The sequence below is a fragment of the Micromonospora sp. NPDC049101 genome (assembly GCF_040648675.1).
Classification (GTDB): Bacteria; Actinomycetota; Actinomycetes; order Mycobacteriales; family Micromonosporaceae; genus Micromonospora.
Genome location: NZ_JBEZED010000014.1, coordinates 1 through 56,736, shown reverse-complemented (window position 1 = coordinate 56,736; position 56,736 = coordinate 1). Strand labels below are relative to the sequence as shown.

Genomic DNA, 56,736 nt, shown 5'->3' with positions numbered 1-56,736 from the left:
GGTGGACTGGGCGTTCGGGCCGGTTGGTGTCGCCCGGCTGACCGCCGGCACGGTGCCGGACAACACCGCGTCGCACCGCGTGTTGGAGCGGGTCGGGTTCCGGCGCGAGGCCCTGCAGCGCGGGCGGCTGCCCGGCCTGGCCGGTGCCCGCCTGGACGACCTGACCTTCGCGCTGCTGTCGGCCGACCCGCGCTGACGGACCACGGAGTTGTGGCAGGCGTTGTCCTGCCACAACTCCCGGTCGACGTGGCTCGGTTAGCGGTCGGTGGCGAGGGAGATGATGCCGTAGTCGTACGCGTGGCGGCGGTAGACGACGCTCGGGCGGCCGGACTCCTTGTCCTGGAACAGGTAGAAGTCGTGGCCGACAAGTTCCATCTCGAACAGCGCGTCGTCGATCGTCATCGGCTCCGCCGGGTGCACCTTCTCCCGGGCGATGTGCCAGGGCTGGTCGTCGTGCTCCTCCTCGACCCGCTCCGCGACGGCGGTGCCGGCGCGGGCGCCGTCGAGCGGCGCGCTCAGCGGGGTGGCCACCAGGTCCGCGACGGGCAGATTCGCGGTGGCTTCGGCGACGGAGATCGGGGCGTGTCGACCCCGGTGTACGCGGCGGCGGTCGGCCGCGCGGCGCAGCCGGGTGTCGAGCTTCGCGATGGCCGCGTCGAGTGCGCTGTAGAAGTCGTTCGTGCAGGCCTCGGCCCGCATCACCGGGCCTCGGGAAACGCAGGTGATCTCCACCCGCTGGCAGTGTTCGGCCTGGCGCGGATTGCGCTCGTGAAACAGCTCGACATCGACGCGAATCAGTTTGTGGTCGTAGCGTTCGATCTTTGCGAGTTTCTCGGCTACGTGCACCCGGTAATGGTCCGGCACTTCGACGTTTCGGCCCTTGACCACGATGTCCACGTGACCTCCCTTGTTCGGACGGTCTTCGATCCGGTAACCCGGTCGCGCGCCGTGGGGGGACCCGCTGGCGTCGACCGGTTGGTACGGCTACGCCTCCTCTCACCGCCGAGGGCGTTGGAACGACCTCCTACCCCCGACAGCGAAACGCTAACTCCTGTTCGCCCGGCAGTCACCCCAAGTCGCCAAGACTCTCAGGATTTTTCGCAGCTCATACACCAATGGGTGAAACGGAAACACGGTCTGTTACAAGTGGTGTCTTTTTTGGGTCGCCGCGAGCACCGCGGCGACACTCGGCACCCATCCGGTCGCACTCAGCACCCGGGTCGCGGCGGCCAGGGTCACGCCGGTGGTGACGATGTCGTCCAGCAGCACCACGACCGGCGCCGGGTCGGCGGCACGACCCCAACCCACAGTGGTACGCGGCCGGAAAGCCGCCTCGGCCGCCGCCGCCCGGCCGGCGCTGTCCAGGGTGACCGAGTCGGGCCGGGGCAGGGCACGCAGCGGACGGTGCACCCGCGCCGCCCAGCCGCCCCGGTTGAGTCGGGCCGCGCAGTGTCGGGCCAGTCGGTCCAGGTGGTCCCCGTAGCGGGACCGGGCCGCCGCCGCCGTGTCCGGGACCGGCACCAGCGCCACGGGCCGCGCCGCACCGACCGCGGCGGCGACAACCTCGGCGAGCAGTGCGCCGAGCGGGCGGGCCAGGCCGTGCCGGCCGTGCTCCTTGTACGCCAGCAGAGCCTCGCGCAGCGGACCGGCGTACGGGCCGAGGGCGACGCAGGCCGGCAGGCCCGGCGGGGCGGGTGTCGGGCGGACCGACAGGGGGCGCAGTGCGCCCAGCGCCGCGACGCAGGCCGGGCAGACCCCGTGCCGCAGGCCGGGCCGGCGCTCCCGACAACCCGCGCAGGTGGCGGGCAACACCAGGTCGGCCAGGTCGGCCCAGAGCCCGGTCATCGCGTCAGTAGCCGGTCATCGCGTCAGTGCCCGGTCATCGCTTCAGTAGAGGAAGAACGGTGCCGACGGGTTGCTCGGGCGCACGCCGGTCGGGACCGGGGCGATGTCCCGCACGCTGTCCGGCTCGATCCGTTCGAAGGGGCTGCTGCGGTAGGCCACCCCGTTCGCCTCGTACATGTAGGCGCCACTGGGCACCCGGATGGTGCGGTTGGTCGGGTACGCCGTCAGGTGGGTGACCTTGGCACCGAGGTCGGTACGTAGCGGCGTCTCCAGGGCACCGTCGACGCTGATCTCGTAGATCGCCGGCTGACCGACGGACCCCGCCACCACCAGTTGGTCCTCGCTGCCCCAGTCGACAGCGGTGAGGGAGGTCAGCGAGGTGGCCAGCTGCCGGGGCGGGCCGACGGAGACGCCCCCGCCATCCGGGTTGACGGCGGCGACGTAGAGCCGGCCACCGGCGATCAGCGCGACCCGTTGGCCGTCCAGGGCGGCGGCCACCGCGGTGACGTCGGCGGGCAGGTTGAGCGGCACCTGATACATCCGCGCCGACTCGTCGAACCGGTAGAGCTGCCCGTCGGCGACGACCAGACCACGGCCGGGGCGCGCGTCGACGGCACGCAACCAGACCGGACGGCTCATCGAGGAGTATTCGGACGTGCTGCGGTTGATGGCGGAGATCGGCGCGGCGCTCGCGCCCACCGCGAGCCGGTGCCCACCCTCGCTGCTGCCCTTGACCACCATCGCGGCGAGGACCCGCTCCCCCTTGGCCACCGCCAGGTCGGCGGAGACGATGTTGCGGTTGGCCTCGGGTGCCAGCGGCACGGCGCCGCTGAGTTCGCTGCCGAAGTCGAGCGGATGGATGGCGCCCTCGTACAGGCCGAACCGCTGCGGGCTCTCGGCGTTCGGGTAGAGCTCGACGGAGTCCCGTCGCTCGCTCAGGTCCTGGACGGGTAGCGAGTTGTTGCGGATCCGCACCTCCAGCTGACCCGGCAGGTCCCCCAACGACCAGGCGATCTGCGTGATCAACTGGTCGATGCCGTTCTGGTCGTCGCCGGACATGTCCAGGTTGACCTCCCACCGGCCGTTGCCGCCGGTGGCGTTGTTGATCAGCTCGGTGCGGTCGGGCAGCCCGACGACACCCGGGCGCAGCCATTCGGAGGGGCCGCCGACCAGCCACTTGACCACCTCGTTGACCCGGCGCTCGTCCGGCACCGCGAGCGGCCGGTAGCGCTGGTCGGGCACGAGGCGGGTGCGGTCCGAACTCCAGAAGTAGATCGACTCGTCCTGGTAGTAGCGACGAAGGGCGACGTCGCTGAGCAGCAGCACGTTCGGCGGGTCGAGAACGTACAACCCGGCACGCTCGTCGTTGACGCCGCCGTTGAACGCCGCGCTGCGGAGACCGAACTCGTACTCCGTCTCGGTCGCCACCGGTGGTGCGAGGGTGCCGTTGGCCCGCAGCACACCGATCTGCTGCACGGTGATCTTCACGGTGGTGGTCGAGTCGCTGTTGAGGGTGTAGACCGCCTCGCGCAGCCGGACCACGTTCAACGCGACCTCGCTGCCCTTCTTGTCCTGGAGGCGGGACTTGTGCTCCGGGGCGATGTACGCCTTGACCCGCTCGTACGCCCGATCCGGCTCACCCGCGGCGGCGGACAGGAAGTTGCGGACGAACGCCTCGTTGACGCTGCCGCTGGCCGTTCGGGTCGGCGGCTCGTTGCCCGGACCGTTGACCATGCCGGCCTCGGTCGCGGCCCCGCCCTTGCCGTCCACCCGCACGTCGGAGGCCGCCGGAATGCCGCAGCCGGCGCCCAGCAGCACCACCACGCCGAACGCCACGACCAGAGCCGGTCGTCTCATGAGCGCACCTCCGCCCGCTGCCCGTCCCCGGTCGGCGCCGGGTCGATCGCCAACGCCCCACCGGTGCCGGGCCCGATGGCCAGCGGTCCACCGTCGCGGGGACCGCCGAACGGCAGCGCGGCATCGGCCGGCACCAGCCGCAGCGGCGAGGTGGTCAGCCGGTCACCGGCACGGGCCGGCAGCGTGAGCCGGAACTGCGCGCCCTGCCCGGGAGCACCCCACGCCTCCAGCCAGCCGCCGTGCAGCCGGGCGTCCTCCAGGCTGATCGACAGGCCCAGCCCGGTGCCCCCGGTCTGCCGAGCCCGGGACGGGTCTGCCCGCCAGAACCGGTTGAACACCAACTTCTCCTCGCCTGCCTTGAGCCCCACGCCACGGTCGCGGACGGTGATCGCCACGGCGGTGTCGTCCACCCCGAGGGTGATCAGCACCGGACGGGCCTCGCCGTGTTCGACGGCGTTGCCGACCAGGTTGCGCAACACCCGCTCGACCCGGCGCGGGTCGACCTCGGCGATCACCGGCGTGCCCGGCAGGTCGAGCTCGATCGGGACGCCCACCCGCTCGGCCAGGCCAGCCAGCCGGTCGACCACCCGGTGCACCACCGGCACCAGGTCGGTCGGCTCGGAGTCCAGCATGGCGAAGCCCGCGTCGAAGCGGCTGATCTCCAACAGGTCGGTGAGCAACTCCTCGAAGCGGTCCAACTCGGCCTGCAGCAGCTCGGCGCTGCGGGCCACCGCGGGGTCGAACTCGTCGCGCTCGGCGAAGATCAGGTCGGCGGCCATCCGTACCGTGGTCAGCGGGGTACGCAGCTCGTGCGAGACGTCGGAGGTGAACCGGCGCTGTAGTCGGGACATCTCCTCCAGACGCAGGATCTGCCGTTGCAGGTTGGTGGCCATCTGGTTGAAGGAGGCGGCGAGCAGAGCGAGGTCGTCCTCACCGTTGACCATCATCCGCTGGTCGAGCAGGCCGGCGGAGAGCCGCTGGGCGGTCCGTGCGGCGACCCGGACCGGGTTGACGACCAACCGGGTGACCAGCGCCGCGAGCAGCCCCAGCAGGATCACCAGGGCGACCCCGGTGGCCACGACTGTGGCCCGTGCGTCGGCGGCGGTGACGTCCTGCCGGCTCAACGGCACCAGATAGTAGAGCTCGATCTGGCCGAAGCGGGTGGGCACCGGTGAGCCGTACACCAGGTATTTGGTGGGCTCGCCGGTGAGCCGCCCGGTGCGGATCTGGCTGGCCACCTTGCCGTCGGCGATCGCGGCCCGCAGCTCCGGGCTGATCAGCGACTGGACGTTCGCCGATGGCGCGGTGCGGGTCTGGATGTCGTTGTGGTAGCCGTCGGCGGTGATCGCCACCACCACGCCGCTGGTCTGCTGAGGGTCACCGCCGGCCAGGTAGTTGACCGTGCCGTCGATGGTCTCCTGGAGCTGCGCCTCCTGCGGCTGACCGTAGAGGGAGACCTGCTTGGCCGCGTAGCTCGCACCGCTGGTCACCCGCTGCCGGACGTCGCTGCGGGCGTTGTCGAGCAGGATGGTGCTGATCTTGTCAGCGATCAGGAAAGCGAACCCGCCGACCAGCAGACTGGACGCGACGAGCGTGATGGTCACGACCCGGACCTGAAGTGAACGGCGCCAGGTCTGGTGCACCCGGGCCACCACCCGGGCGACCCGGCCACTCACCGCGCGCCAGAACTCCCCGCCGGCGCTGGGCCGGCGGGCAGCCGTGCTCTGGGGGTGCGGGGGCGGCGAGGTCGACACAGTGCGACCAGGCTATCCGGTCCCCGCCTTGTATCCCACGCCCCGCACGGTGAGGATGATTTCCGGTCGCTCCGGGTCCGGCTCGATCTTGGCGCGCAACCGCTGGACGTGCACGTTGACCAGGCGGGTGTCGGCCGCGTGCCGGTAGCCCCAGACCTGCTCCAGCAGCACCTCGCGGGTGAAGACCTGACGGGGCTTGCGGGCGAGCGCGACCAGCAGGTCGAACTCCAGCGGAGTCAGCTTCACCTCCTCGTCGTTGCGGCTCACGGTGTGCGCCGGCACGTCGATGGTGATCTGGTTGTCCGGTGGCCCGATGGTCAGCATCTCGGGAGCGACGTCCTCGCCTCGGCGCAGGCGGGCCCGCATCCGGGCGACCAGCTCCTTGGGCTTGAACGGCTTGACCACGTAGTCGTCGGCGCCGGACTCCAGGCCGAGCACGACGTCCACGGTGTCGCTCTTGGCGGTCAGCATGACTATCGGCACGCCGGACTCCGCCCGAATCGACCGGGCGACGTCGATACCGCTCATACCAGGCAGCATCAGGTCGAGCAGCACGATGTCGGGACGGCTGTCACGAAAGGCGGCCAACGCTCGCTCGCCGTCCGCCACGAACGAGGGCTGGAAGCCTTCGCTGCGCAGGACGATGCCGAGCATCTCGGCGAGCGCGGGGTCGTCGTCGACCACCAGTACGCGGGCTCTCATGGGATTAATATTGCATCCTCAGTCAGTTCGGTGGGACCGGCGTCCGCCGGTAACGCGTGTCGCCGCCGAAGAACCTGTCACCGCGACCCGCGGCGGCGGCGCCACGTGCTGCGGTGCCTGGTGCACGGATGACGTCCCGGGCCAGGCTGCCACCATGATCCCCCTTCGACGCCAGCCGGCGCCACCGCAGTCTGGGAACCAGGCCCAGGTCAGCCGAAGAGGGCGCGCCCCCAGTGGTCCCCGCCGTCGCGTACCCCGGGTGGGCAGGCGAACACCCCACTGGAGACGTGCCGCAGGTACTCGTTCATCACGTCGTGCCGCGCCAACTGGGTCTGGATCGGGACGAACTGGCGACGCGGGTCACGCTGGTAGGCGATGAAGAAGAGGCCCGCGTCGAGCCGGCCGAGGCCGTCCGAGCCGTCGACGAAGTTGTAGCCCCGGCGCAGCAACTGGGCGCCGCTGTTCCGGCTCGGGTGGGCCAGCGTCACGTGCGCGTGCTCGGCGATCACCGGCTTGCCGTCCGCGCCGCGCGCGGCGAAGTCCGGTTCGTCGAACTCGTCGGTCCGGCCGAGGGGGGCACCGCTGCCCTTGGTCCGGCCGACGATCTCCTCCTGCTCGGCCAGGGAGGTCCGGTCCCAGGTCTCCACCAGCATCCGGATCTTGCGGGTGACCAGGTACGAGCCCCCAGTCATCCAGTCCGGCCCGTCGCCCGGCTGCACCCACAGCTGGTCGCGCAGCAGCTCGGTGTCCTCGGCCTTGAGGTTGGCCGTACCGTCCTTGAACCCGAACAGGTTGCGTGCGGTGGCCTGGTCACGGGAGGTCGACGAGGTACGCCCGAAGCCGAGCTGCGACCAGCGGACGCTCACCACACCCATGCCGAGCCGGGCCAGGTTGCGGATCGCGTGCACCGCGACCTGCGGATCGTTGGCACACGCCTGCACGCAGAGGTCACCGCCGGAGAGCTGCGGCTGGAGGGCGTCGCCGGGGAACTTCGGCAGCTCGGCGAGGGCGGCGGGCCGCCGGTCGGCGATGCCGAAGCGGTCCCGGCCGTCGGCGTCGCGGAACAGCGTCGGCCCGAAGCCGATCGTCAGGGTGAGCTGCGACGGGGGCAGGCCGAGCGCCTCGCCGGTGTCGTCCGGTGGGGCCTCCGGCATCCCGCCCACCGCGCCGAGCACTCCGGCGTCCCGCCCGGCGGTCATCCGGGCGGCGGCGGCGGTCCACTCCTCGAGCAACTCGACGAGCCGGGCCCGATCCTTGGTGATCACGTCGAAGGCGACGAAATGCAGCCGGTCCTGCGCCGGGGTGACAATGCCGGCCTGGTGCTCGCCGTGGAACGGCACCGCCCCGGCCGGGTGGTCGCTCGCCCCGGCCGGGCCACGGGAGCCGTTGACCAACGCCGTCGCACCTGCCGACACCCCGGCGATCCCGGCCACGCCGGCGCCGGCGAGCGTGATCGCCCGCCGCCGGGTCAACCTGCTCCCGCTCATCCCACCAACTCTTTCTGCTACCTGGTCACTTGGCGACGGCCGCGGCGACCTTGCTGATCGGCTCGGCGAGCGCATTGATCCCGTCGGAGAGCTCCTTGAGCTCGTCCTTGCTCAGCGCGGTGTGCAGCTTCCACCCGTCGCCGTCGCGGTGCTTGCCGAGCAGCGTCTCGACGTTGGCGAACTCGGTGTCCAACTGCTTGACCAGCTCCGGGTTGCGCTGCTCCAGGGCCGGGCGCAGGGCGGACACGGCGGCCTTGGAACCTTCGAGGTTGGCGGCGAAGTCCCACAGGTCGGTGTGCGAGTAGCGGTCCTCCTCGCCAGTGATCTTGCCGCTGGCCACCTCGTCGAGCAGTTCCTTGGCACCGTTGGCGAGCTGGAGCGGGGAGAGCTTCTCGGCGTTGGCCTTGGTCACGATCTCCTTGACGTCGACAAGCAGGCGGTCGGCGATGGGGCCGTCCTTGCTGATGTCGCCGGACTGCCAGAGGTCCTTCTCGATCCGGTGGAAGCCGGTGAACTCCATCCCCTCCTCGATGACCTCCTCGCGGCCATCGATCTTGGGGTCGAGGTCGCCGAAGATCTCGGCCACCGGCTCGATCCGCTCCCAGTAGGTGCGGGCGACCGGGTAGAGCGTCTTGGACTTCGCCACGTCGCCGGCCTTGACCGCGGTCACGAACTCCTCGGTCTTGTCCAGCAGCGCCTCGGTCTGACTCTTGACGTAACGCTGGTAGTTCTCGGCCGCGCCGGCCAACGCGGCGTCGGCGGTGAGCGGCTGCGCCGAGCCGCTGACCTTGAGCGCACCCCGGATGCCCTTGCCGCTCATCCCGGGCTTGCAGGCCGTCTGGTACGTGCCGGCCGGCAACTCGACGTGCAGCTCACGGCTGAGGCCCGGGGCGATGTTCTCCACCTCGCCCAGCACCCGGTCGCCGTCGGCGTAGACGTAGAACTCGGTCACCTTCGCACCGGAGTTGGTGATCTTGAAGGTGGCGGTGCCGGCACCCAGGTCGGTGGTGCCGACCTCACAGGCGGTGTCCGTCGCCTTGACCGCGATCGGGCCGCCGGCCACGGCCGGGTCGTCCTTGTCGCCGCCGGAGCAGGCGGTCACCCCGGCCGTCGCCAGCACGCCGACGGCGGCCAGCGCGAAAAATCGGGTGGTACGCATCTGAGCTGTCTCTCCTCGTGGGGTCAGGCACGCTGCGGCGCGGTTGCCGCCTCGGCCTCGGCCTCGGTGCCGGTGTCGGCCCCGCGCTCGGTGACGGTGGTGGTCGGGGCAGGTGCCGGCTTGCGCCGGGCCGGCCGTAGGAAGAGCAGGAGGACCGGCACGGCGTACCCGATCCAGGCGATCGTCTCCAGCACGGTGGGTGCGGGCGTCACGTTGAACATGCCGGCGAGCAGGGCCGCGTACCAGGTGGTCGGGTCGAGCGTGCCGGTGATGTCGTAGGCCAGGTCGTTCAGGCCGGGCAGGACACCGGCCTCCTGGAAGTCGTGGACGCCGTACTTGAGGATGCCGGCGGCGACCAGGATCAGCAGCGCGCCGGTCCAGGTGAAGAACTTGCCGAGGTTGATCCGCAGGGCGCTGGCGTAGAGCAGCACGCCGAGCACCACGGCGGTGACGACGCCGCCGACCAACGCGAGCAGCGGACCACTGTCGCCGGCCGCGCCCTGGGCAGCCGAGTAGAAGATCAGCGCGGTTTCCAGGCCCTCCCGGACGACCGCGAGGAAGGCCATCCCGGCGACCGCGAACGAGCCGACGGCCAGCGCCTCGGTCAGCTTGCCGCGCAGCTCACCGGCGATGGTCCGGGCCGCCCGGCGCATCCAGAAGATCATCCAGGTGACGAAGACCACGGCGGCGACGGAGGTGATCGCCTCGAACAACTCCCGGTCCTCGGAGCGGGACAGCAGCGAGGTCGACGTGTACTCGATCAGCCAGCCGAAGAGCACCGAGAGCACCACGGCCAGGCCGACACCCGCCCAGACCTGGGGCAGCCGATCCCGGCGCTGCGACTTCACCAGGAAGGCGACCAGGATGCTGACCACCAGGGTGGCTTCCAGGCCTTCCCGCAGGCCGATCAGATAGGTGGCGAACATCCGGGCTCCGAGTTCATCAGGTACGCCTCAACCAACTTAGGGCAGGCATACCTTGCTCCCTGGCCAGGAGGCTCGTCAAGTCGTACACGACAAGCTCACTCGACCCCTGCGCCGCAGGCCCGGCCGGCCGGCAGCACCGACGCCACCCCTCGGGTGTGGAAGGATCCCCGCCGTGAGGGGATTCCTGCCGTGGCTGGCGGTGCTGGCCGTGGTTCTGCTGCTCAGCGCGCTGCGCATGCGGGCGCTGGCCGCCATCGTGTCGCTCGGCTGGCTGGCCTGGTGCGTCTGGACGTGGTTCCGCCCCACCCGCCGCGACCGACGGTCGGGCTGAGCCCGCCGAGCCGGGGCGCAGCCCGCCGAGCCGGGCGGAAACGACGAACCGGGCCGGCTGCGAACAGCCGACCCGGTCCGGTGCGGAGCGTCGATCAGTAGCGGTAGTGATCCGGCTTGAACGGGCCCTCGGTGGAGATGCCCAGGTACGCGGCCTGCTCCTTGGTCAGCGTGCTCAGCTTGGCGCCGAGCGCGCCCAGGTGCAGCCGGGCCACCTTCTCGTCCAGGTGCTTGGGCAGCACGTAGACGCCGATCGGGTATTCCTCGGTCTTGGTGAACAGCTCGATCTGGGCGATCGTCTGGTTGGCGAACGAGTTCGACATCACGAAGCTCGGGTGCCCGGTCGCGTTGCCCAGGTTGAGCAGGCGACCCTCGGACAGCACGATGATGGCGTGCCCGTCGGCGAAGCGCCACAGGTCGACCTGCGGCTTGATGTTGACCCGCTCGACGTCGGAACGCTTGGCCAGACCGGCCATGTCGATCTCGTTGTCGAAGTGGCCGATGTTGCCGACGATGGCCTGGTGCTTCATCCGGGCCATGTGCTCGTTCGTGATGACGTCGAAGCAGCCGGTGGCGGTGATGAAGATGTCCGCCTGCTCGACCACGTCGTCCAGGGTGGCGACCTGGTAGCCGTCCATCGCGGCCTGCAACGCGCAGATCGGGTCCACCTCGGTCACCACGACCCGGGCGCCCTGGCCGCGCAGCGACTCGGCGCAGCCCTTGCCCACGTCGCCGTAGCCCATCACGACGGCCATCTTGCCGCCGATCAGCACGTCGGTGGCCCGGTTGATGCCGTCGATGAGCGAGTGCCGGCAGCCGTACTTGTTGTCGAACTTGCTCTTGGTCACCGAGTCGTTGACGTTGATGGCCGGGAAGAGCAGGGTGCCCGCCCGGTGCATCTCGTAGAGGCGGTGCACGCCGGTGGTGGTCTCCTCGGTCACGCCCTTGATGCCGGCGGCGATCCGGGTCCAGCGCTGGCTGTCCTCGCCGAGCGAGCGGTGCAGCACCTCGAGGATGACCGCGTACTCCTCGGAGTCGGCGGACTCGACCGGCGGGACCGCACCGGCCTTCTCGAACTCGGCGCCCTTGTGCACGAGCAGGGTGGCGTCGCCACCGTCGTCGAGGATCATGTTCGGGCCCTGCCCGTCCGGCCAGGCGAGCACCTGCTCGGTGCACCACCAGTATTCCGGGAGGGTCTCGCCCTTCCACGCGTACACCGGGACGCCGGCCGGGGCCTCGGGGGTGCCGTTCGGGCCGACGACGATCGCCGCGGCGGCGTGGTCCTGGGTGGAGAAGATGTTGCAGGACGCCCAGCGCACCTGTGCGCCGAGGGCGACCAGCGTCTCGATCAGGACGGCGGTCTGAATGGTCATGTGCAGCGAGCCGGTGATCCGCGCGCCGGCCAGCGGCTGCGCCTCGGCGAACTCTCGGCGAATCGCCATCAGGCCGGGCATCTCGTGCTCGGCGAGCTGGATCTCCTTACGCCCGAACTCGGCGAGCGACAGATCCGCCACCTTGAAGTCGCCTTCGGCGAGGGTGCTCGGCCGGGCCTCGGACGGCGTGCCGCTGGGGGACGCCGGGAGGGTGCTGGTCATGAAAGCTCCTGTCGAACGATGTCTGCGCCGACCTTCCACCTTACGCGCGCCGTCGACCGCCATAGGGGGACGGTCCGCAGACAGCGCACGGGGCGGTCGGTGCTGAACGGACTTTCCCGCCCATGCCCCGCCCGCCCCGTGCATCCCCCCGGTTTGGTTCCCCGCACGTTCTCGGACCGTCGTCGCGATAACGCTGCGTACTCATAGAGTCACACTCGGACACCGTTCCGTCAAGCTATTCCGGGAAAAGTCGGACTTGTATCGTCCACGGTCCGTGCGGGATCACCGCAGTCCGGACGTCGCCACGTACGCCTCGCCGGCGCCACTGATCCGCAGCGGCTCACCGGCCGCCGTGCCGATCGCCGCCTCGCCGGACGCCAACGTCAACGCGCCGGCACCGTCGTCCACGGTGATCGACCCACCGGCACAGAGCACCACCCGAGGGCCGGGCAACGGCAGCGTGGCCGAGGGCACCGCCGCGCCGACCCGCACCCGGTGCAACGCGAAATCGTCCACCGGCACGGGCCACCAGTCCACACCCGGGCCGACCGGCCGCGCGGCCCGCACCGGATCGTGCAGCACCTCGAAGCGCAGCACCCGCATCAGCTCGTCGACGTCCACCCGCTTCGGGGTCAGCCCACCACGCAGCACGTTGTCGCTGGCCGCCATGATCTCCACACCACAGCCGCTCAGGTAGGCGTGCAGGTTGCCGGCGGGCATCCAGATCGCCTCCCCCGGCACCAGCCGCACGTGGTGCAGCAGCAACGCCACCAGCACGCCCGGGTCCGCCGGGTACGCCTTGGTCAGCCGGCGGGCCAACTCCGCGTCCGGACCGTCGGCGGACGCGGCCACCACCGAACCCAGCAACCCGTCGCGTTCCGAGACCGGCCAGTCGAGCAGCGTCCGCACCGCCGTCCGCAGCCCCACCGGCCCGGCGCGCAACGCGGCGACCACCGGCGCCAACTCCGGTACGCCGAACCCGGCGAGCGCCTCGGCCGACTCCGCCGGCTCCCGGAAACCGCACAGTGCCTCGAACGGGGTCAGCGCGACAAGCAACTCCGGCTTGTGGTGCGGGTCGGAGTAGTTGCGCCGCCCCTCGGGAAGCCCCGCCTCCGCCGCGTAGCCGGCCCGCGCCTGCTCGGCGTCGGGGTGTGCCTGCAGGCTCAACGGGGCGTCGGCGGCGAGCACCTTGAGCAGGAACGGCAGTCGGCTGCCGAACCGCTCCGACACCCGCTGGCCGAGCCACTGCCCCGGCTCGTCCCGCACCAGGTCGCAGAGGCTCACCCGCAGGCCGGCGCGGTCCACACTGGCCGGGGCACCCGGGTGGGCGCCCAACCACAGCTCCGCCTCCGGGCCGGCGCTGGGCACCACCCGGCCCTGAAGGAGGGCGATGGCCGAGCGGGAGCCCCAGGCGTAGTCGCGGATCGGTCCGTACAGTGGCTCCACCCGTCAGCCCCCGGGCCGCCCGGCCGCCTCGCCCGACGCGTCCTGCGGCACGGCGGTGTCGGCGGCCGCACCGGTGCCGGCCTCGGCCGCGGCGGCGCTGTAGACGTCCGGCTCCAGGTAGATCACCCGGGCGATCGGCACCGCGGCGCGGATCCGCGCCTCCACGGCGTTGATGCCGCGGGCCAGGTCGTGAGCGCTCTCGCACCGCGGAACGGCGATCTTCGCGGCCACCATCAGCTCTTCCGGCCCCAGGTAGAGCGTCTTCATGTGGATGATCCGCTCCACCTCGGGGCCATCGGTGACGGCTCGCTCGATGGCGGCCAGCTCGGACGCCTCGGCGCCCTCACCGAGCAGCAGGCTCTTCGTCTCGATGGCCAGCACCACGGCGATGACGACCAGCAGGATGCCGATCATCGCGGTGCCGGCGGCGTCCCACACACCGTTGCCGGTGATCAGCGTCATGCTGACGCCGAACAGGGCGAACACCAGACCGACGAGCGCGCCGAAGTCCTCCAGGAGCACGACCGGCAGCTCCGGCGCCTTGGCGCGGCGGATGAACCGCACCCAGGACTGGTTGCCCCGGATGTGGTTGGACTCCTTGATGGCGGTCCGAAAGGAGAACGACTCCATGATGATCGCCGACACCAGCACGACCACCGGCAGCCAGTGCCAGGACTCGATGGCGCCCCCGTCGTGCCACTTGTGGTACGCCTCGTACAGCGCGAACAGGCCACCGATGCTGAACAGCACGATGGACACGATGAACGCGTAGATGTAGCGCTCCCGGCCGTACCCGAACGGGTGTTCCGGGGTGGCCGCCCGCTTCGCCCGCTTGCCGCCGAGCAGCAGCAGGCCCTGGTTGCCGGAGTCGGCGACCGAGTGGACCGCCTCGGCCAGCATCGACGACGACCCGGAGAGCAGGAACGCGATGAACTTGGTGACGGCGATGCCGACGTTGGCCAGCAGGGCGGCGACAATCGCCTTCGTCCCACCGTTCGCGCTCATGCCACCGCTCCGCTTCGCTTCGCGCTGACCTGAGACAACCCGCTGCTGAGCCACCTGGTTCGCTCGCTGCGCTCGTTCACGCCACCGCTCCGCTTCGCGTCACGAAGCTGACCGGTCCGCGCATGCCGCGCCGCCCCCTACGGTCGTTCACTGGTTCGACAGCTCCTTCATCTCGGTGATGGCCGGAACGGCCATCGGGTCCAACCCATGGGCCAGGGCAAGGTAGATCGAGGCGAAATCCGGGACCGCGATCAGCGAGGCCAACCGCTCCAACGCGGAGCCACCCTCGGCGGTCACCACGTCGCACCGCACACCACGACGCTCGGCGAGGGTCTGCACCGCATCCGCGCGGCGCTCCTCGACGGCGAGCGGCTCGTCGGTGTCGTCCTCGGCGTTGAGCCCGCCGTCGCGCAGCAGCACCAGCCGCAGCCGGGTGCCCTCGCCGTCCTCCTCCGCCGGATCGGCGAAGATGTCCCGCTCGCCCTCGGCCAGGCCGCCGAAGACGCCGTCGAGCAGCCCGACCCGGCCCCGACCGGCCTCCCCGAGCGCACCGGTGACCACCGGGTAGCGGGCGTTGGCCGACAGGGTGTCACCGAACCGGCGGGCGGCCACGGTGGCCAGCGGGGACGAGCCCCAGACGATCGGGATCGAGCCGGCCAGGCCCAGGGCCAGTGACTTCGCCGGATTGACGAACGACTCCGCGGCGGAACGGCAGCGGTCCGCGTCCGCGTCGAGCCGGGCCGCGGTCTCCGCCAGGTCCGCCTCGTTGACCTTCACGAGCCCGAGGGAACGGGCCGCGAGCAGGACCGGCACGGTGAGCGCCCAGAGGCTGGCGCGGGCCGGGGCACGGCGGGGCACCGGGATGAACGGCGCCCGGGCCTGCTCGGCGATCGACTGCAACTGCGAGTCGGGGGCACCCACGGCGACCAGCCGGGCACCGCGCCGGTGCGCCGCCTCGGCGGCACCGAGCGCCTCCGGGCTACGACCGGACGCGCTCACCGCGATCACCACGTCCGCCGCGCCCACCCAACCGGGCACCCCGGCGCTGCGGTGCCCGATGATCGGGACCGGACAGCGCGGCCCGGCGACCGTGGCCAGTACATCCCCGGTACGCCCCGCGGTGCCGATGCCGGCGATCACGACGGCTCGGGGGCGTCCGTCGTCGGCGAGCACCGCCAGGTTCGCCTCGGCAGCCAGAGCCGCGCTCTCGCGAACCTGCGCACCGGCCGACGCCGTGTGCCGGAGCATGCCGCCCGGGTCGCGCTCGGCCAGCGCCTCCGGGTTGTCGAGCAGAGCCTCGTCGGCGTCGCGACGACCGCTGACCCCGGCCGTACCGTCGATCATGACGACTGCCCCGGGCCGCCGCGCGCCTCGTCCAGCAGCAGCACCGGCACGTCGTCGCGGACCTCGAAGATCCGGCCACACTCAGTGCAGGTAAGCGTCTGCGCCTCGGCGTCGTAGGTGAGCGGGGCGTGGTGCGTGTCCGGACAGGCGAGAATCTCGAGCAACTGCGGATCCAGGGCCATGGCACGGCTCCTTCCACGTGTGCGGCTTGACCGGCGGCGGTGCCGACCGGGTGTGCGGCTTGACCGGCGGCGGTGCCGACCGGCGCAGGCGATCTTATCGGCGAACGCGGCCGAGCACGTCGTCCCGGAGCGAGACCATCCGATCCTGGGTAGGCGCCTCGACGTTGAGCCGCAGCAGCGGCTCCGTGTTGGAGGCGCGCAGGTTGAACCAGGCGCCGTCGGGGAATCGCAGGGTGAGCCCGTCCATCTCGTCGGCCACCGCGTCGGGGTACGCGGCCCGCACCTCGGCCACCGCCGCCGCCTGGTCGGCGACCGTCGAGTTGATCTCGCCGGAGGCGATGTAGCGCTCGTACTCGCCGGCCAGCACGGACAGTGGCAGCGACTGCTCGCCCAGCGCCGCCAGGGTGTGCATCGCCGCGAGCATGCCGGTGTCGGCGAACCAGAAGTCCCGGAAGTAGTAGTGCGCGGAGTGCTCACCGCCGAAGACGGCGTTGGTCCGGGCCATCTCCGCCTTGATGAAGGAGTGCCCGACCCGGGCGACGACCGGCTTCCCACCGTGCTCACGGATGATCTCCGCGACCGCGCTGGAGGTGATCAGACCGTGGATCACTGTGGAACCGGGGTGCTTGGCCAGCTCCCGTGCGGCGACGAGGGCGGTGATCGCCGACGGCGAGACCGGCTCGCCACGCTCGTCCACCACGAAGCACCGGTCGGCATCGCCGTCGAAGGCCAACCCGATGTCGGCCCCGTGCTCCACCACCGCGCGCTGGAGGTCGACCAGGTTAGCCGGGTCCAGTGGGTTGGCCTCGTGATTGGGGAAGGTGCCGTCCAACTCGAAGTAGAGCGGCACGATCTCCAGCGGCAGCGGCGACAGGGCGGCGTCGCCCAGCACGGTGGGCACGGTGAAGCCGCCCATCCCGTTGCCGGCGTCGACGACGACCTTCAACGGCCGGATGCCCGAGAGGTCGACGAGCTTACGCAGGTAGCCGGCATAGTCGGGGAGCAGGTCACGCCGCTCGGCCGGCCGGGCCGGCGCACCGGCCGGGCGGGCGTCGCCCGAGTCCAGCAGAGCCTGGGCCCGCTCCCGGATCTCCGCCAGACCGCTCTCCTGGCCGATCGGCCGGGCACCGGAACGGCACATCTTGATGCCGTTGTATTGGGCGGGGTTGTGGCTGGCGGTGAACATCGCCCCCGGCAGGTCGAGCGAGCCGGAGGCGAAGTAGAGCAGGTCGGTGGAGGCGAGCCCGATCTCGATCACCGAGCGCCCCTCGGCCCGCACGCCGGCGGCGAACGCGGCGGCCAGTCCGGGCGAGGTGGCTCGCATGTCGTAGCCGACGACGACCGCGTCGCCCGGCTCCTCGGTGGAGTTGAGGAGTTGGGTGAACGCGGCGCCCAGCGCCTCGGCGGCCCGTTCGTCCCACTGGTCCGGCACCGTCCCTCGGACGTCGTACGCCTTCACAATCTGGGACAGATCAGACACGTGTTCCACTCCTTGGCCGCAGGTAGACACCGAGCCTGAGCGTAACGGAGGGTCCGGGTCGAGCCCCGCTCAGCCGGGGAGCCGGGGCATGATCACGGTGTGACCGCCATCGTCGGGAGGCGGATTCCCGGGCAACTGCCGGGTTTCGGGTGCTCCCGGCATCGGCTGCGTCGCCTCCGGGGGCGCGCCGGCAGCCGCTGGCCGGGCCCCGTAGACCCCGCCGGCGGCGGGGCGCGGGGACGGCACGGCACCCCAACCGGTGGCGGGCGGCTGCTGGCCGTACACCTGGCCGGGGCGACCGGGCGCGGCCGGCGGCCCACCGGCGGCCCGGTAGGTGGTGCCGCCGGGGTTGCCCGGCAGCGTGCCGGGCGCCTCGTCGGACGGTTTGCGGTCCTGGCGCGAGCGACGGAACAGCAGCACGATGAGCAGCAACCCGATCGCCACCATGACGATGCCGAAGATCATTACCGGCGACATGCCGGATGACGCCGCGGCAGCCGAGGTGTCCGGCGCGGTGGACGCGGCCCCCAGCGCCGCCGGAGTCGCCGCGTCGTCGACTGTCGCGACGTCGGTCGGGCTCGGGGTGGGCGTCGCCTTCTTCGACGGCGTCGGCGACGGGGTGACCCGCGCGCCGGTCACCCTCGCCGCGTCGCTGCCCCGGCCGATCTCCTGACCGGCCGCGTTGACACCCACGCCGGTAACGGCGAGCCGGCCACCCGGGGCACCGGCACCGAACGTCACCCGGTACCGCACCGTGATGCCCTTGCCCTTGCACAGGGTCGGCTTCGACGGTGACGTCTGCGCGGTGCCCACGGCACCGCCGCCGCCGGTGACGGCCACCGGGGTCCAACTCCCGCCCGCGTTGACCTCGACCTTCAACTGGTGCGGCTGGAGCTCCTCAAGGTTGAGAAACAGCACGGTACGCAGCAGGACGCAACCATCGGTGCGCTTGCGCACCGCCACGTTCACCGCCTGCGCGGAACCGCCAGCGGCGAAGCTGCTGGCCGCACCCACCCGGACCGAGTCCTCGTCGGCCAGCGCCGGCGACGCGCCGAGCATCACCAGGCCGCCCACCAGACCGCAGACCGCCGCGAGCCGTGCCGCGCGTCGACGCACCGTCATGATCACCTCGCCGTTCTCCCCGGGTGGGGTCCGCGGGTCAGGCTACTACCGGCCCACCCACCCCGCCGGTCATAGAGCGGCCCGGATGTGTGCCGCGTTACGGTTTGCGACCCGACCCGCCGACCTGCTCCTGGCGCGGTTCTCGACAGGTGTGCAAGCCGACGTCAGCACCTCCTCACCCGCCGAGATCCACTCGGTTTCATTGAAGTCGCGCTATCCGGCGGCCTCGGATGCCCCGACATCACCAAACCCGAGTCGATCATCCCCGGCGCGGCAGTCCGGGCGCTCGCGGCAGCAGTCCGGGCGCCAGCGGCGCGGCAGTCCGGGCGCACGCCGGCCGTCAGTCCGGGTGTTCTGCTCGGGAGAGGGCATCGCGGCAGAGTCGGTCGGCGGTGCGGGTGCTCTCCGGCAGCCGGAATCGCGGGGCCAGCGCAAGCACCTGCGCGGTCGCGTTCTCCAGACTCATCCGATGCCCGACGCTGACGAAGACCGGCTTCACCCCGTCCTGGGTCCGTAGCACCCGGCCGACGACATCACCGCCGTCGCGCAGCGGCGACCAGGCACCCCGCCCGGTGGCCGGCGGCTCCCACGTCCCGACCAGCGCGGTCTTCCCCACCCCGATCGCGGGCAACCCGGTGACCACACCGAGGTGGCAGGCCAGCCCGAACCGACGCGGATGCGCCAGCCCGTGCCCGTCGCACACCAGCAGGTCGGGGACCGTGGCCAGGCGGTCCAGGGCGGCGAGCAACGCGGGTAACTCACGGAAGGCGAACAACCCCGGCACATAGCCGAACGCCGGCCGCCCCACACTGACCGCCGAGTCCACCACGGCCAACGTCCGGGCATCCAACACCGTCACGGCCGCCGCCAGAAGGTCACCACCCAAGGAGTACGCGACGTCCAGGCCGGCCACCGTCTCCGGCGCGCTCGGCCCCGGCCCGACCAGGTCGACCAACGGCCGCAACTCCTCCTGTACGGCCACCGCCTCCGCCACACTGCCCGGCCCCACCACCTCGCCCGGCCCCATGGCCGCCTCCGCCAACCCGCCAAGCCCCGCCACCCCGCCCGGCCCTGCCACGCCGCCCGGCCCTGCCTCCTCGCCAAGCCCCGCCACGCCGCCCGGCCCTGCCTCCTCGCCCGGCCCTGCCACCTCGCCCGGCCCCGAGGTCGCCGCGCACCATGATCCACTCGATTTCATGAGAGTCGGGCTATCCCATGGCCCCGGATGCCCCGACTTCACCAAACCCGAGTCGATCACGCTGGGCCGGGGCCATCAGCGCCGTCCCCGCTGGCACTGCCGTCCGGTGCACCCTGGACAGGGTCGCCGGCGGTTCGCCCTCGGGCCGCGCCGAAGACGATCGCGGAGACGATGCCGAGAGCCACTCCGAAGGCGACGCCGCCCGTCGAGCCGAACGAGGGGATGCCGATCGCCAGGCCAAACAGGATGCCAACCAGCCATGCCCAGACATTGAACTTGCCGCTTCGCGTGTCGGAACTCGCCATCCGTCGATGCTATTCGGCCCGGCCGACTCCCCAGCTTCGCGCCACAGCGATGACCCACCGTCAGGCCGGGAACCCAGCGCCCGGCGGCGATCCACCGTCAAAGCAGGCCCAACCCGTCGCGGGCCTCCTCGATCCACCGGGTGACCCCGTGCGCGCCGATGCCGGTCGCGAGCTCAGCCGGCCTCGTCGAGCAAGGCGCGGGCAGCTCCCCGATCACCGTCGTCTGCGGCCAGGGCCGCCAGACTGCTCCCGAGATGCCGCGGGGCGTGCGGCAGTGTCTGCCGGACCTCCTGGATGCGCAGCCATTCTCAGGGATCACTGTTGCTGCCCATCCCTGAACATCGCACGAAATGAACTCTCGTCAGGCAACTTCCCGTCCCCGGTGACAGCCTCGGCCACTAACTCAACCGCGGCGCGGCTGACGTTCTTATAGCGGTCCGCATTACGGTAGTCATCGAGAAAGCGCACAACGAGTTCCGGGTCATAGACCCAGGCCCGAGCGCGATGATCCCAAAGAACGGCGTGACCGGGCCCCGCATCCATGACGAAGATGCCAACCGGCCTTTCCTCCTCATCAGTCCGGTAGATTACGTAGTAACTCAACAATCTCCCGCTCCAACTCTTCTGCAACATCCGGCGCTACGGGGAAGTCCCGAGACCCTAACCCAAAGTCATGCACAACCTGCGGGAGGCTCGTCCCGCGCTGGGTCAGCCACGCATCATACTTGCGCCAAACGTCAATATTCTGACTAATCCATTTGGCAAAAGTGGCATCCTTGGCAGGGAAACGAATATCAAGCCCGCCTGGCAGGGCATCGGGGAGGCCACGTTCGCGGTTCGCGGCAAGCATCCGCAGCAACGCCTCGAATCGTCGTTCGGCGCGGTTCGACGGCCGCCGCACCACCTCATACTCTTCGTGAGTAGCCAGCCAGGCCTCCCGCGATGCCGGGGTGTGCAGCTGCAACTCGACCAGCATCCCGTCGGGCAAACGAAGGGTACAGTTCAAGCCGTAAAATCTATTACCCTCGCGCCAAAAGTTCTTACAAGTTGAGGTCGGCACTGAGAACCCGACTCCAACCAGGTCTGCCAGAACCACATCCACGGCCTGGGTGTAGTGCTCGGCAGACGGTATCTCAAAGCAGAATCTCAATACGTCATTGACGCTCAGTACGAACTCAGAGACGTCAACCTGGGCGACGCGCCCCTCGTCAAGGTACTTCCGTGCCAACGATTCAAGCCCTTTTACCCGAAAATCGCGGTCCCGCAGTCGAATCGGATGACTCAGGCCAAGCGTGTCGGTCACGCGTTGCCCGATTTGAGTCAAAGCATCCTCGACCCGGTCAGCGGCACCCAGGGCGCGTTCGCGAAGGTCTGTCAGCGCCACCAACTCCGAGGTCGTGAGCTGGGCGAGATTGGAAGTTGGTTGACTAGAATTGCCAGAATTCGCCGCGCCGTCGCCCGCGCTCGCCGAGCCCGGGCCGTCCAGCAGCAGGTACATCCGGTTGATGTAGGGGTCACCGTGGCCGCCGTCGTCGTCCACCGAAGGGTGGTCCGGCAGGTCGGGCCGTTCGCTGAACCGGCCGCGGGGCAGCCCGCCGAGCGGCATTGGTCGGCCGTCTCCGCTCAGCACCAGCGCGTCGATGCCGACCACGTCGGGGTACAACGGCCGGTCCCGGACCACGCCGTTCTGCGGGTCCACGTAGAGCACCGTGCCGTTTTGGTTGAGCGCCACCCACGCGTGCGAACCGCCGTGTGGCCACTCGGTGACGAGGAACGCGTAACTGCCGTGGCCGCCCAACAGCAGTTGGTCGTGCAGGTTGCGGTAGCCCCGTTCGGCGGCCTCCCGCTCCTGCTCGGCGTACGGGCGTTGACTGGACGGCGGGGCGAGGAGTTGCTGGAAGCGTCCTCCGGTCACGTCCTCCACCCGGCCCGGGCCGCCGGCCTCGCCTCGGATCGGGCGGCGGATGTCCCCGTCCAGGTAGCCGTCGAAGGTACGCGGCGCCGACACCCGTGGCCGCCCGTGCACCCAGGTTTCGAACATCGACAGCGTGCAGTCCAGGCAGTTGATGCCTCGGGTGGCGTCGGCCGCGGGACCTCCGTCGTTCAGCAGCCGGAACCAGCCGCCCCGGCGGGGATCGGCGGTGCGGATGACGGTGCCGTCCGGCTCGCGGGGCATCTGCCGTTCGACGTCGACCTGGTGCAGGGCGAGCGGTGGCCGCAGTCCTCCTGGCCGCCCGTACGGCCGGGAGTCGTCGATCGGCGGGGGTACGTCGTCGCCGGTGAGCCGGGACGGACCGGAGGTCTCCACCGCGCCGAGCGCCAGCGCGCCGACGTCCCGGTTGGCGTACTCGAAGGTGGTGTCGCCGATGTCCACGACCGCCGGCGCGGTGGTGCCGGCCAGCACCGCGTCGGCCAGGTCACGCCACTGGGCGTACGCGCGGGTCTCGTCGTTCGCCGCCTGCTGCCAACCGTCGGCCCACTGCCGGCGCCCGGCCTGGTGCAGTTGTCGGGCGTAGGTGGCGTACTCGATGGCCCGCCGATCGTGCTCGGCGGCCCGGGCGCGCAGTCGGGCGGCCTCGGCCTGCCGGCGGTTGCGCTCGAAGCCGGTCCGTTGCGATTCGTAGTGCCCCTGGTAGCGGCGCCGCTCGGCGGCTTCCGCCTCGGCGGCCCACTGCGCGGCGTACCAGTCGATGGTGTCGGTCGTGGTTGCCACCGGATCGCCGAACGCCACGACGTCGACGGGGATCGACGCCCTGCCCCGGGCCGGATGGTCGGGTGGGCGCACCTGCCGCACCGGGCCGTGCGGTCGCCCCACCTCCCGGGTGGTGGAGGTGACCGGCACTGACGGGCCGGGGCTGGTCGCCGACGTCGCCGTGCCGGGAACGGTCGCCGGCATTGCCGTGCCGAGACTGGTCACCGGCGTCGCCGTGCCGGTCGACGGAGACCAGGCGGCCGGGCCGGAGGTGGCGGCGTGCGGTGAGTTGCCGAGATGACCCGGCGCAACGCCGGTGGCTGGCCCGAAGGTCCCGGCCGAAGGGACGGCCACGGTCGAGAGCCCCGAAGTGGCCACGGACGAAAACCCCGGCGCGACCGCCGACGAGACCCCGGGAGCAACCACGGACGAAGAGCCCGGCGCGACCGCCGACGAAACTCCGGGCGCGACCACCGGCGAGAGTCCCGGAGCGACCGCCGACGAACCCCCGCCAGCCCCCACCGGCGACGGCCTCGGATCGGCGACCGCTGGTGGCAGCGTCGGATCGGCCGCGATCGCTGGTGTGGCGCCGGCCTCTCTCAGGAGGGGTCCGTCCGTCGACGGTATCGGCTGCGACGACCGCTCGACGGCGTCCACGTCGGACACTGCGCCGGTCGGCGGTGGTGACGGCACGTGCCCGTCGGAGGCGGTGGCGGATGGCAGTGCCGTCGCCTGCGCCGCGGAGACGCCCGGCAGATCGGCATCTTGCGGCACCACGTGGTCCGGCGGCGACGTGGCGACGAAAGGCGTCGCCTGCGCCGCAACACCCGCGGCCGAGACCACGCCACTCGGACCCGCCGCACTCGCGGTCGGCGCGGTCGAACCTGCTCCGGCCACACCCCCTGCCGAATAGGCCGTACCCGCCGAAGCCTCGACCGACGCCAACGCCCCCGAGGCCGGCGGATCGCCGGGAACCGACGCCAAGGGAGGGAGCGAAGGCTCGGCAGCCAAGGGATGGGGCAAAGGACCGGCGAGGGCGTTGGCCTGCGCGTCGAGCCGGGCGCGTAACGCGTGGTCGGTCTGACCGGTCGCCGAACCGGTGGCCCCGGAGGCGGCCGCGCGTGCCACATCCTCCACCGAGGTCAGGCCCTGACCGGTGGCCAGGCTGGCCGCGCTCTCGGCGAGCACCTCGCCGGTCATCTCCCGTCCAAGGTGCTCCCCGACTCGCGCCACCCGCCCGGTCGCGTGCCGGCCCAGGCCAGCCAGCGGTGCCACCGCCCCGCCGGCCAGGCCGCCGACCGCCGACGCGCCGAGATCGGTCAGGTCCAGGCCGTGTGCCCGCCCGGTGGAGTTTTGGTACGCCTGGGTGGCCAGGGTGACCCCGGCCTCCTCGGCGGCCTCCTCCAGCCCTTCTCGGGCGGCCCGCTTGGTGAACCCGCGCACACCACCGCGCGCGACATCTTTGGCCGCCCGCTCGCCGGCCTCCTTGAGGCCGTGTTTGAGGGACTTGCTGGCCAGTTGGCCCACCAGCCGCTTGAAGATCTGTTGGACCAGCAGCCGGGTCGCGGTGATCGCCGCGCCGGCGGCCGGGGTTGCCGCACCGGCGGTGAGCACCGCCGCCACCGCCACCGAGAGCAGCTCGACGACCAGGATGCCCAGCTCGATCCAGACTTCCAGTTTGGCGCCCTCGATGTCGCAGCCGCACTCCTCGACCAGCCGGCCCAGGTCGGCGCTGACCGCGAGCAGCACGGGCAGCGGGGCGTCGACACCCTCGGCGAGGCCCCGCCAGGCCGCCTCGAATGCCTCGTCGACCGCGCCGACACCGCCGTACCCGCTGTGCACCTCGGCGGCGGCCGCGGCGGCATCGGTGTACGGGCCGGACAGCGCGCCGGCAACCGCGTACCACTGGTCGGCGACGTCCCAGACGGCCCGCTCGTTACCCTCCGGCCACTGCACACCGACGACCCAGTCGAGGGCCTCGTAGATCCAGCCCGGCACGTCCCAGGGTGCGTGGTCCAGTGGGTGCGGAATCGGGCTCGGCAGCACGCTCATCGCAGTCGTCGGCCGTCAGCGCTTGTCGGCGGCCCGACCGAACCGGGCCGCGCTCGCCCCGTCGGTCTGCACGCTCGCGTCGACGGCGTGGACCACGTCACCGCCCAGCTCGGTGAGCCGGTGCCCGACACCCGCCCAGGCCCGCAGCACGGTCTGCTCGAACCCGCGGTAGTTGCGCTCGAACGCGGCGCCGATGTCGTCGCGACCCCACGGCCGGGCACCGCTGGCGGCCTCGATCGCACCGCCTTCCGTGGCTCGACGGGCCGTCACCGCCTCACCAGCGAGCGCCAGGTCGGCACCGCCGCGGCGGGCCCGGGACGGATCGAGCCAGAGCTGCCCGTCGGTCATGGCTGCCCCGCGCCCCTGCCGAACACGGCATCGGCCCGGCCGAGCAGCGCGGCGTAGTCTCCGGTGCGCAGGAAGTCCGCCGACCCGGAGCCGGCCGGCATGGTCTCGGCGACGAGGTCGCGGGTGGCGTCGGCGGCGGCGGTCGCGGCGGCGCGGACCGTTTCGGTGATCTTCCGGCCGAGCGCCCCGGCGTCCCGCTCGCGGTAGACGGCCGGCGTCAACTCGACGTCGATGAGCTGGCCCTGGGCGCCCACGGTGGCCGTCACCTGGCCGTCGGCCGAGCGTCGGGTCACCCGCAGCTCGGCGAGCCGCGTCTGCAGGCTGTCCAATCCGGACCTGAGCTGCTGGTACTGCCCGTACACGTCGTCGAAGCGGGCCCGTAGCTCGCGATTGGCGCCCCGGTCCACGTGATCGCTCACCGCTGCTCCTCCCGTCACCGTCGGTAGAGCGAAACCATACCGGCCGCCATCGATCCGCGTGGTCCGGTAGTTTCGTTGTGTGATCGACCGACGACAGGCAGAGCAACTCGCGGCCACCTGGGCCCGCCGCGACTCGCAGCGCCTCGGCCACGAGTGCACGGCGATGGTCGACGAGTTCGACCTGGGCTACGTCATCACGTCGGTGGTGCCCACCGAGGCGCGCACGGTCCCCGGTGACCTGCCGACGACCGTCATCGACAAGCAGACCGGCAAGGTCACCACCTGGCCGCGGGTGCCGAGCGATGTGGTCGCGGACCTGTACCGACGCAGTCGACCCGCCGGGCCGACCGCTCCGCGCACCGTCGACCCGTCGAGTCTGCTGGTCCGGGAGATCAATCGGATCGCCACACCGAACACCGCCGCACACCTGACCCTCGAAGGTCGGATCTGGACGGCTCAGGGCACGAAGGCGGATGTGCCGCTCAACCATCATCCGCTGGTCCGCAGCTACCTCGACCAGTTGCCTCCGGGCGACCTGGTCCGCGGGGGCGAAGCCCACGCCGAGCTGATCGTGGTCTCCGACGTGCTGCACGAGTACGACCACCGCCGGGCCGCCGAGGGCATCGCGCCGATGGGTCGGGCGGAGGCGGCGGCACTCCTGGAGGGCGTCCGGTTCGAGATCTTCCGCATCCGTGAGCCGGGTGATCCCGCGGGCGGCCCCGCGGAGTTGCCCTGCGACTCGTGCATCACCTTCCTGGTGCGCGCCAACGTCCTACCGGAGTCCGCCCGGGCGTACACCGAGACCTGGCGTGCGCCGGCGGAGCCCGACCCGGATCCGGGTCGTTTCCCGGCGGAGGTCGCCAACGCGCTGGTCGCGGCCGGTTGGCGACCGCACATCGGCGATCAGATCATGGCCGCCGCGGCCGTGCGGGACGTCACCGCGGTGCGGGGGGCGACCCACCAGCACCCGGTCTTTCCCGCCGCCGTCGAGGCGCTTACCGCGTTTCCCAGCCTGGTCGGTGCCCGACGCGGCCGGGGCGAGCAGGTGTGGATCTCCCGTTTCGACATCCGTCCGCACCTGATCGCGCACACCGCCGACACACTCGCGGACTTCGGGGCGGTGCTCGGCGTCCGGCTCTTCCCGATCGGCACCGAACAACAGGACAGCATCCTGGCGGTGGACGAACGCGGCCGGGTCTTCGCCCTCGACCAGGCCGGCGAGTGGTTCCTCGGCGACACCATCGACGCGGCGCTGACCACGCTGCTGCTCGGCCGCGCCCCCGCCCGGGTCCGCGACGACGGCACCTGGCAGTCCGACTGAGGCGGGAGCGTCAGCGCAGCACCTCGACCGTGTTGCGGCGGACCAGGTTCTTGCCGGGCTCACGGATCTGGTCCATCGCCGCCGAGTTGAGCAGCACGCAACTGCCCGACGGGCCGGTCACCGTCACCGTGGTCGCCCGGTTGTTGTCCAGGTTGGTCACCCGCAGCCGCGTACCCACCGGGAACTGGCCGCTGGTGGCCGCCGGCGCGCCACCCTCGGCGAAGAAGGTGATCGAGCCGGAGCAGGCCGAGCGGGGGGCCGGGCCCGACGCTCCGGGGGACGCCGCGCCGGGGCGGATCGTGCCGGCGGTCTGCTGCCCGGCCGGCGGCGCGCCCCCGTCCACCCGTTCCACCACGTTGCGGCGGATCACGTTCTTGCCCGGCTCCCGCACCAACTCCATGGCCGCCGCGTTGAGCAGCACACAACTGCCCGACGGGCCGGTCACCGTCACCGTGGCAGCCCGGTTGTTGTCCAGGTTGGTCACTCGCAGCCGCGTACCCACCGGGAAGCGGTCGCTGGTCGCCGCGGGCGCACCACCCTCCGCCGAGAAGGTGACCGAGCCGGAGCAGACCGACGACCGGGCCGGGGCGGTGTCGGCGAAACCGAGGTTGGTCCCCACCGCCACACCCGCCGCGGCGAGCACCGCCACGCTCGCCGCCAGCACGTGCCTGCGCTGCACCCTCATCGCCGTCACTCCCGTCCTCGGTGGTGTCCTGCACCCCCTGGTACGGACGGGAACCGCCTACCGTTCAGCCGGTACGGGCACCGATCGTGCGGCGGCCAGGTCCACCGGCCCGTACCGGGTGTGCGGCGCCCCGGTCATCAACGCCCAGTAGCGGTCGCCGTACGACCAGTGCCACCACTCGGTCGGGTAGTTCACCATCCCGGCGCCGCCGAGAGCGTCCACCATGATCTGCCGGTGCCGTCGGGCGGTGGCGCCGATCGTGGGTGCGTTGGTGAAACAGGCGTCGGCGCTGTCCTCCGGGGTCGCGTCGATGGCCGTGCCGAGGTCCAACTCCACACCGTCGTCGGTGCACAGCGTCAGGTCGACCGCCCCGCCGGTGCTGTGCGGGGCCACCTCGACCGGCGAGACGAACTTGGTGGTCTCCCGGTGCAGCCGCTGCGGGGACCAGTCCGGGTGCCGTCGGCGCAGCTCGTCCCGGTAGCCGGTGAAGATGGCCAACTGGGCCTGGTACGGCCGGTAACCCTCGACCACCAGCAGGCGCATCCCGGCCGGCAGGGCACGCTGCGCGGCCAGCAGGCGGTCCACGACCGCGGCGCGCAGCCGGGCGTACGCCCCGGCGGGGTCGGCCGCGCGGCCGTCGAGCCGCAGCTCCGGCAGCTCACGCAGGTCCAGCAGGGGGTCGCCGTCGTCGGCGCTGGGCACCGCCGCCACCCGGGGATCGGAGAGCAGGATCATCGGACGGTCCCGGTGGTGATCGCGGTGCGTTCCGCATGCCGGGTACGGGCCAACTCGACGAGACGATCCACCACCTCGCGGTAGCCGACACCGACGGCCGCCCACACCTTCGGATACATCGAGTGCGCGGTGAAGCCGGGCATGGTGTTCAACTCGTTGACGTACAGCTCACCTGTCGTCTCGTCGTAGAAGAAGTCGACCCGGGCCAGGCCCCAACCGCCGATCGCGGCGAACGCGCGCAGCGACAGCTCGCGGACCCGCGCGGTGACCTCGTCCGGCAACACGGCGGGGACGATCATCGGATCCGCGGCACCGAAGTACTTCTGCTGGTAGTCGAACCAACCGCCGTCGACCCGCACCTCGCCCACCGCCGACGCCTCCGGGCGCCAGCCACCGAGCACCGCGCACTCCAGCTCGCGGCCGGTGACCCCCTGCTCGACCATGACGAGCTGATCGTGGCGAAGCGCCTCCTCCACGGCGGCGGCCAGGTCGTCGCCCTCGCCGACCCGGGAGATGCCGATCGAGGAACCCATGCTGGCCGGCTTCACGAAGAGCGGCCGGCGCAGCCCGAGGACCAGCTTCTCCGGGTCGTCGGCCGCCCGGTAGGTGTGCGCGTCGAACGCCACGTACGGGGTGACGGGGATGCCCTCGGCGCGCAGCGCCCGCTTCATCGCCACCTTGTTCATGCCCACCGCCGAGGCGAGGATGCCGCACCCGACGTACGGCACGTTCAGGGACTCCAGCAGCCCCTGCACCACGCCGTCCTCGCCGAACGGGCCGTGCAGCACCGGGAAGACCACGTCCAGCTCGGCGTGCACCGCGCCGGGCGCGTTACCCGCGTACACCTGCACGACGCCGGGACGCGGACCGGCCCGCAGCTCGACGGCCGGGCCGGTCACCAGCAGGCGGTCGTCGATGGCCCGCTCGGCGGCCGGCCGGTCGCGCAACTCGGCCAGCAGCGCGTCGGGCATCAGCCGCAGTCCGCCGCTGCGGGTGACGCCGATGGCGAGCGTGCGGTAACCGCCGCCGCCGAGCGCCCGAGCCACCCCGAGCGCGGACGCACAGGACACGTCGTGCTCCGCCGACGGCCCACCGAACAGGATTCCGATCCGCGTCGGCGCGCTCACGCCGCCACCTGATCCACAGCCGCCACCTCGGCGGCCGGTTGCGTCAGCAGCCGGGCCACCAGCGCCGCCTCCACGTTCCCGCCGGTCATCACCACCCCGACCGTCCGCTGCCGGCCGGCTTGGCGGGCGAGCCGGAGCGCACCCGCCAGGCCGGCCGCACCTGACGGCTCGGCGAGCACCTTCAGCTCCGTCAGGATCAGCCGGAACGCCGCCCCGATCTCGTCGTCGTCGACCCGAACGACCCCACGCAGCACGTTGCGCACGATCGCGAACGGCAGCTCACCCACGCAGGACGGCCGCAGCCCGTCCGCGATCGTCGGCACCGGCGCGACCGGGACACGCTCACCGGCTGCCAGACTGCGGGCGAGCGAGTCACAACCAACCGGTTCCACGCCGTACACCTCGATGTTCGTGCCGGCGGCGGCCAGGCAGCCGCCCGCGACCCCGCCACCCCCACCCACCGGTACGACGAGCGTGTCCAGCGGTGTGCCGGCGCGCTCGGCCTCCTCGATCAGTTCGAGGCTGGCGGTGCCCTGCCCGGCGATGACGTCCGGGTGGTCGTACGCGTCGACCACGGGGTGACCGCTCTCGTCGCTGAGCCCGTTGGCCACCGCCACCCGCTCCGGCACGCTGGTGCCGGCGAACACCACCCGCGCCCCCGCCGCGCGGGCCCGGTCGACCTTCGTCGGTGCCGCGTCGACCGGCAGCACCACCGTCGCCGCGATCCCGTGCCGCCGGGCCGCCAACGCCACCGCCACCGCGTGGTTGCCGGTGCTCTGCGCGATCACCCCGGTGTGACCGGCCGCGACGAGCCGACCGACCGCCCGCAGCGCGCCACGCATCTTGTACGAGCCGCCGTCCTGGAGGTTCTCCGCCTTGAACAGGACTCGCGCCCCGGCCAGTTCGTCGATCACCGGGGACCGCAGCACGGGTGTCCGGACCACGCGGCCGGCGAGCCAGCGGGCGGCCTCCCGCACATCGGCCCGGGTCTGGGCAACGGTGTGTGACATCGGTTCTTCCTTTCGGGCACACCACGGGCCGGGTCCAGCGGTACGCGGACCCGGTAGACGACGGTGCGGTGCTAGGTCACATTGGGTAGTTGGACGTCGACGCGTAGGCCCCCGTGTTCGGCGGGCCGGGCCGCGATGATCCCGTCGTGCGCCTGGGTGATCGAGCGGGCGATGGCCAGACCGAGGCCCGCGCCGCCGCCGTGCGAGGTGCGATCCCGGGCGAGCCGGCGGAACGGCTCGAAGAGACCGGCCACCGCCTCGGCCGGCACGGGCTGCCCGGTGTTGACCACGGACAGCGCGGGCACCCCGCTCACCGCGACGGTCAGCGAGCCACCCCGCCGGTTGTACTTGATCCCGTTCTCCACCAGGTTGCTGACCAGGCGCTCCAACAGCACCCGCTCCCCCACCACGACCCGGGGTACGAGATGGGTGTCGATGGTGACCCCGGCCTCCCGGGCGCGGTCCTGGTACCCGGCCAGCACCGACTCGACGAGCGAGTCGAGCCGCTGCGGTATCCGCGAGCGCAGGCCCTGGTCGCTCTCGCTGAGGGCGAGCAGGCCCTCGATCAGCCGCTCGTTGCGCTCGTTGGTCTCCAACAGTTGGCTGGTCAACAGCTCCAGCTGCTCACCGGACAGCGCCCGAGCCATGCCGACCTCGATGAGCGTCCGCTGCACCGCCAGCGGGGTACGCAGCTCGTGCGAGGCGTTCGCGGCGAACCGTCGCTGCCCCTCGTACCCGGCGGAGACGCGTTCCATCATCTCGTCGATCGACCGGGACAACTGGGCCAACTCGTCGCGCCCCCGGGGTCGGATCCGGTGACCCAGATTCTGCGGGCCGAGGTGCCCGATCGGCCCCGCCAGGTCACGGACCGGGCGCAGGCACCACACCGCGCCGAACCAGAGCGCCACCAGGACCGCCACGCTCACGACCAGCACGGCAACCAGGGGCAGCACGAACGCCCCGGAACGCGCCTCGGCACACGCGCCGCTGAGCCCTGGCACGGGCACGGCGCAGAACTGCTGCCCCCAGGTCCAGGTCATCGCGGCCAGCCATTTGCCCAGCGTCGGCAGCAGTGGCCCGGCCAGCAGAGCCAGCAGGCCCACCAGCAGCACCCGACGTCGGGGCGTCCAGGTCACGGCGTACCGCCGATCCGGTAGCCGGCCTTCGGAACCGTGTGGATGACCGCGGGATCGCCGAGCTTCTTGCGCAGGGTCATCACGGTGACCCGTACCGCGTTGGTGAACGGGTCGGCGAACTCGTCCCAGGCCTGCTCCAGCAACTCCTCGGCGCTGACCACCTTCCCGTCGGCCCGCAGCAGCACGTGCAGCACGGCGAACTCCTTCGGGCTCAGGGCGAGCGGACGGCCGTCCCGCGTCGCCACGTGCCGGCCCACGTCCAGCGTCAGGCCGTCCCGGGCGAGCACCGGCGGCAACGCCGGGGTGGACCGTCGACCGAGCGCCTGCACCCGGGCCACCAACTCGGCGAAGGCGAACGGCTTGGTCAGGTAGTCGTCCGCACCGAGACCAAGACCCTCCACCCGGTCCCGAATGCCGGCCGCCGCGGTGAGCAGCAGCACCCGGGTGCCGACCTGCGAGTCGGCGATGCGGCGGCACACCTCGTCGCCGGTGTGCCCGGGCATGTCCCGGTCCAGCACGGCGACGTCGTACCGGTTCACCCCGATCCGCTCCAGCGCACCGTCGCCGTCGTAGCAGACGTCGACGGCCATCGACAGGCGGCGCAGCCCTTCGGCCACCGTATCCGCCAACAACCGCTCGTCGTCCGCCACCAGCACCCGCACGTCGTCCGCTCCCCCGAGTTCCCCTCTACCCGGCATACCGTGGCAGGCCGGGGTTAAGGGTTCTGTAAGCACCCGTCGCAGCCATCCTCCACGCGCATGTCCAACGGGCAAACCAGCGCAAGCCAGACCCTGCCGGTTTCGTCCCCACCACAAGCCCTCCACCCAATCCGCCCCCAAAACCACCCCGCCAAAACCAACGTGACCTCCACCACACCCCCACCCACACCCCGCCCCGTCCCGCCCCCGCCCCCCGCCCCCCGCCCCCCGCCCCCCGCCCCCCGCCCCGTCGATCATGGAGTTGTGGTGGGCGTTGGGCCCCCTATTGCACCCTTTGAGAGGCACCACAACTGCATGATCGACAGGGGGACGGGGGCGTGAGTCGCTCGTGTTGGGTTTGGCTAGGGGGCTAGGAGCGGGATCAGGGTTTTGATGATGTGGGCGGGGCGACGGTAGAGGTCCAGGTCGGTGAAGTGGCGCATTTGCCAGCCATTGGCGGCGAGCCAGTTCATTCGAGAGCGATCGTGCCGGAGTCGGACGCGGTCCAGGTGGGACGAACCGTCGTACTCGACACCGACGCGGTGTTGCCGGTAACCAAGGTCGAGGCGGTAGAGCGGTATCCCGTTTCTGTCTGGGACCCAAAGCTGCGGCTCCGGCGGCGGCAGGCCGCCGTCCATGAGTACCAGCCGGAGTTGGCTCTCCTGCCGGCACTCTGCCCGGGGATCGGCACGGGGCACGAGATCACGCGCCTGACAGACTCCACGCAAACGCCTGTGCCGATCGACCTCGGCCCGAAGCTCCTCGGGCTGGCAGGCACCTACGCGGAGACAAAGGTCCAGCAGCGGCATCACTGCCATCCGGTGCAGGGACCGGGCCAGGTCCACCGCGCACCTGGAGGCGGGCGCACAGGGCACCCCGGCCAGCAGCACCGGGTCGCGCACCGGCAGTACCGCCTCGTGGGTGACGACGCCCCGGATACGCGGGACGTTCTCCCCTGCCGGCACGAGCACGTGCACGTCGGTTGTGCGAGCGTCGCCGAAGCCATGCAGTTGTGCGCCGGTGTGGAAGCCGACGACGGCAGTGGCGGGTAGCCGTCGGAAGATCGCTGGTAGGCGTCCAGCCTGATCGGCCGACGGCGCGTAGATGCCGCGAGACATCCGGTGCAGGCGGGACCGCTCGGCCAGCCTACGCACTTGCTCCCGGCTAAAACCGGCGGAAAGTAACTCCGAGTATCGATACGAACGCTCTGCCATGCCGCAGGAATCTGCACCAACAGGTCGCCAACCCTCGACCCCAACTGAGCAACCTGTGGATAACTACAGGCCCTGTGCACAACCCCCGAAGTACCTCCCACGGTGCTATGCGCACCAGTCCGCCACCTCGGCCGATCATGGAGTTGTGGTGCCGGACAGAAGCCTCGAACCTGCGCTTCCCGGCCACCACAACTCCATGATCGACGCCGCTCAGGGGCGGACGACGCCGCTCAGCGTCGGGGGCGGGGGGTGGGTTAGTCGCAGGCGGTGCCGTCGCCGTCGCGGTCCAGGTCGTAGATGTCGTTGCCGACCACCCGGATGGGCCCGCTGACGTAGGCCGGGCCGTTTCCGCTGCCGCCGGCGCAGTCGACGTCGCTGGCGATCGGGACGCAGCCGCTGTAGTTCGGGTCGCAATTCGACGACTGTGGCTTCTTGGTTCCGACAGCGACGACCTCGGTTACCGGCTGCTTCGTAACTGTGGACTTGACCAGCTTCCGGCCCGTCTGAACCCCGTCCGTGGTGGTCACCTGGTAGGTCAGCGTTCGCACGCCGTCCACACCCTTGGTGCGGACCACCCGCTTGCCCTCGGCCAGCGATGAATCCTTGATGGTCTGCGCACCGTGCCTGATCACGCTCAGCTCGGTGACAGTCTTCACCCGCACCACCGGCGAGGGCACCGCACCGGACGAGGGCGCCGCACCAGACGAAGGTCCCGCACCAGACGGTCGCGCCACTCCGGACGGAGTCGCAGTACCGGGCGGGACAGGCGTGGCAGACGGGTCGGCGATCGGCGACGCGACCTGCGCCTCGGTCGGCTCGGCGGATGCCACCACGATGGGTTGCTGCGGCTCCTCGGCAGAGGTGCCGGTACGGGTGCGCTTCGTTTCGTCGGTCAGCGCGCCGACGATGGCACTCCCGGTGCAACAGAGCAGCAGGAACGAGAGGGCTACCGAGCCGAGGATCACGGCCACTCGACGGCCCGGGCTGGCCCGGCGGAACCAGTCCGGTCGGGGCGCCGGGGCGAACGGCGGCGGGTGCGGCCCAGGGTTCTGCGGTGGTTGCATCGTCACGGCGATGAGTGTCGTCTCAAATACTCGCTGCAATATCCGCCGTCGTGACGATCACCCGCGCCATTCGCTGTCCATGGACGATCGGTGGGCGGCCCTCCGGCGACCAACCGACAACTGCGGCGACCTTGGTGTCGGGCCCGACGGGGCCGATCGTGCGGCTGCACCTGCCATCAGGAGATGCAAACCTCCACGTACCGGACTCATCTGCAGGGTCCTACAGGCGACGGCCGAGGTCGACGAAGGTTGTGTCGAGATGCCGTCAGCGCACCGGGTCAGCGGCGGCGAGAGCGGAGCGAGGTGAGGGCGGCCAGCAGCAGCGCGATCGCGAACATCGCCGTGCTGATGACGTTCACCTGTGGGGGGATGCCACGCTGGGCGGCGCCCCAGACGTACATCGGGAACGTGACTGTGGTGCCGGCGTTGAAGTTCGTGACGATGAAGTCGTCGAAACTCAGCGAGAAGGCCAGCAGCGCGGCGGCCACGATGCCGGGCAGCACCAGCGGCAGGGTGATCCTCCGGAAGGTCTGCCACTCGTTGGCGTAGAGGTCCATGGCGGCCTCCTCCAGCCGCCGGTCCATTCCGCCCAGCCGTGCCTTCACGGTGACCACCACGAACGACACGCAGAACGTCACGTGTGCGATCACGACGGTCCAGAAGCCCTGTGGCACCCCCGCCGCCACGAAGAGCGCCAGCAGCGACGTGCCCATCACCAGTTCCGGGGCAGCCATCGACAGGAAGATCAGCATGTTGATGCCGGACCGGCCGCGCGGGCGGTGCCGGACCAGCGCGAACGCCAGCAGGGTGCCCAGCACGGTGGCGATCACCGTGGCGAGGAAACCGATCCGTACGCTGCGCAGCACCGCGTCACACATGTCCGAGGTGGCGCAGGGCTGTCGCCAGTTGTCCAGGGTGAACTCGTTGAAGTCGTACGACAGTCGACTCGACGGCCGGTTGAAGGACAGCCCGGCCACCACCAGGATCGGCAGCGCCAGGTAGCCGAGCACCAGCAGCGCCACGATCAGCACCCAGCGGTCGACCAGCCAACGGGTGATCCTCACGGCACCTCCCCCGTGCCGGCCCCGCGCAGGTGACCGAAGACCACCGCGAGGATCGCCGCCAGCAGCAGGAACGACAGCGCGGCGCCCTGCGGGTAGTCCAGCCGGACCAGGAACGCCGAGTCGATCACGTTGCCGATCATGTACTCGTTGGGGGTGCCGAGCAGTTCGGCGTTGATGTAGTCGCCGCTGGCCGGGATGAAGAACAGCAGCATGCCGGCGACCAGGCCGGGCCGGGACAACGGCAGGGTCACCCGGCGGAACGTCTGCGCCCCGCTCGCGTACAGGTCGCCGGCCGCCTCCAGCAACCGGTGGTCGAGCCGCTCCAGGCTCGCGTACAGCGGCAGCACCAGAAACGGCAGGAAGTTGTACGTCAGGCCGAGCACCACCGCGAACGGCGTGGCCAGCAGCCGGCCGTCCGGTGCGAGCAGGTGCACGTCGCGCAGCAGGCCGACGAGCGCGCCGTTGTCCGACAGGATCGTCTTCCACGCCAACGTGCGGACCAGGAAACTGGTGAACATCGGCGCGACCACGCAGACCAGCAGCAGGTTCTTCCACCGCCCGGCCTTCCGCGCGATCGCGTACGCCAGCGGGTAGCCCAGCAGCAGCGCCAGCACCAGGGCCAGCCCGGCGTAGCCGAACGAGCGCAGAAACTGCGGCCAGTACGCCCGCAGCACGTCCGGGTAGTTGCCGACCGCCCAGCTCATCGCGTAGCCGGTGGACAGCGAGCCGTCGGGGTCGTACAGGCTGGCCGCCGCGAGCTGCGCCAGCGGCACCCCGAAAAAGACGAACAGCCAGGCCACAGCAGGAAAAGCCAGGAGGTACGGCAGAAGCGGGCGCCTCCCGGACCGGGCTGCCGGTGCCGCAGCCGCCGGCGCTGCCTGCCCCGAGCCGCTGGGAGCCGGGCGGGTCACGGCGACGCGCTCACCGGCTCGGCGAGCACCGGCCACGGCCGGTCGGCGTCTGCGGCGCCCCGGGGCAGCAGGAACGCGTGCCGCGGGTGCCAGTACGCAACGGCCGCACCGCCGAGGGCGACAGGCGTCGACGTCGCGCTGTTCGCCACGAACACCGTCAGCTCGCCGCCCCAGTCGGTACGCAGCAGATACTGCGTGCTGACCCCCACGTAGGAGGCGTCGCTGACCACCCCGGCGACGTGTTGATGCCCCACGGGCACCTGGTCGGCGGAGCCGACCAGAGTCAGCTTCTCGGGGCGTACCCCCAGGTGGACCGGACCGCGGTCGGACCGTGCCCGGCCGGCGGGCACCGAGAAGCGCGTGCCGTGCGCCGTCACCGCGACGTCGCCGCCGCTGGCGCCGGTGGCCTCGCCGGCGAGCAGGTTGGACTGGCCGAGGAAGCTCGCCACGAACGCGGTGGCGGGGAACTCGTAGAGGTCGGCCGGCGCGCCCTGCTGCTCGATCCGACCCGCGTTCAGCACCGCGACGGTGTCGGCCATGGTCAGGGCCTCCTCCTGGTCGTGGGTGACGTGTACGAAGGTGATGCCGACCTCGGCCTGGATGCGCTTCAGCTCGATCTGCATCTGCCGGCGCAGCTTCAGGTCGAGAGCGCCGAGGGGCTCGTCGAGCAGCAGCACCTGCGGCCGGTTGACCAGGGCGCGGGCCAGCGCGACCCGTTGCTGCTGGCCGCCGGAGAGCTGGGCCGGTCGGCGCTTGCCGTAGCCATCGAGCTGCACCAGCGACAGCATCCGGTGCACCTCGCCGTCCACCGAGCGGAGGCCGCGTCGACGCAGCCCGAAGGCCACGTTCTCGAAGACGGTGAGGTGCGGAAAGAGGGCGTAGCTCTGGAACACGGTGTTGACCGGTCGCCGGTACGGTCGCAGCCGGGTGACGTCGCCGTCTCCGAGCAGCACCTGGCCGCTTGTCGGCTCCTCCAGGCCGGCGATCATCCGCAGCGTGGTGGTCTTGCCGCAGCCGGACGGGCCGAGCAGCGCGAAGAACGAGCCCTGCCCGACGGTCAGGTTGACGCCGTCGACGGCGGTGACACTGCCGAACCGCTTGGTGAGGTTGGCCAGGCGCAGATCGCCGCCGGGTGCCTCGCGCGCCATCCCCGTCACGCCCCGATGACCTGCTGGAACTTACTCTCGTACTCCTGCTCCTGCTTGGTGTCCAGGACCATGAACGTCGTGGCCTTCGACAGCAACGCGTCGTCGGGGAAGATCAGCGGGTTGACGGCCAACTCGCTGTCGATCTTCTCCATCTCGGCCTGCGCGCCCTTGACCGGGCAGATGTAGTTGACGTAGGCGGCGAGCCTCGCGGCGACGGCCGGCTCGTAGTAGTAGTTGATGAGCTGCTCGGCGTTCGCCTTGTGGGTGGCCCGGATCGGCACCATCATGTTGTCGCTGTAGAGCACCACGCCGGAGTCGGGCGCGACGAACCGCACCTTCTCGTTCGCGCCGGAGAGTTGGATGACATCCCCGGACCAGCCGATGCACGCGGCGATGTCGCCCTTGGCCAGGTCGGGTGCGTAGTCGTTGCCGGTGAACCTGCGGATCTGCCCGGAGTCGACGGCCCTCTTGAGCTTGGTGAGCGCGTCGTCGAACTGGGCCGTGGTGAAGTTGGCCGGGTCGTGCCCGTTGGACTGCATCAACAGGCCCATCGTGTCGCGCATCTCGCTGAGCGCCGACACCCGGCCCTTCAGGTCGGGGCGGGTCAGCAGCTCGTCGACGGTACGCAGTTCCCCGGTGACGTCACCGTTGTACGCCAACCCGGCGAGGCCGGCCTGCCACGGGACGGAGAGCCGGCTGTCGGTGTCGAAGGAGTGGTTGACCAGCGACGGCAGCAGGTTGGCCCGCACGTTCGGCATCTTCGCGGGGTCGAGCTGCTGGATCCAGCCGAGCCGGCTCATCCGGGCCGCCATCCAGTCGGTCAGCACGATGATGTCCCGGTCGGTGCTCTGGCAGGCGGCGAGCTGGTGCTGCACCTTGCCGAAGAACTCGTTGTTTTCGTTGATGTCCTCGGTGTAGGTGACCTGGATGCCGGTCTTCCGCCCGAACTCGTCCAGGCTGGGTCGCTTGGACTCGTCCGCGTCGTCCACGTCCAGGTACTGCGGCCAGTTGGAGAACGCCAGCTTCTTCTCGGTGCCGGAGCGGTCCTCGCTGACGCAGCCGGCCTCGGTCTGCTGCGCGCCCTCGGTGCCGCAGCCGGCAAGGCCGCCGCCCAGGGCGCCGCCCCCGGCGGCGAGCAGGGCGGCCGAGCCGAGAGTGCCGCTGAGTAGTCCACGCCGGGAGACGGGCCGGAGGGGAACACGCATCAGTTTTCCTCAGGGTCGGCGCCGTGGACGACTGACACGATGACAAACCTGCGACAGGAGAGGAGCATCGGGGCCGGCCCGTCACTGCCCGTGCAGGAGTCGACCACGCTCAGCTTGGTCCACTCGCGTTCCGGAAGTCGGGGTGTCCTGGGCGCTGCGACACCGCGCTTTGCAGGAACCCGAGTGGATCAGCGGCCGGTGGGTCAGCGGTCAGCGTCAGCGGTCGGACCGACGGACCTCGTCGACGAAGGACGACCAGGCGGCCGGCGCGAAGGTCAGGGTGCCACCGTCGCGGTCCTTGCTGTCGCGCACCAGCACCCGACCGGGCAGGTTGTCGGCCACCTCCACGCAGGCACCGCCGTTGTTGCTGCTGCGGGTCGCGGTGCGCCAACGGGCGTCGGTCATGTCCATGTCGTGGCCACTTCCCTGATCAGCTCGATCGGACAAGCTCGACGAAGGACGACCAGGCGGCCGGCGCGAAGGCCAGGGTGCCACCGTCGCGGTCCTTACTGTCGCGCACCAGCACCCGACCGGGCAGGTTGTCGGCCACCTCGACGCAGTCGCCGCCGTTGTTGCTGCTGCGGGTCGCGGTGCGCCAACGGGCGTCGGTCATGTCCATGTCGTGGCCACTTCCCTGATCAGCTCGATCGGACAAGCTCGACGAAGGACGACCAGGCGGCCGGCGCGAAGGTCAGGGTGCCACCGTCGCGGTCCTTGCTGTCGCGCACCAGCACCCGACCGGGCAGGTTGTCGGCCACCTCGACGCAGTCGCCGCCGTTGTTGCTGCTGCGGGTCGCGGTGCGCCAACGGGCGTCGGTCATGTCCATGTCGTGGCCACTTCCCTGATCAGCTCGATCGACAGGCGTTGGGGTAACGCCTCACCGGCAACGCTCTCCCACCTGCGTCCCAGGTTAGCGATATCGACGGGATCGGTCACGACCTGACCGCGGAGCTGGTTGTCGAGATACGCCAATTCCGTCCCGTCGGGCAGGCGACCCAGCACGAAGGGACCGGCCAGACCGGTGTGCCACGGGTTCTCCGCCGGGATGACCCGCACCTGCACGTGCTCCCACTCCGCGACCGCCGCCAGGTGGGCCAACTGCCCGGACATCACGGCGCGGTCACCGACCAGCCGGCGCAGCACCACCTCGTCGATCACCGCCACGAACTGCGGTGGGGCGGCACGGCCGAGGACCGCCTGCCGTTCGAGGCGGCTCGCGACGATCAGGTCCACCTCGGACGGTGGGAGCAGACCACCGGTGCCCAGCACCGCGCGAGCGTATCCCTCGGTCTGGAGCAGGCCCGGCACGAGCAGCGGCTGGTAGGAGCGGATCGAGACGGCGTCCTGTTCAAGCTCGGCCCACTGTCGGAACCACGGCAGGTCACGGCGCCGGAACGGCTCCGGCCAGAGGTCGGCCGCGTCCCGACGCAGCACCTGGGCCACCGCGACCCGGGTACGGGAGTGCGGGATGCGCCCCGCGGCAAGCCACCGCGCGGCCGTCTTGGGGTCGACGCGAACCTTCTCCGCCAACGATTCGGCCGTCTCCCCCGCCTCGGCCATCGCCACCCGCAACGCCTCGTTCGCCACCGGATCCTCCTGCCCGCCAGGTATGCACGCTGCGGCGCATGCTAGTGACGGTGAGTGGCGATGTCTGCGGCCTACCGGCGTGTGGCGGTCAGACGTGTCAACACGTACCCCAGGCACCCCCAAAACGCCCCCAAAGTGCCCCTCCCCCAGCGGGCCCCCCACACCCGGCCGCACCAGCGCGTTGATCATGGAGTTATAGCGCCGACACGCCGGGCGGGATGGCAATAACCCCATGATCAACAGGACCGTGAGGGAGGGGGCGGGGGGCCGGGGGCGGGGGCGGGGGGTTAGTGGTTGGGGGGGATTACTCGGAGGTGGCCTCGGCGGCCGGTTTGGTGGGGGTGGTCGTGGTGGTTCTGGTCGGGGTCTGGGGGGCGGGGGGCCGGGCGGGCGGCCTCGCGGACCGCCTCGGCGAGCGCGACCAGGTCGTCCGTGGTGGGCGGCGGTGGCTCGAACTCACCCTCGTGCCGGACCACGTCCCAGCCGCGCGGTGCCGTCAGGCTACGGGCGTGCGGCTCACACAGGTCGTACGTGTGCGGCTCGGCGAACGCCGCCAGTGGCCCCACCACCGCTGTCGACTCGTTGTAGACATAGGTCAATGTGGCGACCGCTTGCCGGGGGCAGCCGTTACGGGAGCAGCGCCGTGGTGACCTCACGGGCGCAGGGTATCTCCATTACCGGGTCCGGCGCATCGCTTCGCGTTGCGACACGCCCGTAGCGGTGATCACAGTTCGCCGTCCTGGGCGCGCCGCGCCACGGGAGCGGCGGTGCCGCTGACCAGCCCGGCGCGGGCGCTACCCTTTGCCTCATGACGAGCCCGGAACACCGCCGCCCCGGCCCTGGCCGGCGCGTGCACCGTGACCGGCACGGTCGCGGCCTGCGCGGGCGGCTGGTGCCGGCCACCGTGCCGCTGGCGCGGACCAAGGCCGAGGTCTTCGACGACCTGGTGCTGGACACCGTGGAGACGCTGGAGCGTCGGTTCGCCAAGGAGTTGGCCGGGGTCGAGTTCGCGGTCGAGGACGTGCCACCGGACCTGAACGTCTACGACTCCGATGTGTTGGAGGACGGCGAGGTCCCGCTGGCCCGACTGCTGCCCGGTCGTCCGGGCCGCCAGGAGGTGCCGCCGCGGATCGTGTTGTACCGACGGCCTCTGGAGTTCCGGGCGATGGACCGTGAGGACCTCGCCGATCTCGTGCATGACGTGATCATCGAACAGGTGGCGAACCTGCTCGGCGTCGACCCCGACGAGCTGGCCTGAGCAGTCCCCGACAGCTCAAACCGAACCGACAGCCACACCGCACCACCAGTTCAGCTCGAACCGCAGCCCTCGACGAGCCGGGCCGAACGAACCCCCGGTCGGGCAGCCTGTGCCGGGCGAGTCGGACGGCCCCCACCGCCCCGACCTCGCACCGCTCAGGCGGCCCGCCGCTTCAACTTGCGCCGCTCCCGCTCGGAGAGCCCACCCCAGATGCCGAATCGCTCGTCGTGACCGAGAGCGTATTCGAGGCATTCGGTCTTGACCTCACACCGCGAGCAGATCCGCTTCGCCTCGCGGGTTGAGCCGCCCTTCTCGGGGAAGAACGCTTCGGGGTCGGTCTGCGAGCACAGCGCTCGCTCCTGCCACTCCGGCGCGTTTCCGAGCAGGTCGGCCACCTCAAGCTGGCCGTCCATCAAATGCCTCCTTGTCGCGCACCGGCGTCATCGCCGCTGCAACCCCCCACGCGAAAGGCGTGCTTGTCCGTCCGGTCCCGTTTTGTTGCGTTCCGTGCGAACAACCCCATTCAAATTACACGCGTGTAATGCGTGCGCCGTCAAGCCAAACTTGATAATGGAGTCGCCCTCCCGACACCCCCGGACGGCCACTGGGGCCGTCCAGCCTCGCAACCTGCCCTATCGATTCAGACCCCGGCCGAGTAACGCCCTCTCCGGCGAGTTGCCCGACTTTTCTGCTGTGGCGCTCCCCCGGCAGGTCGTCGCCAGGGCCGCCCCAGACACCCGCACCCCCCAAGCTGATCTTGGTGGGGGACAGGTTAACGCGGCGCGGCGCAGACTGCCCGTCAAGCTGGGCACAGCGCGTGCGCCCCGTCCACAATGTGGACGGGGCGCGACGTGAAAAGCGGTGTGGAAGGGTCAGCCGGCGACCCCGAAACCGCTGCTGGGCCACACGAACTCGGCTATCCCTCCACCGTGGACAGAAACTCTGCCGACGGGCGTGTTCGCGTCCCACCAGACGGTATAAATTCCGCCGGGCAGATCCGGGTAGACCGCACTGTGGAACGAGCCGTCCCGCACCCGGCGCTCCCGCACCGCGGAGTGCACTCGCCGATCATCGTCCCGGCTGATCTCGATCTCCCGGCCATGCAGATCCCGGCCGGTGTAGACGATCAGGGCGCCGGTGTCGCCGCCGAGATCGAGGACGACGGTCCCGGTCTCCGACGGCCCGTACGCGTGCTCGTGCATCCGCTGCGCCCCCACTCAGGCCGCCGGCGGGTTGTTGAACCCGTCGTACGGCGTACCCAGGTAGGGGAAGTTCCCGAGGAACGGCGCGGTCACGTCGGCGGCGCTCAGGCCGGGAGTGACAGCGGCGGCCGCCGCGTCGGGGCGGAACGTCTTGTCCACGAGCGGCACGGTCACCCCGGCGATCGCCCGCAGCGCGATGCTGACCACGTCGTCGCCGACCCGCCGCCCGTTCGGGAACCCGGCCAGGTCGCCACCGAGCACCCCGAACCGGTCCGGCTTGGCCGTCGGCGGGATCGCCGTGTTCAGTCGCAGCATGTCGGCCTGCACGTCGCCGGTGGTGTTGGTGAAGCCGTCGATCAAACCGGCCGGTATGCCGGTGAGCAGGATCGCCACCAGATCCGCGCGGGCCTTCTTGGCCTTGGTGAGCTTGTCCAGGTTGGGAAAGACGTCCGGGTAGAGCGCCGGCAGCAACGCGGCCAGCTCCGGTTGCTCCACGAACCGCGCGAACCGCTTGTCCTCCGACGGCGGCAGCGAGTTCCACAGGTCCTTCTTGGACATCGGCACGATGACCTCGTTGAACAGCGGATTACCCAGCCGGGAGACCTGCGTGAACGGGCCGGTCGCGGTGTCCGCACCACCCCGGTCGCCGAGCACCCGCACCTGCCGGCGCGACGCCGACGTCCACACCCCGAGCACCGACGCCCGGTCGCCGGCGCCGTACCGGCTGGCGCGTCGGCGCACCTGCTTCAGTGGCACCTGCACGGCGATGCTGTGCACGTTCATCCGGTCGGTGGCGTTGACCGGCTCCCCCTCGGCCTTGAAGATCTTCTTTCCGGCGACGTGCAGCTGCTGGAACGGCCGCAACGTGCCGAGGTCGAAGATCGCCCCCAGGTCGACGAAGAAGCCGTCGGCGCGCTGCCCGGCGAAGACCCGTTCCCCGGTGGAGAGCGAGTAGGTCGCCTGCCGGACGAGGTCCGCGTACTTCGGAGTGGACAGCGGGCCGACGTTGCACGGCGGGCAGGGCAGCTTGTGTGCCAACCGGTGCTCCCGGCCGTCGGCCACCCGGGTCAGGCTGTAGAACTGCCGCCGGTTCCAGTTCTTGCTGTCCAGCGACTCGATCGTGCCGGTGTTGTAGAGAAAGCTGTTCGGATTGGTGATCTCGGTGGTGAATTCGAACCGGTAGGTGACATCCGGACGACCGTCGCCGTCGTTGTCGATATGGATCTCGTAACGGACGTCGTCACCGAACTCGAAGAAGTTCGGGCCCCCGGAGGGCAACTGCAACGGCACGTAGTTGGCGATCAACGTCACCGTGTCGGGCTTGTCGGGGCTGACGAACGCGTACAGGTCGGAGCTGTCGGCGACCGGATCCTTGGCTATCTCCGGGGCCTCACGGTGGGAAGACATGGCGGACCAACCTCACTGGGCGGGGACAGGATGGCAGTGCGGGATGTCGGGTCAGCGCCGGGCGGCGCGCCGCAGCCGGTCCGCCAGGCCGCGGTCACGTACCTCGATCCGCGCCTCACCGACGAAGACGTCCATCGTTCCGGATTCGGCGTCACGCAGGTGCACGACGATCGGTTCGTCGGCTCGGCCGGCCGCGCCGGGGGCGTTCTGCGCGGCTGACAGGCCCGGCACGGTGAGCGCGGCGGCACCGAGAGTGGCGCTCGCCGCTGCGGTCAACGTCTGCCGGCGGGTCAGTCGCGGCCACTGCCGCTTCCGCTGATCACTGGTCATGGGCAACCTTTCCGGCTGCGGCGCGCACGCGCCCGCGGGGGACGGACGGGTCCGGCACCGTCCAACGACGCCACCGGGCCCCTGAAGGGGACACCGGCGGCGATCCTCGCCGCGACCGCCGCCGGCACCGCGTGGTACGGCCGGCGGCGGGGAAAGGTTCGACGTCAGGGTCGAACGTGACCGTACGCAGTCGACCGCTTGCGCGCCGGACGACCAGCAGCCTTCGCGATGGCCCGCAACTGCTCCTCGGTACGCGCGGAACCGTTGTCGGAGCCGGCCATCCGGGAGATGGTCTCCTCCATCAGCGTGCCGCCCAGGTCGTTGCATCCACCCTGGAGCATCGCCACCGTGCCCTCGTCGCCGAGCTTCACCCAGGAGCACTGGATGTTGTCGATCCGACCGTGCAGCAGCAGCCGGGACATGGCGTGCACCACCCGGTTCTCCCGCCAGGTCGGCCCGGGCCGGGCGATGCCAGCCAGATAGATCGGAGCATTGGTGTGCACGAACGGCAGCGCCACGAACTCGGTGAACCCACCGGTGCGGTCCTGCACACCGGCCAGCACCCGGTAGTGCGCCAGCCACTGCCCGGGGTGGTCGACGTGGCCGTACATCATCGTGGAGCTGGACCGGATGCCCAGCTCATGGGCCGTGCTGACCACGTCGACCCAGGCGGCGGCCGGGAGTTTGCCCTTGGTCAGCACCCAGCGCACGTCGTCGTCGAGGATCTCGGCGGCGGTGCCCGGGATGGTGTCCAGCCCGGCCTCGCGCAGCTGGAGCAACCAGTCACGCACCGGCACCCCGGCCTTCGCGGCGGCGGTGACGATCTCCATGGGCGAGAACGCGTGCACGTGCATGTCGGGCACCCGGGCCTTGATCGCGCGCACGATGTCGGCGTACCCGGTGACCGGCATCTTCGGGTCGATGCCGCCCTGCAGGCACACCTCGCTGGCACCGGCCGCCCACGCCTGCTCGGCCCGGTCGGCGACCTGGTCGACGGAGAGCCGGTACGCGTCGGCGTCCCGCTCACGCTGCGCGAACGCACAGAACCGGCAGCCCACGTAACAGACGTTGCTGAAGTTGATGTTGCGGTTGACCACGTAGGTCACGTCGTCGCCGACCGCGTCCCGGCGCACGTCGTCGGCGAGCCGGCACAGCTCGTCGAGGGCTGGCCCGTCCGCGCCGAACAGCGCCAGCGCGGCGTCACCGTGCCGGGGGTCGAGCAGCGCCGCCGGGTCGTCGGCGGCCAACCGCAGCCCGGCCGCCAGGTCACGGTCCGCGCCACTGCCGGCCGCCACCGGGGGTACGCCCGCCCGACGCGCCGTCGCCTCCGGGGTGACCTTGCCGGCAACCTCGGACCAGTCGCCGTAGACGCTGTCGAAGTCGCCCCGCCGGTCCTCGGTGCGGCCGGTGGTGTCGATGGTGGCGTGCAGGTCGACCCGCCCGCCGAACACCTCCTCCGGCTCCTGCCACGGTCGCCCCTGCGGCAGCGCCGACTCGACAGCCATGCCCGTCGCCGGGTCGGCAAGTGCGGTCACGTGCGGCAACAGCCGTGGGTCGAGCCACGGGTCACCGGCGCGCACGTACTCGGGGTAGATCGTCAGCCGCTCCCGCAGCGTGAACCCGGCCAACTTGGTGTGCCGGGCCAACTCCTCGATCTGCGGCCACGGGCGTTCCGGGTTGACGTGGTCCGGGGTGAGCGGCGAGACGCCACCCCAGTCGTCGATGCCGGCGCGCAGCAGCAGGTCGTACTCGCCGGCGATGAGGTTCGGCGGGGCCTGGATGCGGGCCTTCGGGCCGAGCAGCAGCCGGGCCACCGCCACCGTGGCGGCCAGGTCGTGCAGCTCCGCGTCGGGCATGCCACGCATCGCCGTGTCCGGCTTGGCGCGGAAGTTCTGCACGATCACCTCCTGGAGGTGCCCGTACTCCCGGTGGGCGCGACGGATCGCGAAGAGCGCGTCCACCCGCTCGGCCGGCGTCTCGCCGATGCCGATCAGGATGCCGGTGGTGAACGGCACCCCCACCCGGCCCGCGTCCTCCAGGACCCGCAGCCGCACCGCCGGCTCCTTGTCCGGTGAGCCGTAGTGCGGGCCGCCCGGCTCCGACCAGAGCCGCGTCGCGGTCGTCTCCAACATCATGCCCATGCTCGGCGCGACCGGCTTGAGCCGTTGCAACTCCGACCAGGACAGCACACCGGGGTTGAGGTGCGGCAGCAGCCCGGTCTCCTCCAACACCGCGACCGCACAGGCCCGCAGGTAGTCCAGTGTGGAGTCGTAGCCGCGCTCGTCCAACCAGCTCCGGGCCGCCGGCCAGCGCTCCTCCGGCCGGTCACCGAGCGTGAAGAGGGCCTCCTTGCACCCCTGGGCGGCGCCGGCCCGCGCGATGGCGAGCACCTCGTCGCGATCCAGGAACGGCGCCGGCAGCCGGTGCGGCACCGTGGCGAACGTGCAGTAGTGGCAGCGGTCCCGGCAGAGCCGGGTCAGCGGGATGAAGACCTTCTTCGAGTACGTGACCACGCCCGGCCGCCCGGCGTCACGCAGCCCGGCGTCACGAATGCCACCGGCCACCCGGAGCAGCTCGTCGAGCGCGTCACCACGGGCGGACAGCAGCGCGGTCGCCTCGTCGACGTCCAGCGCCCGCCCGGTCGCGGCCCGGCCCAGGGCCCGTCGCACGCTAGCGTCGCTCGGGCCGGATTGGGTGCGATCAACCATCCGCTCAGCCTATGCGCAGCGCGAGCCCGCCCGACCGACCAGTGCCGGACCGTGAGAAACGGCCCACCTGGGTGCCCCGTGCGCACGGTGCTCAGCTGAGGCGACCCTGCCCAGCGCCAGCCGGCCTCGGCTCCCCTGAGCGCGATGATCAGGTGATGAAAAGTAGGTGTGAGGACCGATGCCGACCTACTTTTCATCACCTGATCATGAGGTCATCACCCCGCAGACCGACTCAGCGCGGCTGGTCGGGGCGCTCGCCGGGCGTGATGTGCTGGGTACGGTCGTCGTCCGGATTGGCGGGCCGGGGAATCGCCTGCGTCGGGTCGGCCGACGGGCGCGGAATCGCCTCGGTCGGGTCCGCCGACGGGCGCGGAATCGCCTGGGTCGGTTCGGCCGACGGGCGCGGAATCGCCTCGGTCAAGTCCGCCGACGGGCGCGGGATGGCCTGGGTCGGGTCCGCCGACGGCGGCTGCCCGAACGGCGGCGCGGCGGGCGACGGCGGGGCCGAGCGCGGGAACGGCGGCGCGGACTGCGGGTGCGGCGGGGCCGACTGTGGGAACGGGGGCGCCGACTGCGGGGCCTGGAACGGCGGCGCGGACTGCGGGTGGGGCGGGGCCGACGGTGGGGCCTGGAACGGTGGGGACGGCTGGGCGTACTGGCCGGGAGCGGGCCACCCGCCCTGCGGCTGGCCACCGGGCTGCCCCGGGGACGGCCAACCACCCTGCTGCTGCGGCCAGCCTGCCTGCGGTTGGCCGTAGACGCCCGGTTGGGGCTTGGGCCGCGGCACGTAGTAGCGGGCACGCCAGACGGTGTAGACCACCCAGGCGGCAACCGCGAAGATCACCATCCAGGCGATCTGGTCGAGCACACCGAGGAGCGCGTCGAGCACCCTGGCATCGGCCAGGCGGCCCACCGTCGAGATCAGCAGGGTCAGCGTGCCGATCACCGCGCTGGCCGCGTACTCACCGAGGGCCACCTGCGTGATCAGCTTGGCCTTCGGCACCACCGGCGAGATGTGCGTGGCCAGCAGTACGGCCAGCAGCGGGAGGACCACCGCCTCCAGCCCGACGAACCTGTCGAAGGCGTCGCCCGCACGTTCGGTGAAGGAGCCGTTCGGGGCGATCAACCGGAGCAGGCCCACGAAGAGGAACACGGCATTGGCGCCGAGCAACGCGAGCGCGGCGAGTTCGCGTAGTGGCTTGGTCAGCTGACGGGCCTGCGTCGCGTCGGAGGACGCGGGCTCGGCGGGGCTGGTCACGAGCTCCCCCTCGGGGCCGGATCGGACAGGGCGCACGTGAGCCTAGTCTCCTGGGTCAGCGGCGGACCGGAGGCGTCACGTGCGCGAGGATGGTCGACATGCACATCGTGGTTCTGGCCGGCGGGATCGGCGGCGCCCGGTTCCTGCTCGGCGTCCGGGCGTACGCCCGCGAGGTCGGCGCGGACGTGACTGCCGTGGTCAACGTCGGCGACGACCTGTGGCTGCACGGGTTGAAGATCTGCCCCGACCTGGACAGCGTCATGTACACGCTCGGCGGCGGCGCGGACCCGGAGCGGGGTTGGGGCCGGGTCGGCGAGAGTTGGACGGTCAAGGGCGAGTTGGCCGCGTACGGGGCACAGCCGGACTGGTTCGGCCTCGGCGACAAGGACATCGCCACCCACCTGGTCAGGAGCACCATGCTCAACGGCGGTTATCCGTTGAGCACGGTCACCGAGGCGCTGTCCACCCGCTGGGAGCCGGGCGTACGTCTGCTGCCGGCCACCGACGACCGCCTGGAGACGCACGCTGTCGTGAGCGGGAGGAGTGGGCTTGCGAGCCCCGCACTCGCGAACAGCGCCAGCACCGTCGAGGACGAGCAGGGTCAGCGGGCGATCCACTTCCAGGAGTGGTGGGTACGCTACCGGGCCGACATCCGCACCCACCGTTTCGTCTTCGTCGGTGCGGAGACGGCGAAGCCGGCACCCGGTGTGCTGGACGCGATCGGCTCCGCCGACCTGGTGTTGGTCGCCCCCAGCAATCCGGTGGTGAGTGTCGCGCCGGTGCTGGCCGTACCCGGGCTGCGGGAGGCTGTGGCGGACGGCCCGGCGCCGGTGGTGGGCGTCTCGCCGATCATCGCCGGCGCTCCGGTGCGGGGGATGGCCGACCGCTGTCTCGAAGTGCTGGGTGTCGAGTGCAGCGCCGCCGGGGTGGGCCGCCTCTACGGGGGCCGGTCGGAGGGCGGCCTGCTCGATGGCTGGTTGGTCGCCGAGGAGGACGCCGACACTGTGGTGCCCGGGGTGACGGTCCGCGCGGTGCCGCTGCGGATGACCGACGAGGCGGCGACGGCGGCCATGGTCCGCGCCGCGGTGGAGTTGACGTGAGGCTGGAGATCCTGCCGGTGCTCGGCATCGGTCACGTGACCGAGGGTGACGACCTGGCCGCGATGATCGCGACCGCGGCGCCGTGGCTGCGCAACGGGGACGTGCTGGTGGTCACCAGCAAGATCGTCTCGAAGTCGGAGGGACGGCTGGTCGACGTCCCGGCGGACGGGCCCGAGCGGCTGGCCGCACGGGACGAGGTCCTGGCCGGTGAGACCGCCCGGGTGGTCGCCAGTCGGGGGCCGACCCGGATCGTGCAGACCCATCACGGTTTCGTGATGGCGTCGGCGGGGATCGACGCGTCGAACGTGGACAAGACCCAGCTGGTGCTGCTGCCGGTCGACCCGGACGCATCGGCCCGGGCGCTCCGCGACGCGTTGCGGGAGCGCTACGACCTGGACGTGGCCGTGATCGTCACTGACACCATGGGCCGGCCCTGGCGCAACGGGCTCACCGACGTGGCGCTGGGCGTGGCCGGGATGCCGGCCATCCGCGACCACCGGGGCGAGGTCGACCCGTACGGCAACGAGCTTCAGTTGACCCAGATGGCCGTGGTGGACGAGCTGGCGGGTGCCGGCGAGCTGATCAAGGGCAAGTGCGATCAGGTCCCCGTCGCGGTCGTGCGCGGCTACCTCGCCGCCCCGACCCCGGACGACGCCGGCGGCGCGCGGGCGCTGATCCGCGACGCCGCGCAGGATCTCTTCGCGCTCGGTACCGCCGAGGCCCGCGCCGCCGGGCTCGCCGACGCCGCCACCCTGGGCGACGGTCCCGGCCCCTCGCCGGCCGACCTGACCGCGGTGCGACGGGCGATCGACGCGGTCGCCGAGGTGGTCGCCCCCGGCACGGTCTTCACCCTGGTCGACGAGGCCGAGGTACGCGCCGGACTGGTCGCCGAGATGCCCGGGTGGCCGGACGGGGCCACCCTGCTGCTCGGCTCGGCCCCGACCCCCGTCGACCCGATCGGCCTGGTGCGCTTCGGCGCCGACCTGCACCGACTGCGCGTCGCCCTGGCCGCCCAGGGCGTCGGCTCGACCCTGTTGCCGCCGCCCCCCGGCAGCCCGGCGAGCGCCGCGCTCGCGCTCTGACAGACGGCCGTTTCACCCGGCCCGGCGAGCGCCGCGCTCGCGCTCTGGCAGACGGCCGTTTCACCCGGCCCGGCGAGCGCCGCGCCCGCGCTGTGGGAGACGGCCGGGTCACCCGGCCGGCCCGGTGGCCGGTGGCGGGTCAGGCGTCCAGCATGGCCCGGCCGAGCGGAGTCAGCGTGTGCAGCACACTGTTGCGGTCCCGGTGGCTGACCAGCAGGCCGGCGTTGCGCAGCACCGTGGCATGTTGGCTCGCCGCCGCCGGTGAGATGTTGAGTTGGCGGGCGACCTCACCGGTGGTGCAGCCCTCGTCGCTGGCCTCCAACACCGCCGCCCTGGTGCGGCCGAGCAGCGCGGCGAGCGACTCACGGGCAGCAGCGGACCGGGTCGACCCGGTGTCGTCGACCGACAGCAGCCCGCCGAGGCGGTCCACCCGGTAGACCAGCACCGGCGGCAGGGCCGGGTCGAGCAGGGCGACAGGTGTGTCCGCACAGAAGAACGACGGCACCAGCAGCAGCCCTCGGCCGTCGAGGTGCAGCTCCCGGCTGTGCGGGTAGTTGCGGACCTCAAGCACCCCACCGTCCCAGCGCATGGCCGGTCGGAGGCTGGTGAGCAGGCTCTCGACACCGCCGTCGAGCAACGCCCTGGCCCGGCGGGCCCGGTCCGCCGCGACTGCCGCCTGAATGCGGCTCCAGTAGGGGTTGATCGCCAATGATCGATACTGCACCATCGAGTCCGCGAGGTGGTGCAGCACCGCCACCTCACCCCGGGCCAGCGCGGCGGCAGAGGGTGGCAGCTGGTTCTCGGCGGCGAGCACGCTCAGGTCTCGCCGGAGCATCCCGGTCGGGGTGCTGCGGAGCGCGTCCAGCCCGGCCTCGAAGCCGTCGACACTGGCGTACGGGGTGAGGAAGTCGGGAAAGTAGCCGCGCGGCGGGCTCAGCGCGAAGAGCAACCGGAGCTGCTCGGAGGCGACGTCCTGACGCAGCCCCTGAGACACCGTGCGCCGCCAGTGTGCCGTCAACGGGTCGCGGTTGCGGCTCTGTAACGCGTGCAGGCTGAGGACCAGCTCCCAGACCGGGTCCGCCGCCGGCGCCACCCGAGTCCGGAGGATGTCCTCCCCGGAAAAGTGGATCTTCAGCATGGAGCGCTCCAGTGTCGCCAGCAGGGGGATGCCGGGTGACCGTTCGACTCTACCCGGCCGGCACTAATCTCCATCTTTAAGCCTGGACTGAAAAACCTCGACGCCGCCGAAGCGTTTCGCCATGCTTCCAGTGCCCGAACACCGCGCCGGTGCGTCCTCGACGTGCCGGCCCGAGGGCACCGGGCCCGGGGAGGCCCCGGTGATCGGGCGGCACCACGAGGGTCTGCGGCCCTTGCTCCGCAGAGGTGCCGTCCGGTCATCCCGCCCCAGCGTCACCCATCCGACTCAACCGGCCCAGAGCGCGACCCGGTGATCCTCGTCGGTGACGTAGAACGGTCGCCCGTCCAGCTCGGCCAGCCCCTCCACGTGGTGGAACGGCGCCAGGTCCACCACCGACTCCCCGACCAGCCGAAACGCGTCGTCCGACCCCTCGCGCGGCAGCCGGAAGCGGACCTGCCGAGACGTGACGTCACCGCCGCCCGGATGGTCGTCGAGCAGCACGGATCCCTTGCCCAGCGCGTCGATCGAGCCGATCACGGCCGCGTACCCGCCGTCCGACGTCGGGGTGATCGCACGGAACCCGGTCAGCTTTCCCGCGGGGGTGACCCCGGTCAACGCGTACGCGCGCAACGCCCGCGGCCACGCCGGCTGCGCCGTGAACATGTCCGGCACACCAGCCACCTCCACCAGGATCGGCTCACCGGCCTCGGTGACCGGGAACCGCAGCCCGAGCAGCACCGTCGCGTCCGGGGTGAAGGCCGCCGCCTCCACGTTCAACGGCAGGTCGTCCGGGGCCAGCCGGCTCACCCAGCGCTTCTCCCGGGCGGTCCCCCTCGCCAACGTCTCGACGATGAACCGCGCCCGCACCCGTTCCCCCGGTGGCAACAGGGTCAGCGGCGATCCGGCGAGAGCGTCGTTCACCGCCCGGTGCAGCCGGAACGAGTTCCGCACCACGTGCACCGGCACCGGGCCGGCCGCCGCGTCGTCCTCCCGGAAGCGGGCCACGAAGGCGCGCCGGGGACGCAACGGGCCAGCCTTCGAGCCGAAGTGGGAGCCGAAGACGTACACCCAACCGTCGTGGTGGGCGAGCGCCTCACCATCCTCGGTCCGCCCGTTCTCCACGCCCGCGTCCGCCCGCACGTGCTGGGACGTCCACTCGCCGTCGTCCCGTTCCAGCAGCAACACCAGGCAGCGCTCCACCGGCCCCTCGTCCAGCACCGTCCAGAAGCCCCGACGCGCACCGTACGCGCGCAGCAGCGCCGCCGACCGCACCGGCAGCAGATCGCTGGCCTCGTTGCCGGCCACCACGAATTCGACGAGTCGCAGGGTCACCGCGCCAGCGTACGGAGCACACGCTCGTACAGTGACGGGGTGCCCGACACCTCACTCACCGCCCACCCGACCGACCCCGAGACCTACGCGCCGCTGCACTCCGACGCCGTCGCGCTCCTCGAAGGCTGGCAGCCCACCAGCCCGGGGGCGGCCGCGGCGAGGGACCGGACCCTCGCGTTGCTCGACGCCGGGCCGATCGCGATGAGCCGGCAACACCGCCCCGGACACATCACCGCGAGCACGCTGGTGTTGGACGCCACCGGCACCCGGGTGCTGCTCTGTCTGCACGTCAAGTTCGGGCTCTGGGTGCAGCTCGGCGGGCACTGCGAGCCGGTCGACCAGACCCTGGTGGCCGCCGCGCTCCGCGAGGCCACCGAGGAGTCCGGGATCGCCGACCTGCGCATCGACCCGGTGCCGATCGATGTCGACGTGCACGAGGTGCTCTGCCAGGGCGGCTCGCGTCACTTCGACGTCCGGTTCGTCGTGGTCGCGCCGCCCGGTGCGGTGGAGCAGATCAGCGACGAGGCCGAGGAGTTGGGCTGGTTCCCGCCGGATCAACTGCCCGAGCCGCTGGCCGGCGGGACCGCGCAACTTGTCGCACCGGCCCTCGCGGCCCTCAGACGTAGCCCTCTTCGCCTCGCGCCTTGAGCTCGTCGACCAGGGCCTTGACGCCCTGGGCCTGGTCGCGCGGGCAGACCAGCACCGCGTCCGGGGTGTCCACCACGATCAGGTCACGCAGCCCGAGGACGGCCACCAGCCGACCGGACTGCGGCACCACCACCAGGTTGGCGCTGTCCCGTAGGAGCACACCGGGCTTGGCGTCGGTGCCGAGCACCACGTTGCCCGCCTCGTCGGCCGGCAGCACCTCACCGAGGGTGTGGAAGTCGCCGACGTCGTTCCAACCGAAGTCACCCGGCACTGTCGCGACCCGACCCGCGGTGGCCGCGCCCTCCATCACCGCGTAGTCGACGGAGATCTTCGGCAGCGTCGGCCAGATCGCGCCGAGCACCTCGTCCTGCTCCGGGGTGCCCCACGCGGCGGCGATCGCGGTGACGCCAGCGTGCAACGCCGGCTGCTGGCGGGCCAGCTCGGCGAGGAAGACGTCCACCCGCCACACGAACATGCTCGCGTTCCACAGGTGCCGGCCCGAACGGACGTACGCCTCGGCCACCTCGGCGTCGGGCTTCTCCTTGAACTCGGTCACCGGCCGCCAGGGGGCGTCGTCGGTCTCCTCGCCGGTCTCCAGGTAGCCGTAGCCGGTCTCCGCGCGGGTCGGGGTGATCCCGACCGTCATCAGCATCCCCTGCTCGGCACCCCGGACCGCTTCCTGAACGGTACGGACCCAGCTCCCCGGGTCGCCGATCAGGTGGTCGGCCGCGAAGCTGCCCATCACCGCGTCCGGGTCGCGTACCGCGATCACCGCCGCGGCCAGCGCGATCGCCGCGCAGGAATCCCGTGGGGACGGCTCGACCAGGATGTTCTCCTCGGGCAGACCGGTCAGCTGCCGAGCCACCGCCGCGACGTGTGCCGCACCGGTGACCACAAGGGTCCGATCCGGTGTGGTCAGCGGCGCGAGCCGCTCCACGGTCGCCTGGAGCAGGGAGGAGCTGGTGCCGGTCAGCGGGTGGAGGAACTTGGGATGGCCGGCGCGGGACAACGGCCACAACCTCGTGCCGCTGCCACCTGCCGGAATGACCGCATAAAGCATCCGCACATCATGCCCGACGCACCTGCTGGCAGTGGCACGGGTCACCACCAGGGGCCCGGGGTCACGAACGGGCGCGACTCCAGGCGGTGATGTGCACCTCGGCGCTGGACTCCCAGGTGAACTCCTTGGCCCGGTCGAAACCGGCCTTCGCCAGCGACAACCGTCGCTGCTCGTCGTCGAGCAGCGCGGCCAGATCGATGCCGATCTGCTCCGCGTCCTCCGAGGTGTACGCGACCGCGTCGCCGCCCACCTCGGGCAGCGAGAGGCGCGGCGTGGTCAGCACCGGGGCGGCGCACGCCATGGCCTCCAGGATCGGCAGCCCGAACCCCTCGCCGTAGGACGGATAGGCGGCGACGAGCGCACCGCCGAGGAAACCGGGCAGGTCGGCGTAGCGCAGGTAGCCGGGGCGCAGCAGACGCAGGTGCGACGGGACCTCGGCCACCGCCCGGTCGATGTCGTCGTCGTGCCCCTGGCCACCGGCGATCACCAGGGCCGGCGGGTCGACGCGGTCGGCCACCGCACGCGCCCAGCCGCGGATCAGGTTGGGCACGTTCTTCCGCGGCTCCTTGGCGCCGAGGAAGGCGACGTAGCTGCTGTTGCCCAGCCCCAGTCGGGCCCGGACCCGGGCCTTCTCCTCCTCGGTGGGGGCGTGGAAGGCGGCCTGGTCGACACCGTGGTAGGCCACGTCGATCCGCGTCGGGTCGGCGTCGAGCAACCGGATCAGCTCGTCCCGGGTGGCCTTGCTGGGCACGATCACCCGGTCGGCGCGGCGCAACGAAGTCTTGATGGCGCTGCGGAAGAACGTGCGGCGGGACTTGTCGTAGTGCTCCGGCTCGGTGAAGAACGTCGCGTCGTGCACGGTGACCGTGACCGGGCACCCGGCGCGCAGCGGGCAGGTGTAGAAGGGCGAGTGCAGCACGTCGGCACCCACCTGCTGGGCGAGCAGCGGCAGGCCGGTCTGCTCCCACGCGAGCCGGGCCGGACGGTGCGCCACGGCGGCCGGCGCCGGGATGATCTCCGCGCCGGGCAGCATCCGGGTGTAACGCTCCAGGTCGGTGCGGAGGCTGACCACCGCCAACTCCACCCCCGACCCGCACACCTTGCCGAGGGCACCGAGCAGACCATCGACATATCGACCGACACCACCACGGTCGGTGGGGACACTCGTGGCGTCGATGAGCACGCGGGGCGGGCGACCGGCGGTCACGGGGCGACTCCTTGCACTGGCGGGTCTGTGGGGAACAACACTCCGGGGGTCAAGCCTACGCCGGGGCGCGGGGGCCACGCTGACTGCGACCCGACGGTACGCCGAGTTGTCATCGACATTCAGTACGGCCCGCACTGGCGTATCGTTCGCGCCGATGGCCGACAACATTGCCCGGGTGTTCGCCGACGCGATCGCGACCGACCCGACCCGACCGTTGCTCACCTGGTACGACGATGCCAGCGGTGACCGCACCGAGCTCTCCGGCGCCACCCTGGCGAACTGGGTGGCGAAGACCGCCAACCTGCTCGTCGACGAGGTCGGCCTCGCCCCCGGCACGCCGGCCGGTGTGCTGCTGCCACCGCACTGGCAGACCGCTGCGGTGCTGCTGGGCTGCTGGTCGGCCAAGCTGAGCGTCGTCGACACACCGGGTGACGTGGACGTGCTCTTCGCCGCCGCCGACCGGCTGGACGAGGCCCAGTCCTGGCCGGCCGACGAACGCTACGCCCTCGGGTTGGCCCCGCTCGCCGTCCCGCTCCGGCAGGTGCCGCCCGGGTTCGCCGACTACGTGGTCGAGGTACGCCGGCACGGCGACCACTTCAGCCCGCAGCCCGGTCCGGGCCCCACCGACGCCCACCTGCTGGCCCGCGCCGAGGCCCGCGCCACCGAGTTGGGCATCGAGCCCGGCGCTCGGGTCCTCGTCGACGCCGCCCGCTACCCGGACCCGGTCGACTGGCTGCTGGCCCCCCTGACCCGGGCCGCCACCGTGGTCCTCAACGCCAACCTCGACCCAACGAAGGTGGCCAGCCGCCAGACCACCGAAAAGGTCACCCAAACCCTCCAGTAACCCCCCCC

The 56,736-nt window shown here is 71.4% G+C and carries 56 protein-coding genes (1 of these 56 only partly in view); 8 read left to right on the top strand and 48 right to left on the bottom strand.

The features are described 5' to 3' along the window. Positions 1-196, top strand: partial view of a GNAT family N-acetyltransferase gene (locus tag AB0B57_RS20395; protein ID WP_357071762.1) — the final stretch only. The gene continues 917 nt to the left of window position 1, outside the view; 196 of the gene's 1,113 nt are visible here — the last part of the coding sequence; the start codon falls outside the window, past its left edge; the stop codon is at positions 194-196. 59 nt (positions 197-255) lie between these two features. Here AB0B57_RS20395 and raiA read toward each other — a convergent pair whose 3' ends face one another. From raiA to efeU, 8 genes are all read right to left on the bottom strand, one after another. Continuing rightward, positions 256-897, bottom strand: a complete 642-nt coding sequence (gene raiA, locus AB0B57_RS20390; protein ID WP_357071759.1) for a ribosome-associated translation inhibitor RaiA — start codon at positions 895-897, stop codon at positions 256-258. 243 nt (positions 898-1,140) lie between these two features. Next, positions 1,141-1,845, bottom strand: a complete 705-nt coding sequence (locus tag AB0B57_RS20385) for a ComF family protein (protein ID WP_357071756.1) — start codon at positions 1,843-1,845, stop codon at positions 1,141-1,143. Between the two features lie 42 nt (positions 1,846-1,887). Continuing rightward, on the bottom strand, positions 1,888-3,702 hold the full coding sequence (locus AB0B57_RS20380; protein ID WP_357071754.1) for an LpqB family beta-propeller domain-containing protein: 1,815 nt from the start codon (positions 3,700-3,702) through the stop codon (positions 1,888-1,890). After that, a complete protein-coding gene (gene mtrB, locus AB0B57_RS20375; RefSeq protein WP_357071749.1) occupies positions 3,699-5,456 on the bottom strand; it encodes an MtrAB system histidine kinase MtrB in 1,758 nt (585 codons plus the stop codon). Before mtrB ends, AB0B57_RS20380 begins: the two co-directional genes overlap by 4 nt. Positions 5,457-5,468: 12 nt before the next feature. After that, on the bottom strand, positions 5,469-6,158 hold the full coding sequence (mtrA, locus tag AB0B57_RS20370; RefSeq protein WP_110564421.1) for an MtrAB system response regulator MtrA: 690 nt from the start codon (positions 6,156-6,158) through the stop codon (positions 5,469-5,471). A gap of 209 nt (positions 6,159-6,367) precedes the next feature. Further along, positions 6,368-7,645 (bottom strand): iron uptake transporter deferrochelatase/peroxidase subunit, encoded by a 1,278-nt coding sequence (efeB, locus tag AB0B57_RS20365; RefSeq protein ID WP_357071745.1) that lies wholly within the window; start codon positions 7,643-7,645, stop codon positions 6,368-6,370. A 25-nt stretch (positions 7,646-7,670) separates the two neighbouring features. Beyond that, complete coding sequence (gene efeO, locus AB0B57_RS20360; protein WP_357071742.1) at positions 7,671-8,804, bottom strand: iron uptake system protein EfeO; 1,134 nt, start codon at positions 8,802-8,804, stop codon at positions 7,671-7,673. A 23-nt stretch (positions 8,805-8,827) separates the two neighbouring features. Continuing rightward, positions 8,828-9,730, bottom strand: a complete 903-nt coding sequence (gene efeU, locus AB0B57_RS20355) for an iron uptake transporter permease EfeU (protein WP_357071739.1) — start codon at positions 9,728-9,730, stop codon at positions 8,828-8,830. Between the two features lie 172 nt (positions 9,731-9,902). Here efeU and AB0B57_RS20350 point away from each other — a divergent pair, with 172 nt between their 5' ends. Then, complete coding sequence (locus tag AB0B57_RS20350) at positions 9,903-10,061, top strand: hypothetical protein (protein ID WP_357071736.1); 159 nt, start codon at positions 9,903-9,905, stop codon at positions 10,059-10,061. Between the two features lie 94 nt (positions 10,062-10,155). Here the strand turns inward: AB0B57_RS20350 and ahcY are convergent, their stop codons facing one another. The 13 genes from ahcY to AB0B57_RS20285 all read right to left on the bottom strand — a co-directional run bounded on the left by ahcY (position 10,156) and on the right by AB0B57_RS20285 (position 25,248). Continuing rightward, on the bottom strand, positions 10,156-11,655 hold the full coding sequence (gene ahcY, locus AB0B57_RS20345) for an adenosylhomocysteinase (RefSeq protein ID WP_357071733.1): 1,500 nt from the start codon (positions 11,653-11,655) through the stop codon (positions 10,156-10,158). Between the two features lie 282 nt (positions 11,656-11,937). Beyond that, positions 11,938-13,101, bottom strand: a complete 1,164-nt coding sequence (gene manA, locus AB0B57_RS20340; protein ID WP_357071730.1) for a mannose-6-phosphate isomerase, class I — start codon at positions 13,099-13,101, stop codon at positions 11,938-11,940. A gap of 3 nt (positions 13,102-13,104) precedes the next feature. Beyond that, a complete protein-coding gene (locus tag AB0B57_RS20335; RefSeq protein ID WP_357071727.1) occupies positions 13,105-14,106 on the bottom strand; it encodes a cation diffusion facilitator family transporter in 1,002 nt (333 codons plus the stop codon). A gap of 147 nt (positions 14,107-14,253) precedes the next feature. After that, positions 14,254-15,450: an SIS domain-containing protein gene (locus AB0B57_RS20330; protein ID WP_357071724.1), complete on the bottom strand. Its 1,197-nt coding sequence runs from the start codon at positions 15,448-15,450 to the stop codon at positions 14,254-14,256. Continuing rightward, positions 15,447-15,632 carry a Trm112 family protein gene (locus tag AB0B57_RS20325; RefSeq protein ID WP_091394023.1) on the bottom strand — a complete coding sequence of 62 codons (186 nt, stop codon included), beginning with the start codon at positions 15,630-15,632 and terminating at the stop codon, positions 15,447-15,449. Before AB0B57_RS20325 ends, AB0B57_RS20330 begins: the two co-directional genes overlap by 4 nt. Before the next feature lie 94 nt (positions 15,633-15,726). Then, positions 15,727-17,112 carry a phosphomannomutase/phosphoglucomutase gene (locus tag AB0B57_RS20320; RefSeq protein WP_357071721.1) on the bottom strand — a complete coding sequence of 462 codons (1,386 nt, stop codon included), beginning with the start codon at positions 17,110-17,112 and terminating at the stop codon, positions 15,727-15,729. A gap of 69 nt (positions 17,113-17,181) precedes the next feature. Continuing rightward, positions 17,182-18,234 (bottom strand): hypothetical protein, encoded by a 1,053-nt coding sequence (locus AB0B57_RS20315; protein WP_357071718.1) that lies wholly within the window; start codon positions 18,232-18,234, stop codon positions 17,182-17,184. Between the two features lie 340 nt (positions 18,235-18,574). Further along, positions 18,575-19,261: an endonuclease V gene (locus AB0B57_RS20310; RefSeq protein WP_357072217.1), complete on the bottom strand. Its 687-nt coding sequence runs from the start codon at positions 19,259-19,261 to the stop codon at positions 18,575-18,577. Positions 19,262-19,488: 227 nt separating this feature from the next. Then, positions 19,489-19,737, bottom strand: a complete 249-nt coding sequence (locus tag AB0B57_RS20305; RefSeq protein WP_357071715.1) for a hypothetical protein — start codon at positions 19,735-19,737, stop codon at positions 19,489-19,491. 315 nt (positions 19,738-20,052) lie between these two features. Further along, complete coding sequence (locus AB0B57_RS20300; protein WP_357071712.1) at positions 20,053-20,340, bottom strand: hypothetical protein; 288 nt, start codon at positions 20,338-20,340, stop codon at positions 20,053-20,055. Next, positions 20,312-24,481: a toxin glutamine deamidase domain-containing protein gene (locus tag AB0B57_RS20295; protein ID WP_357071709.1), complete on the bottom strand. Its 4,170-nt coding sequence runs from the start codon at positions 24,479-24,481 to the stop codon at positions 20,312-20,314. Before AB0B57_RS20295 ends, AB0B57_RS20300 begins: the two co-directional genes overlap by 29 nt. A 15-nt stretch (positions 24,482-24,496) precedes the next feature. Next, entirely contained in the window at positions 24,497-24,829 is a 333-nt protein-coding gene (locus AB0B57_RS20290) for a hypothetical protein (RefSeq protein ID WP_357071706.1), read from the bottom strand. Further along, on the bottom strand, positions 24,826-25,248 hold the full coding sequence (locus AB0B57_RS20285) for a YbaB/EbfC family nucleoid-associated protein (RefSeq protein ID WP_357071703.1): 423 nt from the start codon (positions 25,246-25,248) through the stop codon (positions 24,826-24,828). Before AB0B57_RS20285 ends, AB0B57_RS20290 begins: the two co-directional genes overlap by 4 nt. 79 nt (positions 25,249-25,327) lie before the next feature. Between AB0B57_RS20285 and AB0B57_RS20280 the strand changes: the two genes are divergently transcribed. After that, a complete protein-coding gene (locus AB0B57_RS20280; protein WP_357071700.1) occupies positions 25,328-26,569 on the top strand; it encodes an SUKH-3 domain-containing protein in 1,242 nt (413 codons plus the stop codon). 10 nt (positions 26,570-26,579) lie between these two features. Here the strand turns inward: AB0B57_RS20280 and AB0B57_RS20275 are convergent, their stop codons facing one another. The 17 genes from AB0B57_RS20275 to AB0B57_RS20195 all read right to left on the bottom strand — a co-directional run bounded on the left by AB0B57_RS20275 (position 26,580) and on the right by AB0B57_RS20195 (position 40,810). Further along, a complete protein-coding gene (locus AB0B57_RS20275) occupies positions 26,580-27,254 on the bottom strand; it encodes a hypothetical protein (RefSeq protein WP_357071697.1) in 675 nt (224 codons plus the stop codon). Positions 27,255-27,311: 57 nt separating this feature from the next. Then, positions 27,312-27,989 (bottom strand): M15 family metallopeptidase, encoded by a 678-nt coding sequence (locus AB0B57_RS20270; RefSeq protein ID WP_357071694.1) that lies wholly within the window; start codon positions 27,987-27,989, stop codon positions 27,312-27,314. Beyond that, positions 27,986-29,116 carry a D-alanine--D-alanine ligase family protein gene (locus AB0B57_RS20265; RefSeq protein ID WP_357071691.1) on the bottom strand — a complete coding sequence of 377 codons (1,131 nt, stop codon included), beginning with the start codon at positions 29,114-29,116 and terminating at the stop codon, positions 27,986-27,988. Before AB0B57_RS20265 ends, AB0B57_RS20270 begins: the two co-directional genes overlap by 4 nt. Continuing rightward, positions 29,113-30,126 (bottom strand): pyridoxal-phosphate dependent enzyme, encoded by a 1,014-nt coding sequence (locus tag AB0B57_RS20260; RefSeq protein WP_357071688.1) that lies wholly within the window; start codon positions 30,124-30,126, stop codon positions 29,113-29,115. Before AB0B57_RS20260 ends, AB0B57_RS20265 begins: the two co-directional genes overlap by 4 nt. 71 nt (positions 30,127-30,197) lie before the next feature. Next, a complete protein-coding gene (locus AB0B57_RS20255) occupies positions 30,198-31,262 on the bottom strand; it encodes a HAMP domain-containing sensor histidine kinase (RefSeq protein ID WP_357071685.1) in 1,065 nt (354 codons plus the stop codon). After that, entirely contained in the window at positions 31,259-31,924 is a 666-nt protein-coding gene (locus tag AB0B57_RS20250; RefSeq protein ID WP_357071682.1) for a response regulator transcription factor, read from the bottom strand. Before AB0B57_RS20250 ends, AB0B57_RS20255 begins: the two co-directional genes overlap by 4 nt. A 398-nt stretch (positions 31,925-32,322) precedes the next feature. Next, the gene (locus tag AB0B57_RS20245) at positions 32,323-33,078 is read right to left on the bottom strand and encodes a DUF559 domain-containing protein (RefSeq protein WP_357071679.1); all 756 of its coding nucleotides are present in this window, start codon (positions 33,076-33,078) and stop codon (positions 32,323-32,325) included. 350 nt (positions 33,079-33,428) lie between these two features. Then, positions 33,429-34,238, bottom strand: a complete 810-nt coding sequence (locus AB0B57_RS20240) for a G5 domain-containing protein (protein ID WP_357072214.1) — start codon at positions 34,236-34,238, stop codon at positions 33,429-33,431. Positions 34,239-34,516: 278 nt separating this feature from the next. Beyond that, positions 34,517-35,302, bottom strand: coding sequence for an ABC transporter permease (locus AB0B57_RS20235; RefSeq protein WP_357071676.1), 786 nt, complete (start codon positions 35,300-35,302; stop codon positions 34,517-34,519). Further along, the gene (locus AB0B57_RS20230; protein WP_357071673.1) at positions 35,299-36,102 is read right to left on the bottom strand and encodes an ABC transporter permease; all 804 of its coding nucleotides are present in this window, start codon (positions 36,100-36,102) and stop codon (positions 35,299-35,301) included. Before AB0B57_RS20230 ends, AB0B57_RS20235 begins: the two co-directional genes overlap by 4 nt. 107 nt (positions 36,103-36,209) lie before the next feature. Then, complete coding sequence (locus tag AB0B57_RS20225) at positions 36,210-37,361, bottom strand: ABC transporter ATP-binding protein (RefSeq protein ID WP_357072211.1); 1,152 nt, start codon at positions 37,359-37,361, stop codon at positions 36,210-36,212. A gap of 5 nt (positions 37,362-37,366) precedes the next feature. Further along, positions 37,367-38,566, bottom strand: a complete 1,200-nt coding sequence (locus AB0B57_RS20220; RefSeq protein ID WP_357071670.1) for a spermidine/putrescine ABC transporter substrate-binding protein — start codon at positions 38,564-38,566, stop codon at positions 37,367-37,369. Positions 38,567-38,782: 216 nt separating this feature from the next. Next, on the bottom strand, positions 38,783-38,977 hold the full coding sequence (locus AB0B57_RS20215) for a DUF397 domain-containing protein (RefSeq protein ID WP_357071667.1): 195 nt from the start codon (positions 38,975-38,977) through the stop codon (positions 38,783-38,785). Positions 38,978-38,996: 19 nt separating this feature from the next. Then, positions 38,997-39,185, bottom strand: coding sequence for a DUF397 domain-containing protein (locus tag AB0B57_RS20210; protein WP_357071664.1), 189 nt, complete (start codon positions 39,183-39,185; stop codon positions 38,997-38,999). 19 nt (positions 39,186-39,204) lie between these two features. Continuing rightward, complete coding sequence (locus AB0B57_RS20205) at positions 39,205-39,393, bottom strand: DUF397 domain-containing protein (RefSeq protein ID WP_357071661.1); 189 nt, start codon at positions 39,391-39,393, stop codon at positions 39,205-39,207. Further along, positions 39,384-40,127 (bottom strand): Scr1 family TA system antitoxin-like transcriptional regulator, encoded by a 744-nt coding sequence (locus tag AB0B57_RS20200; protein WP_357072208.1) that lies wholly within the window; start codon positions 40,125-40,127, stop codon positions 39,384-39,386. Before AB0B57_RS20200 ends, AB0B57_RS20205 begins: the two co-directional genes overlap by 10 nt. A gap of 314 nt (positions 40,128-40,441) precedes the next feature. Continuing rightward, positions 40,442-40,810, bottom strand: a complete 369-nt coding sequence (locus AB0B57_RS20195; RefSeq protein ID WP_357071658.1) for a DUF3499 domain-containing protein — start codon at positions 40,808-40,810, stop codon at positions 40,442-40,444. A gap of 152 nt (positions 40,811-40,962) precedes the next feature. On the opposite strand from AB0B57_RS20195, the gene AB0B57_RS20190 reads away from it, so the two are divergent. Next, positions 40,963-41,412 carry a metallopeptidase family protein gene (locus AB0B57_RS20190; RefSeq protein WP_110562108.1) on the top strand — a complete coding sequence of 150 codons (450 nt, stop codon included), beginning with the start codon at positions 40,963-40,965 and terminating at the stop codon, positions 41,410-41,412. A 155-nt stretch (positions 41,413-41,567) separates the two neighbouring features. On the opposite strand, the gene AB0B57_RS20185 is transcribed toward AB0B57_RS20190, so the two are convergent. From AB0B57_RS20185 to AB0B57_RS20160, 6 genes are all read right to left on the bottom strand, one after another. Further along, positions 41,568-41,825, bottom strand: coding sequence for a WhiB family transcriptional regulator (locus AB0B57_RS20185; RefSeq protein ID WP_007455784.1), 258 nt, complete (start codon positions 41,823-41,825; stop codon positions 41,568-41,570). Positions 41,826-42,284: 459 nt separating this feature from the next. After that, complete coding sequence (locus tag AB0B57_RS20180) at positions 42,285-42,614, bottom strand: phospholipase (RefSeq protein ID WP_357071655.1); 330 nt, start codon at positions 42,612-42,614, stop codon at positions 42,285-42,287. A 15-nt stretch (positions 42,615-42,629) separates the two neighbouring features. Continuing rightward, positions 42,630-44,021, bottom strand: a complete 1,392-nt coding sequence (locus tag AB0B57_RS20175; protein ID WP_357071652.1) for a DUF4331 domain-containing protein — start codon at positions 44,019-44,021, stop codon at positions 42,630-42,632. Between the two features lie 51 nt (positions 44,022-44,072). Next, positions 44,073-44,351 (bottom strand): hypothetical protein, encoded by a 279-nt coding sequence (locus tag AB0B57_RS20170; RefSeq protein ID WP_357071649.1) that lies wholly within the window; start codon positions 44,349-44,351, stop codon positions 44,073-44,075. Between the two features lie 164 nt (positions 44,352-44,515). After that, entirely contained in the window at positions 44,516-47,059 is a 2,544-nt protein-coding gene (locus tag AB0B57_RS20165; protein WP_357071646.1) for a bifunctional FO biosynthesis protein CofGH, read from the bottom strand. A gap of 232 nt (positions 47,060-47,291) precedes the next feature. Next, positions 47,292-48,317, bottom strand: a complete 1,026-nt coding sequence (locus AB0B57_RS20160) for a hypothetical protein (RefSeq protein WP_357071643.1) — start codon at positions 48,315-48,317, stop codon at positions 47,292-47,294. Between the two features lie 98 nt (positions 48,318-48,415). Between AB0B57_RS20160 and cofD the strand changes: the two genes are divergently transcribed. Together cofD and AB0B57_RS20150 are read left to right on the top strand one after the other, a co-directional pair. After that, positions 48,416-49,417: a 2-phospho-L-lactate transferase gene (gene cofD, locus AB0B57_RS20155; RefSeq protein ID WP_357071640.1), complete on the top strand. Its 1,002-nt coding sequence runs from the start codon at positions 48,416-48,418 to the stop codon at positions 49,415-49,417. Beyond that, positions 49,414-50,499 (top strand): coenzyme F420-0:L-glutamate ligase, encoded by a 1,086-nt coding sequence (locus AB0B57_RS20150; RefSeq protein WP_357071637.1) that lies wholly within the window; start codon positions 49,414-49,416, stop codon positions 50,497-50,499. Before cofD ends, AB0B57_RS20150 begins: the two co-directional genes overlap by 4 nt. Before the next feature lie 139 nt (positions 50,500-50,638). Here the strand turns inward: AB0B57_RS20150 and AB0B57_RS20145 are convergent, their stop codons facing one another. Both AB0B57_RS20145 and AB0B57_RS20140 read right to left on the bottom strand, forming a co-directional pair. Then, the gene (locus tag AB0B57_RS20145; protein WP_357071634.1) at positions 50,639-51,637 is read right to left on the bottom strand and encodes a winged helix-turn-helix domain-containing protein; all 999 of its coding nucleotides are present in this window, start codon (positions 51,635-51,637) and stop codon (positions 50,639-50,641) included. 285 nt (positions 51,638-51,922) lie between these two features. After that, on the bottom strand, positions 51,923-52,969 hold the full coding sequence (locus tag AB0B57_RS20140; protein WP_357071631.1) for a hypothetical protein: 1,047 nt from the start codon (positions 52,967-52,969) through the stop codon (positions 51,923-51,925). Positions 52,970-53,008: 39 nt separating this feature from the next. On the opposite strand from AB0B57_RS20140, the gene AB0B57_RS20135 reads away from it, so the two are divergent. Beyond that, the gene (locus AB0B57_RS20135) at positions 53,009-53,617 is read left to right on the top strand and encodes an NUDIX domain-containing protein (protein ID WP_357071628.1); all 609 of its coding nucleotides are present in this window, start codon (positions 53,009-53,011) and stop codon (positions 53,615-53,617) included. On the opposite strand, the gene AB0B57_RS20130 is transcribed toward AB0B57_RS20135, so the two are convergent. Further along, positions 53,586-54,677, bottom strand: coding sequence for a sugar phosphate nucleotidyltransferase (locus AB0B57_RS20130; RefSeq protein WP_357071625.1), 1,092 nt, complete (start codon positions 54,675-54,677; stop codon positions 53,586-53,588). The genes AB0B57_RS20135 and AB0B57_RS20130 overlap by 32 nt on opposite strands. Before the next feature lie 61 nt (positions 54,678-54,738). Next, on the bottom strand, positions 54,739-55,884 hold the full coding sequence (locus tag AB0B57_RS20125; protein WP_357071622.1) for a glycosyltransferase family 1 protein: 1,146 nt from the start codon (positions 55,882-55,884) through the stop codon (positions 54,739-54,741). 154 nt (positions 55,885-56,038) lie between these two features. Between AB0B57_RS20125 and AB0B57_RS20120 the strand changes: the two genes are divergently transcribed. Then, positions 56,039-56,728 carry a TIGR03089 family protein gene (locus AB0B57_RS20120; RefSeq protein ID WP_357071619.1) on the top strand — a complete coding sequence of 230 codons (690 nt, stop codon included), beginning with the start codon at positions 56,039-56,041 and terminating at the stop codon, positions 56,726-56,728. Positions 56,729-56,736: the final 8 nt, after the last annotated feature.

Bases quoted from the DNA above. Each gene is read 5' to 3' on its own strand.
- AB0B57_RS20335 (WP_357071727.1), bottom strand. From the start codon at position 14,106: ATGAGCGCGAACGGTGGGACGAAGGCGATTGTCGCCGCCCTGCTGGCC.
- AB0B57_RS20210 (WP_357071664.1), bottom strand. From the start codon at position 39,185: ATGGACATGACCGACGCCCGTTGGCGCACCGCGACCCGCAGCAGCAAC.
- AB0B57_RS20180 (WP_357071655.1), bottom strand. From the start codon at position 42,614: ATGCACGAGCACGCGTACGGGCCGTCGGAGACCGGGACCGTCGTCCTC.
- AB0B57_RS20380 (WP_357071754.1), bottom strand. From the start codon at position 3,702: ATGAGACGACCGGCTCTGGTCGTGGCGTTCGGCGTGGTGGTGCTGCTG.
- AB0B57_RS20190 (WP_110562108.1), top strand. From the start codon at position 40,963: ATGACGAGCCCGGAACACCGCCGCCCCGGCCCTGGCCGGCGCGTGCAC.
- AB0B57_RS20275 (WP_357071697.1), bottom strand. From the start codon at position 27,254: ATGAGGGTGCAGCGCAGGCACGTGCTGGCGGCGAGCGTGGCGGTGCTC.
- AB0B57_RS20270 (WP_357071694.1), bottom strand. From the start codon at position 27,989: ATGATCCTGCTCTCCGATCCCCGGGTGGCGGCGGTGCCCAGCGCCGAC.
- AB0B57_RS20385 (WP_357071756.1), bottom strand. From the start codon at position 1,845: ATGACCGGGCTCTGGGCCGACCTGGCCGACCTGGTGTTGCCCGCCACC.
- AB0B57_RS20245 (WP_357071679.1), bottom strand. From the start codon at position 33,078: ATGTCTCGCGGCATCTACGCGCCGTCGGCCGATCAGGCTGGACGCCTA.
- AB0B57_RS20220 (WP_357071670.1), bottom strand. From the start codon at position 38,566: ATGCGTGTTCCCCTCCGGCCCGTCTCCCGGCGTGGACTACTCAGCGGC.
- efeO (WP_357071742.1), bottom strand. From the start codon at position 8,804: ATGCGTACCACCCGATTTTTCGCGCTGGCCGCCGTCGGCGTGCTGGCG.
- AB0B57_RS20185 (WP_007455784.1), bottom strand. From the start codon at position 41,825: ATGGACGGCCAGCTTGAGGTGGCCGACCTGCTCGGAAACGCGCCGGAG.
- AB0B57_RS20120 (WP_357071619.1), top strand. From the start codon at position 56,039: ATGGCCGACAACATTGCCCGGGTGTTCGCCGACGCGATCGCGACCGAC.
- AB0B57_RS20305 (WP_357071715.1), bottom strand. From the start codon at position 19,737: ATGGCGAGTTCCGACACGCGAAGCGGCAAGTTCAATGTCTGGGCATGG.
- AB0B57_RS20240 (WP_357072214.1), bottom strand. From the start codon at position 34,238: ATGCAACCACCGCAGAACCCTGGGCCGCACCCGCCGCCGTTCGCCCCG.
- cofD (WP_357071640.1), top strand. From the start codon at position 48,416: ATGCACATCGTGGTTCTGGCCGGCGGGATCGGCGGCGCCCGGTTCCTG.
- AB0B57_RS20175 (WP_357071652.1), bottom strand. From the start codon at position 44,021: ATGTCTTCCCACCGTGAGGCCCCGGAGATAGCCAAGGATCCGGTCGCC.
- AB0B57_RS20165 (WP_357071646.1), bottom strand. From the start codon at position 47,059: ATGGTTGATCGCACCCAATCCGGCCCGAGCGACGCTAGCGTGCGACGG.
- AB0B57_RS20205 (WP_357071661.1), bottom strand. From the start codon at position 39,393: ATGGACATGACCGACGCCCGTTGGCGCACCGCGACCCGCAGCAGCAAC.
- AB0B57_RS20325 (WP_091394023.1), bottom strand. From the start codon at position 15,632: ATGGCCCTGGATCCGCAGTTGCTCGAGATTCTCGCCTGTCCGGACACG.
- AB0B57_RS20170 (WP_357071649.1), bottom strand. From the start codon at position 44,351: ATGACCAGTGATCAGCGGAAGCGGCAGTGGCCGCGACTGACCCGCCGG.
- efeU (WP_357071739.1), bottom strand. From the start codon at position 9,730: ATGTTCGCCACCTATCTGATCGGCCTGCGGGAAGGCCTGGAAGCCACC.
- AB0B57_RS20315 (WP_357071718.1), bottom strand. From the start codon at position 18,234: ATGACGGTGCGTCGACGCGCGGCACGGCTCGCGGCGGTCTGCGGTCTG.
- AB0B57_RS20290 (WP_357071706.1), bottom strand. From the start codon at position 24,829: ATGACCGACGGGCAGCTCTGGCTCGATCCGTCCCGGGCCCGCCGCGGC.
- AB0B57_RS20215 (WP_357071667.1), bottom strand. From the start codon at position 38,977: ATGGACATGACCGACGCCCGTTGGCGCACCGCGACCCGCAGCAGCAAC.
- AB0B57_RS20130 (WP_357071625.1), bottom strand. From the start codon at position 54,677: ATGCTTTATGCGGTCATTCCGGCAGGTGGCAGCGGCACGAGGTTGTGG.
- AB0B57_RS20310 (WP_357072217.1), bottom strand. From the start codon at position 19,261: ATGGGGCCGGGCGAGGTGGTGGGGCCGGGCAGTGTGGCGGAGGCGGTG.
- AB0B57_RS20330 (WP_357071724.1), bottom strand. From the start codon at position 15,450: ATGATCGACGGTACGGCCGGGGTCAGCGGTCGTCGCGACGCCGACGAG.
- AB0B57_RS20145 (WP_357071634.1), bottom strand. From the start codon at position 51,637: ATGCTGAAGATCCACTTTTCCGGGGAGGACATCCTCCGGACTCGGGTG.
- AB0B57_RS20260 (WP_357071688.1), bottom strand. From the start codon at position 30,126: ATGTCACACACCGTTGCCCAGACCCGGGCCGATGTGCGGGAGGCCGCC.
- mtrA (WP_110564421.1), bottom strand. From the start codon at position 6,158: ATGAGAGCCCGCGTACTGGTGGTCGACGACGACCCCGCGCTCGCCGAG.
- ahcY (WP_357071733.1), bottom strand. From the start codon at position 11,655: ATGACCAGCACCCTCCCGGCGTCCCCCAGCGGCACGCCGTCCGAGGCC.
- AB0B57_RS20200 (WP_357072208.1), bottom strand. From the start codon at position 40,127: ATGGCCGAGGCGGGGGAGACGGCCGAATCGTTGGCGGAGAAGGTTCGC.
- AB0B57_RS20295 (WP_357071709.1), bottom strand. From the start codon at position 24,481: ATGAGCGTGCTGCCGAGCCCGATTCCGCACCCACTGGACCACGCACCC.
- AB0B57_RS20225 (WP_357072211.1), bottom strand. From the start codon at position 37,361: ATGGCGCGCGAGGCACCCGGCGGCGATCTGCGCCTGGCCAACCTCACC.
- efeB (WP_357071745.1), bottom strand. From the start codon at position 7,645: ATGAGCGGGAGCAGGTTGACCCGGCGGCGGGCGATCACGCTCGCCGGC.